The organism is Streptomyces sp. NPDC028910 (genome assembly GCF_055564955.1).
On sequence record NZ_JBVHVF010000004.1, the window covers coordinates 161,291 to 217,475 of the forward strand.

General features: G+C 72.9%; 46 protein-coding genes (2 of these 46 cut by a window edge). 29 read left to right on the forward strand and 17 right to left on the reverse strand.

Annotated features, from left to right (window positions below; translation table 11 throughout):
- A protein-coding gene (locus ACZ4TV_RS07720; RefSeq protein WP_468131790.1) for an SGNH/GDSL hydrolase family protein crosses the window boundary here: on the forward strand, positions 1-364 show its 3' end. It extends 431 nt beyond the left edge of the window; the window shows 364 of its 795 coding nt (coding positions 432-795); its start codon lies off the left edge, out of view; it ends in the stop codon at positions 362-364.
- A gap of 33 nt (positions 365-397) precedes the next feature.
- Here ACZ4TV_RS07720 and ACZ4TV_RS07725 read toward each other — a convergent pair whose 3' ends face one another.
- The 3 genes from ACZ4TV_RS07725 to serC form a co-directional block, all read right to left on the reverse strand.
- On the reverse strand, positions 398-3,535 hold the full coding sequence (locus tag ACZ4TV_RS07725) for a sacsin N-terminal ATP-binding-like domain-containing protein (protein ID WP_468131792.1): 3,138 nt from the start codon (positions 3,533-3,535) through the stop codon (positions 398-400).
- Positions 3,536-3,840: 305 nt separating this feature from the next.
- A complete protein-coding gene (locus ACZ4TV_RS07730) occupies positions 3,841-4,377 on the reverse strand; it encodes a hypothetical protein (RefSeq protein WP_468131794.1) in 537 nt (178 codons plus the stop codon).
- A gap of 354 nt (positions 4,378-4,731) precedes the next feature.
- Entirely contained in the window at positions 4,732-5,853 is a 1,122-nt protein-coding gene (gene serC, locus ACZ4TV_RS07735) for a phosphoserine transaminase (protein WP_468131796.1), read from the reverse strand.
- A gap of 79 nt (positions 5,854-5,932) precedes the next feature.
- Between serC and ACZ4TV_RS07740 the strand changes: the two genes are divergently transcribed.
- Together ACZ4TV_RS07740 and ACZ4TV_RS07745 are read left to right on the forward strand one after the other, a co-directional pair.
- Positions 5,933-8,764, forward strand: coding sequence for an FAD-binding and (Fe-S)-binding domain-containing protein (locus ACZ4TV_RS07740; RefSeq protein WP_468131798.1), 2,832 nt, complete (start codon positions 5,933-5,935; stop codon positions 8,762-8,764).
- 47 nt (positions 8,765-8,811) lie between these two features.
- Positions 8,812-9,813: an EamA family transporter gene (locus ACZ4TV_RS07745; RefSeq protein ID WP_468131800.1), complete on the forward strand. Its 1,002-nt coding sequence runs from the start codon at positions 8,812-8,814 to the stop codon at positions 9,811-9,813.
- Between the two features lie 29 nt (positions 9,814-9,842).
- On the opposite strand, the gene ACZ4TV_RS07750 is transcribed toward ACZ4TV_RS07745, so the two are convergent.
- Complete coding sequence (locus tag ACZ4TV_RS07750) at positions 9,843-10,868, reverse strand: helix-turn-helix transcriptional regulator (protein WP_468131802.1); 1,026 nt, start codon at positions 10,866-10,868, stop codon at positions 9,843-9,845.
- A 51-nt stretch (positions 10,869-10,919) separates the two neighbouring features.
- Between ACZ4TV_RS07750 and ACZ4TV_RS07755 the strand changes: the two genes are divergently transcribed.
- Positions 10,920-11,372, forward strand: a complete 453-nt coding sequence (locus ACZ4TV_RS07755) for a hypothetical protein (RefSeq protein ID WP_468131804.1) — start codon at positions 10,920-10,922, stop codon at positions 11,370-11,372.
- Between the two features lie 102 nt (positions 11,373-11,474).
- Here the strand turns inward: ACZ4TV_RS07755 and ACZ4TV_RS07760 are convergent, their stop codons facing one another.
- Together ACZ4TV_RS07760 and ACZ4TV_RS07765 are read right to left on the reverse strand one after the other, a co-directional pair.
- Positions 11,475-13,040, reverse strand: coding sequence for an alpha/beta fold hydrolase (locus ACZ4TV_RS07760; RefSeq protein WP_468131806.1), 1,566 nt, complete (start codon positions 13,038-13,040; stop codon positions 11,475-11,477).
- Between the two features lie 141 nt (positions 13,041-13,181).
- Complete coding sequence (locus ACZ4TV_RS07765) at positions 13,182-14,804, reverse strand: CocE/NonD family hydrolase (protein ID WP_468131808.1); 1,623 nt, start codon at positions 14,802-14,804, stop codon at positions 13,182-13,184.
- Positions 14,805-15,131: 327 nt separating this feature from the next.
- On the opposite strand from ACZ4TV_RS07765, the gene ACZ4TV_RS07770 reads away from it, so the two are divergent.
- From ACZ4TV_RS07770 to ACZ4TV_RS07800, 7 genes are all read left to right on the forward strand, one after another.
- On the forward strand, positions 15,132-15,956 hold the full coding sequence (locus ACZ4TV_RS07770) for a TIGR03084 family metal-binding protein (RefSeq protein ID WP_468131810.1): 825 nt from the start codon (positions 15,132-15,134) through the stop codon (positions 15,954-15,956).
- Positions 15,957-16,039: 83 nt separating this feature from the next.
- Positions 16,040-17,776 (forward strand): acyclic terpene utilization AtuA family protein, encoded by a 1,737-nt coding sequence (locus ACZ4TV_RS07775; RefSeq protein WP_468132254.1) that lies wholly within the window; start codon positions 16,040-16,042, stop codon positions 17,774-17,776.
- Complete coding sequence (locus ACZ4TV_RS07780) at positions 17,773-19,380, forward strand: acyl-CoA carboxylase subunit beta (protein WP_468131812.1); 1,608 nt, start codon at positions 17,773-17,775, stop codon at positions 19,378-19,380. Before ACZ4TV_RS07775 ends, ACZ4TV_RS07780 begins: the two co-directional genes overlap by 4 nt.
- 8 nt (positions 19,381-19,388) lie before the next feature.
- A complete protein-coding gene (locus ACZ4TV_RS07785) occupies positions 19,389-21,302 on the forward strand; it encodes an acetyl/propionyl/methylcrotonyl-CoA carboxylase subunit alpha (RefSeq protein WP_468131814.1) in 1,914 nt (637 codons plus the stop codon).
- Positions 21,299-22,486: an acyl-CoA dehydrogenase family protein gene (locus ACZ4TV_RS07790; protein ID WP_468131816.1), complete on the forward strand. Its 1,188-nt coding sequence runs from the start codon at positions 21,299-21,301 to the stop codon at positions 22,484-22,486. The genes ACZ4TV_RS07785 and ACZ4TV_RS07790 overlap by 4 nt, the downstream gene beginning before the upstream one ends.
- Before the next feature lie 749 nt (positions 22,487-23,235).
- Positions 23,236-23,973: an enoyl-CoA hydratase family protein gene (locus ACZ4TV_RS07795; RefSeq protein ID WP_468131818.1), complete on the forward strand. Its 738-nt coding sequence runs from the start codon at positions 23,236-23,238 to the stop codon at positions 23,971-23,973.
- Complete coding sequence (locus ACZ4TV_RS07800) at positions 23,961-24,605, forward strand: TetR/AcrR family transcriptional regulator (protein ID WP_468131820.1); 645 nt, start codon at positions 23,961-23,963, stop codon at positions 24,603-24,605. The genes ACZ4TV_RS07795 and ACZ4TV_RS07800 overlap by 13 nt, the downstream gene beginning before the upstream one ends.
- Positions 24,606-24,687: 82 nt before the next feature.
- Here the strand turns inward: ACZ4TV_RS07800 and ACZ4TV_RS07805 are convergent, their stop codons facing one another.
- The gene (locus ACZ4TV_RS07805) at positions 24,688-25,794 is read right to left on the reverse strand and encodes a citrate synthase 2 (RefSeq protein WP_468131822.1); all 1,107 of its coding nucleotides are present in this window, start codon (positions 25,792-25,794) and stop codon (positions 24,688-24,690) included.
- A gap of 200 nt (positions 25,795-25,994) precedes the next feature.
- Between ACZ4TV_RS07805 and pdxH the strand changes: the two genes are divergently transcribed.
- The gene (gene pdxH, locus ACZ4TV_RS07810; RefSeq protein WP_468131824.1) at positions 25,995-26,657 is read left to right on the forward strand and encodes a pyridoxamine 5'-phosphate oxidase; all 663 of its coding nucleotides are present in this window, start codon (positions 25,995-25,997) and stop codon (positions 26,655-26,657) included.
- Between the two features lie 378 nt (positions 26,658-27,035).
- Positions 27,036-28,340 (forward strand): PAS domain-containing protein, encoded by a 1,305-nt coding sequence (locus tag ACZ4TV_RS07815; protein WP_468131826.1) that lies wholly within the window; start codon positions 27,036-27,038, stop codon positions 28,338-28,340.
- Between the two features lie 63 nt (positions 28,341-28,403).
- Here ACZ4TV_RS07815 and ACZ4TV_RS07820 read toward each other — a convergent pair whose 3' ends face one another.
- Complete coding sequence (locus ACZ4TV_RS07820; protein ID WP_468131828.1) at positions 28,404-29,159, reverse strand: SIS domain-containing protein; 756 nt, start codon at positions 29,157-29,159, stop codon at positions 28,404-28,406.
- Positions 29,160-29,406: 247 nt separating this feature from the next.
- Between ACZ4TV_RS07820 and ACZ4TV_RS07825 the strand changes: the two genes are divergently transcribed.
- The 4 genes from ACZ4TV_RS07825 to ACZ4TV_RS07840 all read left to right on the forward strand — a co-directional run bounded on the left by ACZ4TV_RS07825 (position 29,407) and on the right by ACZ4TV_RS07840 (position 33,016).
- Positions 29,407-30,099, forward strand: coding sequence for a metal-dependent transcriptional regulator (locus tag ACZ4TV_RS07825; protein ID WP_468131830.1), 693 nt, complete (start codon positions 29,407-29,409; stop codon positions 30,097-30,099).
- Positions 30,100-30,408: 309 nt separating this feature from the next.
- Complete coding sequence (locus ACZ4TV_RS07830; RefSeq protein ID WP_468131832.1) at positions 30,409-31,272, forward strand: alpha/beta fold hydrolase; 864 nt, start codon at positions 30,409-30,411, stop codon at positions 31,270-31,272.
- A 143-nt stretch (positions 31,273-31,415) separates the two neighbouring features.
- Positions 31,416-31,823 (forward strand): YciI family protein, encoded by a 408-nt coding sequence (locus tag ACZ4TV_RS07835; RefSeq protein ID WP_468131834.1) that lies wholly within the window; start codon positions 31,416-31,418, stop codon positions 31,821-31,823.
- Positions 31,824-31,831: 8 nt separating this feature from the next.
- A complete protein-coding gene (locus ACZ4TV_RS07840) occupies positions 31,832-33,016 on the forward strand; it encodes an RNA polymerase sigma factor (RefSeq protein WP_468132256.1) in 1,185 nt (394 codons plus the stop codon).
- 40 nt (positions 33,017-33,056) lie between these two features.
- Here ACZ4TV_RS07840 and ACZ4TV_RS07845 read toward each other — a convergent pair whose 3' ends face one another.
- From ACZ4TV_RS07845 to ACZ4TV_RS07855, 3 genes are all read right to left on the reverse strand, one after another.
- On the reverse strand, positions 33,057-34,745 hold the full coding sequence (locus ACZ4TV_RS07845; protein ID WP_468131836.1) for a transporter: 1,689 nt from the start codon (positions 34,743-34,745) through the stop codon (positions 33,057-33,059).
- Complete coding sequence (locus ACZ4TV_RS07850; protein ID WP_468131838.1) at positions 34,742-35,587, reverse strand: ABC transporter ATP-binding protein; 846 nt, start codon at positions 35,585-35,587, stop codon at positions 34,742-34,744. Before ACZ4TV_RS07850 ends, ACZ4TV_RS07845 begins: the two co-directional genes overlap by 4 nt.
- Before the next feature lie 128 nt (positions 35,588-35,715).
- Positions 35,716-36,402, reverse strand: coding sequence for a bifunctional DNA primase/polymerase (locus ACZ4TV_RS07855; RefSeq protein ID WP_468131840.1), 687 nt, complete (start codon positions 36,400-36,402; stop codon positions 35,716-35,718).
- Between the two features lie 214 nt (positions 36,403-36,616).
- Between ACZ4TV_RS07855 and ACZ4TV_RS07860 the strand changes: the two genes are divergently transcribed.
- Positions 36,617-37,999 carry a transcriptional regulator gene (locus tag ACZ4TV_RS07860; RefSeq protein ID WP_468131842.1) on the forward strand — a complete coding sequence of 461 codons (1,383 nt, stop codon included), beginning with the start codon at positions 36,617-36,619 and terminating at the stop codon, positions 37,997-37,999.
- A gap of 251 nt (positions 38,000-38,250) precedes the next feature.
- Positions 38,251-39,459 (forward strand): hypothetical protein, encoded by a 1,209-nt coding sequence (locus ACZ4TV_RS07865; RefSeq protein ID WP_468131844.1) that lies wholly within the window; start codon positions 38,251-38,253, stop codon positions 39,457-39,459.
- Between the two features lie 28 nt (positions 39,460-39,487).
- Here ACZ4TV_RS07865 and ACZ4TV_RS07870 read toward each other — a convergent pair whose 3' ends face one another.
- Entirely contained in the window at positions 39,488-40,777 is a 1,290-nt protein-coding gene (locus tag ACZ4TV_RS07870) for an ABC transporter substrate-binding protein (RefSeq protein WP_468131846.1), read from the reverse strand.
- Positions 40,778-41,042: 265 nt separating this feature from the next.
- On the opposite strand from ACZ4TV_RS07870, the gene ACZ4TV_RS07875 reads away from it, so the two are divergent.
- The 3 genes from ACZ4TV_RS07875 to ACZ4TV_RS07885 all read left to right on the forward strand — a co-directional run bounded on the left by ACZ4TV_RS07875 (position 41,043) and on the right by ACZ4TV_RS07885 (position 43,495).
- Entirely contained in the window at positions 41,043-41,489 is a 447-nt protein-coding gene (locus tag ACZ4TV_RS07875; protein WP_468132258.1) for an SCO4402 family protein, read from the forward strand.
- 14 nt (positions 41,490-41,503) lie between these two features.
- The gene (gene purU / locus ACZ4TV_RS07880; protein ID WP_468131848.1) at positions 41,504-42,382 is read left to right on the forward strand and encodes a formyltetrahydrofolate deformylase; all 879 of its coding nucleotides are present in this window, start codon (positions 41,504-41,506) and stop codon (positions 42,380-42,382) included.
- Positions 42,383-42,586: 204 nt separating this feature from the next.
- A complete protein-coding gene (locus ACZ4TV_RS07885) occupies positions 42,587-43,495 on the forward strand; it encodes an alpha/beta fold hydrolase (protein ID WP_468131850.1) in 909 nt (302 codons plus the stop codon).
- A 232-nt stretch (positions 43,496-43,727) separates the two neighbouring features.
- Here ACZ4TV_RS07885 and ACZ4TV_RS07890 read toward each other — a convergent pair whose 3' ends face one another.
- Positions 43,728-44,246, reverse strand: a complete 519-nt coding sequence (locus ACZ4TV_RS07890; RefSeq protein WP_468131852.1) for an EF-hand domain-containing protein — start codon at positions 44,244-44,246, stop codon at positions 43,728-43,730.
- A gap of 302 nt (positions 44,247-44,548) precedes the next feature.
- Here ACZ4TV_RS07890 and ACZ4TV_RS07895 point away from each other — a divergent pair, with 302 nt between their 5' ends.
- Complete coding sequence (locus ACZ4TV_RS07895; protein WP_468131854.1) at positions 44,549-45,127, forward strand: sigma-70 family RNA polymerase sigma factor; 579 nt, start codon at positions 44,549-44,551, stop codon at positions 45,125-45,127.
- On the forward strand, positions 45,124-46,455 hold the full coding sequence (locus ACZ4TV_RS07900) for a maleylpyruvate isomerase N-terminal domain-containing protein (protein WP_468131856.1): 1,332 nt from the start codon (positions 45,124-45,126) through the stop codon (positions 46,453-46,455). The genes ACZ4TV_RS07895 and ACZ4TV_RS07900 overlap by 4 nt, the downstream gene beginning before the upstream one ends.
- Positions 46,456-46,512: 57 nt before the next feature.
- Here the strand turns inward: ACZ4TV_RS07900 and ACZ4TV_RS07905 are convergent, their stop codons facing one another.
- Together ACZ4TV_RS07905 and ACZ4TV_RS07910 are read right to left on the reverse strand one after the other, a co-directional pair.
- Positions 46,513-47,487 (reverse strand): hypothetical protein, encoded by a 975-nt coding sequence (locus ACZ4TV_RS07905; RefSeq protein ID WP_468131858.1) that lies wholly within the window; start codon positions 47,485-47,487, stop codon positions 46,513-46,515.
- Positions 47,488-47,617: 130 nt separating this feature from the next.
- Complete coding sequence (locus ACZ4TV_RS07910; protein ID WP_468131860.1) at positions 47,618-49,213, reverse strand: AMP-binding protein; 1,596 nt, start codon at positions 49,211-49,213, stop codon at positions 47,618-47,620.
- Positions 49,214-49,342: 129 nt separating this feature from the next.
- Here ACZ4TV_RS07910 and ACZ4TV_RS07915 point away from each other — a divergent pair, with 129 nt between their 5' ends.
- The 5 genes from ACZ4TV_RS07915 (at position 49,343) to ACZ4TV_RS07935 (ending at position 54,332) form a co-directional block, all read left to right on the forward strand.
- Positions 49,343-50,548, forward strand: coding sequence for an amidohydrolase family protein (locus ACZ4TV_RS07915; protein WP_468131862.1), 1,206 nt, complete (start codon positions 49,343-49,345; stop codon positions 50,546-50,548).
- Positions 50,548-51,750, forward strand: a complete 1,203-nt coding sequence (locus ACZ4TV_RS07920) for an acyl-CoA dehydrogenase (RefSeq protein ID WP_468131864.1) — start codon at positions 50,548-50,550, stop codon at positions 51,748-51,750. The genes ACZ4TV_RS07915 and ACZ4TV_RS07920 overlap by 1 nt, the downstream gene beginning before the upstream one ends.
- A gap of 5 nt (positions 51,751-51,755) precedes the next feature.
- Positions 51,756-52,682, forward strand: a complete 927-nt coding sequence (locus ACZ4TV_RS07925; RefSeq protein ID WP_468131866.1) for an acyl-CoA dehydrogenase family protein — start codon at positions 51,756-51,758, stop codon at positions 52,680-52,682.
- A 344-nt stretch (positions 52,683-53,026) separates the two neighbouring features.
- Positions 53,027-53,491: an ATP-binding protein gene (locus ACZ4TV_RS07930; RefSeq protein ID WP_468131868.1), complete on the forward strand. Its 465-nt coding sequence runs from the start codon at positions 53,027-53,029 to the stop codon at positions 53,489-53,491.
- Positions 53,492-53,747: 256 nt separating this feature from the next.
- A complete protein-coding gene (locus tag ACZ4TV_RS07935) occupies positions 53,748-54,332 on the forward strand; it encodes a DinB family protein (RefSeq protein WP_468131870.1) in 585 nt (194 codons plus the stop codon).
- A gap of 144 nt (positions 54,333-54,476) precedes the next feature.
- Here the strand turns inward: ACZ4TV_RS07935 and ACZ4TV_RS07940 are convergent, their stop codons facing one another.
- Positions 54,477-55,169 (reverse strand): hypothetical protein, encoded by a 693-nt coding sequence (locus ACZ4TV_RS07940; RefSeq protein WP_468131872.1) that lies wholly within the window; start codon positions 55,167-55,169, stop codon positions 54,477-54,479.
- A 150-nt stretch (positions 55,170-55,319) separates the two neighbouring features.
- Positions 55,320-56,185 carry the 3' portion of a cyclase family protein gene (locus tag ACZ4TV_RS07945; protein WP_468131874.1) on the reverse strand. Its footprint extends 61 nt past the window's final position, so 866 of the gene's 927 nt are visible here — the last part of the coding sequence; its start codon lies off the right edge, out of view; it ends in the stop codon at positions 55,320-55,322.

Genomic DNA, 56,185 nt, shown 5'->3' on the forward strand with positions numbered 1-56,185 from the left:
CATCCGCGCCGCGGCCGCCCGTCACGGGGTCTCGGTCGCCGAGACCGCCCGGCCGGCCGCCGTGACCGACCCGCGGATGTGGACCGAGGACCGGCTGCACGCCAGCCCCCTCGGCCACGCCCGGATCGCTGCGGCCCTCGCCCACGCCCTGGACCTCCCCGGCAGCGACGACACCTGGACGCTCCCGCTGCCCCCGCAGGAGGCCGCCGCGGCCCGTTCGGCCGTGGCGGCCGAACTGCGCTGGGCGGCCGCGTTCCTCGGCCCATGGCTGGGCCGCCGGCTGCGCGGCCGCTCCTCCGGCGACGGCCGCACCGCCAAACGCCCCCACCTGCTCCCGCTGGAAGCGATCTCTGACCCGGCCTGATCGACGGGATCGACAGGATCGACAGGACAGGGCCTAGTCGAACCAGCGGTCCCGCGCCAGTTCCGCCGTACGGGACGGGTCCTCCAGCAGGGCCGCCACCTCGAAGCGGCGCGGCCACTGGCCCGCCGACCAGGCGAGACCCGCGGCCACGCCCTCCAGCGTGGCCGCGTGGAGGGTGCCGTCGGGCGTGCGGCGCCAGTCGAGTTCCGTGCCGCCGGCGACCAGCTCCTCGTGCTCGACGTACGTCGCCGGGGTGGCCGGGCCCAGCAGGACGCGCACCGACTCCGGGACCTCGTGCTCCTCGCCCGGCGTCGTCACCTCCGCCGGGACCGTCTCCGAGAGCCGGCGGACCTGGAGCAGGTCCGCGAGGTCCGCCGCACGGGACGGGGTCACCGGAAGCAGCGGGAGGCCCTCCGTGAGCGGGAGGAGGTCCGGGGCGTCCGCGATCACGGCGTCGGCCGCGTCCACCACGCGGACCTCGCCGTCCACCACCGCGCGCAGCTCGTCCGGGAGGGTGACCTGCTCGGGGTCCAGATCGGCCAGCGCGCCGTACAGGCCGCGCAGCTGCCGGTCAGTCACCTGCCGCTCCGGGTCGGCGAGACGGGCCAGGAGCTCGGCCGCGCCGCCCGGTTCGTCCAGGAGGGCCGGCACGGTGGTCCGTACGCCCAGGGCCCGCAGGACCTGCTCGTCCTCAAAGCCCGTGGCGTCCGCCGAGGTGTAGAGGCCCTCCAGCAGCGGATCGCCGCCCGCCGCCCGCAGGCCCGCCGGGCGGCGGCCGTCGAGCACCGGGTGGTCGCGCAGCCACCAGGCGGTGTACGGGCGCACCGACTGCGTCGTGCCGTCCGGCAGCAGCACCCGCACCGGCTGGGTCAGCGCGTCGCGCAGCGGCGGCTGCGCGAGCATCGCCAGGGCCTGCGGCCAGCAGTCGTCGTCGACCAGGTCGAGGTCCCGTACGGCGACCAGCTCGGTCGCCACCGGCGGGACGGGGGTGTCCGGCAGCTGGTCCAGCAGGTCCTCGCACCACACGTCCACGGCGTCCAGCAGCCCCGCGTCGTCGGGCTCGGCGAAGTCACCCTCCCGCGGTTCCAGTTCGTCGGGGTCCAGGACCACGTCGGTGGCGCGCACCAGCTGGAAGGTCGCCAGCACCCCGCAGGCGGTGAGCGGGCCCTCGCCCCACCGCTGCGCCAGGTCGGCGTCCACGTACGGGACCTCGTCCTCGCGGATGACAGCGGCGAGCGGCGAGCCGGGCAGCAGCAGTTCGCCCGCCGGGGTCAGTTCCCCGTCCTCGTCGGGCAGGGCCAGCGCACCCAGCCAGGGCTCGTCGCCCGGCGCCAGATCGGCGTCCCGGACGAGCCCCAGGACCACCTCGGCCAGCTCCTCGGCGTCCAGGGTGTCCGCGTCCTCGTCCCAGATCTCCCCGGCGTCCAGGGAGGCGGCGACGGCGGCCCGCACCTGCGGGGTCGTCAGGACGGCCCGAGCCGTGGCCGGGAGGGCTCCGAGCTTCTCCAGCAGCGGGTGCGCCGCGTCCGGGTGGGCCACCTTCAGCCCCAGCCGGGCCAGGTCCGCCGGGGTGTCCGCGTACGGGAGCAGGACGTGGCGCGGCCCGATCGTCGTACGGCCGTCGGCGAGCGGCACGGGCAGTCCGGACAGCCGGTCGGGGTCCACCCCGGCGAGGCTGTCGTAGAGCCGGTGCCACCAGTCGGGGGTCCGCTCGATGCCCGCGATCCGCTCGATGGCATCGCCCAGCGGGAGCCGGCCCACGCCCAGCGTGCGCAGTTCGGCGCGGCGCTCCAGGCCCGCCGGGAGGAGGGTCGGCAGGACCTCGGCGAGGACGCGTACGGTATCGGCGCCCGCGCCCTCCACCACCTCGGCCTCGAAGGGGCGCAGGGCATTGCGCTCCTCGGCGTGCTCGGGCGGAGCGGCCGGTGCGAGGAAGGCCGTACGGGGCAGCCGCCGCAGGATGGCCGCGCGCAGGGCCCCGTCCAGCTCGCCCTTGCCGAGCGGGCCGGGGACCAGGTCCACGAGGGCGGTGCTCACCGGGTCCCAGGCGCCGAGGAGTTCGGCGTACGCGTCGGCCGCGCGCTCCACGAGGAAGTCGGTCAGCGGCCCCGGCGCGGGGTGCCGGCGGCTGGTGTCCAGCGGCAGGGTCGCGATGAGCAGCGCGGGGATGCCCAGCGGCTCGTCGGTGGGGGTCGGCGCGTGCACCACGGGCGCGGTGGCCGGGCGTACCGGGGCGCCCTCGGAGTCGACCGGCACGGCCCAGGACACCGCCCAGGCGGGCCGCAGCCGCTCCTCCACGGGCCGGTCGGCGAGCAGCGCCCGCTCGATGGAGCCGCCGTGGCGGACGGCGCGCCAGCGGTTGGTGCCCGTGCCGGACGCCGTGGTGTCCTCGATGACGGTGTACGGGCCCTCGTCGCGGCGGATCAGCGTGCGGGTGCCGCCGGCCGGGGTCTCCACGACGACCTCGTGCAGCCCGGGCAGGGTGAGCAGCAGGGCGTCGTCGATGCCGGCGAGCAGCCGCTCCGCCAGGTCCTCGGCGGGGGCGTCGCGCAGCGGGAGGACGACGACGGTGTCGTAGCCCTCGGGGGCGGTGCCCTCGGCGGGCAACGGGAGCCGTAGCAGCGGGACGTGCCCGTCGCGGCGGCGCAGTTCGTCGCCGAGGCCGGGGCTGCCGACGGCGGCCTCCCGGGCCAGCTCGCGGGCCTCGGCCAGGGACCAGCGGACCCCGCCGTGGCGGCCGAGGACCGCGGGCTCGTCGGTGACGGCCAGGACGGCCGCGAAGCCGACGCCGAAGCGGCCGACGCTGTCGCCGGCGGATTCGCGTTTGGCGGAGGCGCGCAGGGTGCTCAGCGACTCCACGCCCGTCGCGTCCAGTGGGGCGCCGGTGTTGGCGACGGCCAGGACCGCGTGCACGTGCCCGCCGTCGCCCGGGTGCAGGGTGAGCCGCAGCCGGCCGGGTACGCCGGCCCGGGCCGCGGCGTCGGCGGCGTTCTGCGCCAGCTCGACGACGAGCCGGTCCCGGTAGCCGCCGAGTGCCAGGTCCTCCTCGGCGTTGGCGTCCTCGCGGAAACGGGCCGGGCCCGCACCCCAGGCGTCGAGCACCCCGCGCCGCAGCCGGGCCGTGCCGAAGGGGTCCACGCCGCTCTGGGCCGCCGTCACTCGCACGCTCACGCCGCTGCCTCCAAGAATTGCCGAGCCCTGAACGTCCTGAAGGTATCGCGTACGGGCCCGCGCCCTCCCCGTGAGGTGGGCGAACACGACCGACGGCCACCGCGCCGGATGCCGGGCCACGGGAGGGGGTGGTCCGGCACCGCGGGAGCGGCGGCCGTCGGTCATGGGGAGGATGAGCCGTCAGTCATGAGGGGCATGTGGGGCATGGGGGGCATGAGGGGTGTGATGGGCATATGGCGTGAGACCGGTTCATCGGGTCAATCGATGAGGCGGTTCATGAGGGACCGGCTGATGTTCCCGAGGGCTCAGCTGACGAGCGGCGAACCGGTGAGCTGCCAGGTGATCGGGCCCTTGCCGTCGCCCTCGATGTCGTAGACGGCGGTGGCGTCGCCCGACCACTGCTTGTTGGGGTTCAGGGTGGCGGACGGGGTCAGGCAGAGGAGGTCCTGGGTGGGATCGTTCGACGCGGTCGCGTTGACCTGGGCGGTGAAGTCACACGTCTTGGTGGTGACGACGGCGTCCGTGCCGCCCGGTTCGCGGCTCTCCAGGCGGGTCGTGATCTTGAACGACGTGAAGCGCTTGCTCTTGATGTCGGCCTGGTCGACCATCATCTGCCAGCGGAGGACCGCCTTGCCGCGGACCTTGTTGTCCGGGAGCACCTCGACGCAGGTGGGGATGGTCACCATGGTCTCCGGCCGCCCGTTCGGCAGGACCAGGTCCACGCTGTTGCCCGTGCTCGTGCACGTCGTTGCCGCGCTGGCGGTCTGCGACATCGTCATCACACCCGTGAACGCGGCTGCGGTTGCGGCGAGGGTGGCGGCTCGCTTGATGGCTCGATTCATGGCTCTCCATCCGTCGGCGCATGGCGCTGTACTGGCTGATAGGGGCTGTGACCAGGGGCGACAGTAGGCGGCCACCCCTCGGTCGGATCAACTTGAGGGGATCGCTCCCAATCTTGGAATGGCCGGATCCCATCGGTCCGTTGAATGGTTCGCCGCCTTCGCGGGCTCCTCTGTGCCATGCCTCGGACGGTCCTGTGCGGATCCAACCGGAATGCGGATTTTCTGTGTACTTGAGCTTGGACGCTGACTGAAATCACTCGCTACACGTGCACGCGCACGCGCACGCGGGAACGCCGAAGCCCCCGGCGACGTCAGGTCACCGGGGGCTTCTGGTCGTCACGGGCAGAGCTGTGGTTACAGCTTCTCGATCACGTGGTCGATGCAGGCCGTCAGCGCCTGCACGTCCGCCGGGTCGATGGCCGGGAACATCGCGATGCGGAGCTGGTTGCGGCCCAGCTTGCGGTACGGCTCGGTGTCCACGATCCCGTTGGCGCGCAGCACCTTGGCGACGGCCGCCGCGTCGATGTCGTCCGAGAAGTCGATCGTGCCGATGACGGCGGAGCGCTTGTCGGCGTCCACGACGAAGGGGGTCGCGTACTTGGACGCCTCCGCCCAGCCGTAGAGGTTGCGCGCGCTGGCCGCCGTACGGCCCGTGGTGAACTCCAGGCCGCCCTGGCTGTTCATCCACTCCAGCTGCTGGTTCAGCAGGAAGAGGGTGGCCAGCGCCGGGGTGTTGTACGTCTGGTTCTTCAGCGAGTTGTCGATCGCCGTCGGCAGCGAGAAGAACTCCGGGATGTGCCGGCTGCCGGAGGCGTGCACGCGGGCGGCGCGTTCCAGCGCGGCCGGGGAGAACGCGGCCAGCCACAGACCGCCGTCCGAGGCGAAGGACTTCTGCGGGGCGAAGTAGTAGACGTCCGTCTCGGTGATGTCCACCGGCAGACCGCCGGCGCCCGAGGTCGCGTCCACCAGGACGAGTGACCCGGCGTCGGCGCCCGCGACCCGCTTGAGCGGCGCCGCGACACCCGTCGAGGTCTCGTTGTGGGTGTACGCGTACACGTCCACGCCCGCCTCGGCCACCGGCTCGGGGTGCGTGCCCGGCTCGGAGGAGATCACGGACGGCGCGTCCAGCCACGGCGCGAGCCTCGCGGCCGTGGCGAACTTGGAGGAGAACTCGCCGAAGGTGAGGTGCTGGGACTTCCGCTCGATCAGGCCGGCGGTCGCGATGTCCCAGAAGGCGGTGGAGCCGCCGTTGCCCAGGATCACCTCGTAGCCCTCGGGGAGGGAGAAGAGGTCCCGGATGCCCTGGCGTACCGAGCCGACCAGGTTCTTGACCGGGGCCTGGCGGTGCGAGGTTCCGAGCAGGGAGGTACCGGTGGCGGCGAGGGCGTCCAGCGCCTCGGTCCGCACCTTGGAGGGGCCCGCGCCGAAGCGTCCGTCGGCGGGCTTGATGTCAGCGGGAATCTGGATCTCAGCCACGAGCGGAGCGTATCCGGTCCCGGTCGGCGCTTCGGACGCGCGTCCACCCGATGAGACGAGCCGAGACGGGGCAAGGGGGATGGGACGCGGCGATACGTGCCGGGACGGTGGCAGGCTGGGCACCGTGACGTCACCCGGGGAACTCGAACGGACCTTGCGGGCGGAGCTGCGCGGGGAAGTGGACTTCGGCGCCGCGGCGCGTGCCCTCGTGACCATGGACGCCTCGAACTACCGCCGCGTCCCCGTCGGGGTGGTCGCACCGCGCGACGCCGAGGACGTGGCGGCCGCGCTGCGGGTGTGCGCCGAGGCCGGGGTCCCCGTCGTCCCGCGCGGCGGCGGTACCTCCATCGCCGGGCAGGCCACCGGGACCGGGGTCGTCCTCGACCTCACCCGGCACATGAACGCCCTCGTGGCGGTGGACCCGCAGGCCATGACGGCCGTGGTCCAGCCGGGGCTGGTGCTCGACCGGCTGCGGGACGCGGTGCGCCCGTACGGGCTGACCTTCGGCCCGGACCCCTCCACGCACTCCCGCTGCACCCTCGGCGGCATGATCGGCAACAACGCGTGCGGGGCACACTCGGTGGCCTGGGGGACCACCGCGGACAACGTGACCGAGCTGGCGGTGACGGCGTACGGGGGCTCCTCCCACCGGATCGGCAGCGGCTGGGCGGGCGCCCCCGAGGGCCTGCGCGACCTGGTCACCGGGCACCTGGGCCTGCTGCGGACCGGGATGCCGGCGGACTTCTCGCGCAGGATCTCGGGCTACGCCATGGAGGCCCTCCTCCCGGAGCGCGGGGTGCGGCTCGCACGGGCGTTCTGCGGGAGCGAGGGCACGCTCGGGGTGGTGACCGAGGCTGTCGTGCGCCTGGTGCGCGCGCCGCGCGCGCCGGTCCTGGCCGTCCTGGGGTACGCCGACGAGAGCGCGGCGGCGGACGCGGCGGCGGGCCTGCTGGTACACGGCCCGCTGACGATGGAGGGGATGGCGGAGGACCTGGTCAGGGGCGTGACCGGGCTGCCGCGGGGCCGGGCCTGGCTGTTCGTGGAGATGCCGGACGAGGCCGGGGCCCGCTCGCTCGTACGGGCCGCCGACGCCCTGGACGCGGTGGTGGTCACGGACCCGGCGGGGCAGCGGGCGCTGTGGCGGATCCGCGAGGACGCGGCGGGCACGGCGACGCGGATGCCGGACGGGGGGATGGCCTGGCCCGGCTGGGAGGACTGCGCGGTACCGCCGGCCCGGCTGGGGGCGTACCTGCGGGACTTCCGCGCGCTGCTGGCGGCGCACGGGCTGCACGGATCCCCGTACGGGCACTTCGGCGAGGGATGCGTGCACGTACGGATCGACTTCGACCTGGTGTCGGCGGGTGGCGTGGCCCGCTTCCGGGCCTTCTCGTCCGAGCTGGCGGATCTGGTCGTCGCGCACGGGGGATCGCTGTCGGGGGAGCACGGGGACGGGCAGGCGCGGGCCGAACTGCTGCCGCGGATGTACGGGGCGGAGGTGGTCCGGCTCTTCGGTGCGTACAAGGACGTGTGGGACCCGGCGGGCGGGATGAACCCGGGGATGCTGGTCCGGCCGGGCCGCCTCGACGAGAACCTCCGCTTCGCGGTGCTGCCGGCCACCTCGTTCGCGGGTGAGGTCGCGCGGTGCGTCGGGGTAGCGAAGTGCCGTTCCGTATCCGTATCCGTATCCGCATCCGTGGATGGCGGTGGCGGCCCGGGGGTGATGTGCCCGTCGTACCGGGCCACGGGGGAGGAGCAGCACTCCACGCGCGGCCGGGCGCGGCTGCTGCACGAGATGCTGGCGGGGGAGATCGTGCGGGACGGCTGGCGCTCGGCGGAGGTCGCCGAGGCGCTGGACCTGTGCCTGGGCTGCAAGGGGTGCCGCAGCGACTGCCCGGTGGGCGTGGACATGGCCGCGTACAAGTCCGAGTTCCTGCACCACCACTGGTCGGGCCGGGTCCGCCCGCTCGCCCACTACACGATGGGCGGCCTGCCGGGCTGGCTCCGCCTGATCGCCGCGCTGCGGCTGGCGGGAGCGGCGAACGCGGCGGGCCGACTCCTCCCGGTGCCGGGCCTGACCCGCCAGCGGCCCGTGCCGCCCCTGGCCCGGCAACCATTCACCCGCTGGCATCTTTCAGCCTCGCCGGCGTTTGAGGCGCGGGGTCTGGGGCGGAGCCCCAGTTTCGGGAAGGGGCGGGGCGGGGAAGGCCGCCCGCAGGGCCCCACCGTCACCCTCTGGCCCGACACCTTCACGGAGTACCTCACCCCCGAGACAGGCCGCGCAGCGGTACGCGTCCTGGAGGCCGCCGGCCTGCCCGTGACCATCCCCCGCGGCGGGGTCTGCTGCGGCCTGACCTACGTCTCCACCGGCCGCCTCGACCGCGCCCGCACAGTCCTGCGCCGCACGCTGGCCGCCGTAGGCGACGTCCGCACGCCCGTGCTCGTCCTGGAACCCAGCTGCGCCGCGGCCCTCCGCACGGACCTGCCCGCCCTCCTCCCCGACGACCCCCGCGCGGCCCGCCTGGCGGCGGCCGTCCGTACCCTCGCCGAGACCCTGGAGGAGTACGCCCCCGCCTGGCAGCCGCCCCGCCTCGACCGGGCGGTGGCCGGCCAGACCCACTGTCACCAGCACGCGGTGCTCGGCGACGCGGCGGACCGGCGGCTGCGCGGGCGCGCGGGTCTCGTGGGCGAGCTCAGCGGCGGCTGCTGCGGTCTGGCCGGGAACTTCGGCTTCGAGCCGGGCCACCACGAGGTGTCGGTGGCCTGCGCCGAGGAGCAGCTGCTCCCGTCCCTGCGCGCGGCTCCGCGGGACGCCCTGATCCAGGCGGACGGATTCTCGTGCCGGACGCAGATCGCCCAGCTGGGCGGAGTCCGGGCCCGCCACCTGGCGGAGCTCCTGGCAGAGGGGCTGTAAGGCAAGACACGGAGCCGCACTCCTTACGAAGCCCTTAATCTGAATAAATGCCCGCACCGTCGTCCCCGCCCCAGCCCCCGGCTCCGTCCCCGGCCGCCCCCACCACCACCGCGCCGGCCCCCCTGCCCGCCAAGGCCAAGGCCAAGGCCACGGGCACCGGCACCGGCACCGGCACCGGCACCAGCACGGGCACCCGCCTCGGCCCGGTCGCGCTGGTGATCTCGGCGGGGATCTCGGTGCAGTTCGGCGCCGCCCTCGCGGTCATGATCATGCCGAGGGCCGGTGCGGCGGGCGTGGTCACCCTGCGCCTCGCGGCCGCCGCGCTCGTGCTGCTGCTCCTGTGCCGCCCCAAGGTCCGCGGCTACTCCCGCTCCGACTGGGGCACGGTGCTCGCCTTCGGCGTCGCCCTGGCGGGGATGAACGGGCTCTTCTACCAGGCCATCGACCGGATCCCGCTCGGCCCGGCCGTCACCCTGGAGGTCCTCGGGCCGCTCGCGCTCTCCGTCATCGTCTCCCGGCGCCTGGTGAACGTCCTGTGGGCCGGCCTCGCCCTCGGCGGCGTGGTCCTGCTGTCCGGGCACGGCGGGGGCGGGCTCGGCTTCGGCTCCCTCGACCCGCTGGGCGCGGCCTACGCGCTCGGGGCGGGCGCGATGTGGGCGGCGTACATCGTGTTCAGCGCGCGGACGGGCCGCCGCTTCCCGCAGGCGGACGGCCTGGCCCTGGCGATGGCGGTGGCCGCGGTCCTCTCCCTGCCGCTGGGCGTCGTCGAGGCGGGCGCGGCCCTGCTGGTCCCGAGCACCCTGGCCCTGGGCCTCGGGGTCGCCCTCCTTTCCTCGGTCCTGCCCTACACCCTGGAGCTGCTCGCCCTGCGGCGGATGCCGGCCCCGACCTTCGCGATCCTGATGAGCCTGGAGCCGGCCATCGCCGCCAGCGCGGGCTTCCTCGTCCTGAACCAGGCCATGTCCGCACTGGACGCCCTGGCCATCGCCCTCGTGATCGCGGCCAGCATGGGCGCGGTCCGCTCCCAGATCCGCAAGCAGCCCGCCTGATGGACGCCGTCCCCCACCTGTGGGCGGGCTCAAGGGATGAGATCAAGGGGTGACGTCGATGCGGAGCCTCGGTCACAGGTTGGCTGGGCGTAGCGGGCCGTCAGTGTCGTCAGGGTGGCCCGGATGAGGGTGCGCAGGGCAGGTGGGGCGAGGACCTCGGCGTCCGCCGCCAGGGAGAGGAACTGCGACTGCGCCTGGGACTGCGACTCGATCGGGAGCACCGCCCGGGTCCAGCCCGGCAGTTCGGGGTCCGGTTCGCCCGTGGTCGCCAGGGCCCGGGCCTGGGCGCCCGTCAGTTGGGCCGCGCCGTGCGCGGAGAGCCGTACGAGGGCCTCCTCCGGGTGGAGCCGCGCGTGGAAGTCCGCCTGGGTCCGCCGCCAGTGCGCCGCCAGGTCGAAGCCCTCGGGGAGCTCCGCGGACTGCGCCGTCTCCGTGACCGACAGGATCTGGTCCACCCGGTAGGTGCGCGGCTCCGGCTGCCCGTCGCACGTGCCCGCCACCAGGTACCAGCGGCCCGCCTTCAGGACCAGCCCGTACGGGGCCAGGCGCCGGTCCACATCCCGGGGCTCCTTCCACCGCCGGTAGCGCACCTCGATCACCCGGCCCCGCCACACCGCGTCGGCGACCTGCGCGAGGTACGGGGTCTCCTCGTGCTCCGCGTACCACCCCGGCGCGTCCAGGTGGAACCGCAGCCGCATCCGGTCCGCCTGCGCCCGCAGCTCCGCCGGCAGCGCCGCGCGCAGCTTCAGCTGGGCCGCCGACAGGGCCTGGCCGAGGCCCAGTTCCGCCGCCGGACCCGGCATTCCGGTCAGGAACAGCGCCTCGGCCTCGCCCGAGCTGAGCCCGGTCAGGCGGGTGCGGTAGCCGGCGAGCAGCTGGTAGCCGCCGCTGTGGCCGGCGTCCCCGTACAGCGGTACGCCCGCCGCGGCCAGCGCCTCCGCATCGCGGTAGACCGTACGTACGGACACCTCCAGCTCCTGCGCGAGCTCGGCGGCGGTCATCCGCCCCCGGGTCTGGAGCAGCAGCAGGATCGACAGCAGGCGGCTGGACTTCATCGGGACTTCACTGACACAGGATGTCAGTGGAGTGCTCCTACGGTTCGGCGCATGAATGATTTCGACTTCCTCGTGGGCAGCTGGGACGTTTCCAACCGCTGGCGCACCGACTTCCTCGACGCCGACAGCACGTGGGAGGAGTTCCCGGCCGTGTCCCACGCCTCGCGGCACTTCGACGGCGGCGCCAGTTTCGACGAGATCGACTTCCCGACGAAGGGCTTCGGAGGTCTCACGCTGCGGCTGTTCGACCGGGAGCGCGAGGAGTGGTCGCTGTACTGGTCGAGCCGCCGGACCGGGACGCTCTTCCCACCCGTCGTCGGGCGGTTCACGGACGGCACCGGGGTCTTCGAGGGCGAGGACACGCACGACGGGAAGGCGGTCCGGGTGCGGTTCGTGTGGAGCGGCGTCCGGACCGGATCCCCGTGCTGGGAGCAGTTCTTCTCGCTCGACGGGGGCGCCACCTGGGTGCACAACTGGACGATGAACTTCCGCCGTCGTCCCTGAAGCCGTACCCTGCCCGGCCGGCCGCGGGGGGACCGGCCGGGCAGGCGTACACCCCTCAATTCATCGGGAGGTTGCCGGCCGCCCCAGTGCGACGCCGGCGCCTCAGCGCCCGAGGCCGCTCATCGTCACGGCTGCCGGACTCGCCACCCCGCTCTCATCCACCACGAACCGTCCGTTCGGAGCACCGTCGAAGGTCCCGTTCTTGATCCACTCGATCAGCGCCGCCTGGTACGTGTCATGCGGGCCGCGCCAGGGCCGGCCCGGGCGGCCACCGTACGGCGTCCCCGATTCCGGCGTGCAGCGCTCGCCGGAGCAGCCGGCGAGATGGAGCAGGTGGCTGCCGCACTGGACCTGCACCAGCAACTTCTGGGACGAGCCGAGGCTGTTGTAGATGGCGGGCGCGTTGCCGGGTGGGGCGACGACGTCGTCGAGGCCGTGGATGACCAGCGCGGGCGTGGTCAGCTGCTGCGCGACGGTGGCGTTCCAGCCGTAGCTGGAGAAGGTCGGCGCGCGGCTGACGCCGGTCGGGTCGGCCGGGTCGTCGCCTCCCCAGGTGCTGCCCAGCCGGTCCTCCTCCAGCATCTGCTCCCACAACTGCTCCTGCGTCCCAGGGATTCGGTGGCCGGTGCAGACCTCGGCACGCCCGGGCGGCATGTTCGGGCCGGAGAGGATGTTCTCCTCCGTCGTGAGTCTCGTCGGGAAGGTCTGGAAGGACGCGGGCGAGGTCGGCTCCTCGGTCGGTGTGCCGAAGTTCGATGAGTGGAACACGACCCGGTTGACCTTCGGGGCGACGTCGGCGGCCTTGTGCAGCGTCCGGGCGACATGCTGGGCGCCGAGCGACCAGCCGATCAGGGTGACCTTGCCGTCCGACGGGTTGGCGCGCGCGATGGCGTCGTCGATGACCTGGCGGATGTCGCGTACGAACACGTCGCTGCGGGCGAAGCGGTGGTTGCTGGAGTGCGCGCGGCGCTGCCCGTCGAGCGGGTTGTTGAGGAGCAGTGTCCCCTGCTGGTCGAGCGGTGCGGGCGGGATGCCGGGGCGGTCACAGCCCTCGGGGTGGGAGCAGCTGCCGTCCGCGTTGTAAGGACGGAGGCTGGCGTTGCCGGGGTCGTCGAGACCGTTCTCGAAACGGGTCGAGCGGCCGTAGCCGAGAAGGCTGGGCGCGAAGGTGTCGATCCCGGCCCGGGCGAGCGCCCGCTGGGTGCTGAGCGTCCCGCCGCCGGGGGCCCGGTGGCGCAGGTCGAACGACGGCGTGCCGGAGACCCCGCTGCCGTGGATCAGCACCGCGGCCCTGTTGGGTACGCCGGGGCATCTGCCGCGGGCGTACGCGGGCCGGACGCGGTGGACCTGGATCCTCGCCGGGAGCCCGTCGAACTGCGGGTCCGGCATGAGCCCCGCCGGCACCGTGAAGTCCAGCCAGTAGTCCTGGACCCGCACGCCGGTCGGCGCGTTGTCGCAGTGCGCGGCCGAGGGCCGGGTGCTGTCGGCTGCCGTCGCGGGGCCAGAGCCGAAGGCGCCGGTGATCAGACCAAGCGAGAGGAGGAGCAGCCAGGGCTTCCGGACCCGAGACCTGGGCCGCAGCCCAGATCTCTCGCGGCGGGGCCGCTCCGGTCTCTGGTCCGCAATCCCGCCTGGGGCGCGCTCGTGTCGCTCTGGGCTGGTGTGCATCGCATCTCCTGACAGGGTCGGCGTTCTGGGGTGTCAGGAACATCCTTCGATCTGTTCGGCGCCCGGCCCGGCAGGCTCGGCCACACGACGGCGACAAGCGCACCACCGCCCCCGAAACGGGTGAACCGCCCCGCTCACCCCTCAGCCGAGCGGCAGGTCCACGTACGAAGGGGTCGCCTCCGGTGAGGTGAAGGCCAGCGTCGCGCGCGGCAGGTTGGCGTCGCCGTAGAACGGGTCGCGGGCGTCGATCACCAGCATCAGCCGGTGGCCGCGCGGTACGTCGTACGCCGTCGCCTGCAGGTCGATGTCCGCGCTGATCAGGCTGTCGGGCGGCGAGCCGAGGTCGGTGTACGGGGCGTGCGTGACGATGTGGCCCGTGCCGTCGGGCGCCACGTCAAGGAGGTACGCGACGAAGGTGGACCCCGGGTTCGCCGCCCGGTACGTCACGCGCAGCCGCGGTATGCCGCGCAGCCGGGTGGTCTCCGCGGCCGGGTCCGCGGTCCACACCGCGGCGACGGTGCGGTCAATGTCGCCCGTCGGGTAGACCTTCTGGCGGCCGGCGATCTCCGCGTACCCGGATTCGACGACCTTGTCGGCGACGGTCGCCGGGGTGTCCACCCCGCAGAGCACGGTGGCGGACCAGCCGGCCTGCGGCTCCTCGCCGAGTTCCCCGTCGTCCGCCAGGTACAGCCGCTGGACCTGTTCGGTGAGGGAGGGCCAGGTAGGGCGGGGTTCGAGGGTCTTGCTCCACATGACCTCGCCGAGGACCTGGCCCTCGGCGCCGATGCCGTTGTCGATCTCCTTGAGGTGGTGGTCGAACCAGCGGTGGGCGTCCGTCCAGATCCGGTTCGGCAGGCCGAGCATGCCGGTCATCTCGGGGCCCGAGTGGTCGCCGATGGAGACGGCGAGGCGTTTGGGGCCGGTCAGCTCGTTGAACATCTTCAGGGTCTGGTTGGCCGGGAAGAGCGTCTCGTGCCAGGCGTGCGAGAAGAAGACCGGCACCTGGCGGCGGTTGAGCTCCTTGACGTGGGCGAAGGGCGAACGCGCCTCCGCCCAGCGCAGGGTGCCCTGGATGTCCCGGCCGGCGAGGACGTTGTCGAAGACGCTCTGCGTCTGCGGGCTGAGCCGCGCCTTGGCGGCCGCGTCGAGCAGGGCCCGTACGGCCGCGATGTGGCGGGTGGAGTTCTCGTAGAACGCCTCCCCGAGATCGCCCCAGGTGCTGAGCGCGACCACGGCGTCGATGCGGGTGTCGTGCGCGGCGACCAGCTGGCTGATGCCGGAGCCGTACGAGTCCCCGAGGAAGCCGATCTTCGTGAGGGGGCCGTTGCTGCGCTCGATGAGGTGGTCCAGAGCCCGGCTGCCGTCGGCGACGTCGAGCGGGCCGGCCACCTCGACCTGGCCCTCGGAGCCGGCGAAGCCGCGGGTGGAGTAGGCGAGGACGTTGTAGCCGCGGGCCGCGAAGAGGGAGGCCTGGACGGCGTACGGGAGCCAGCCGAGGCTGGTCCAGGGCGAGGGCATGACGATCGCCGGGCGCGGCCGGGCCCCGGTGTGCCGCCAGAGCGCGGCGTCGAGCAGGTCCCCGTCGGCGCCGGTCACCTTGCCGCGGGTGAAGACGGCGAGGGAGCGGACCTCGGCGACCTCGGCGGCGCGGGCGGGGGCGAGGCCGGTGACGTCGCCGCTCTCCAGGGCGGTGACGAAGGCGGTGAGGGCGGTCGCGTCGAGTTCGGGATAGAGGGAGAAGGGGGTTCGGGCGGCTGGAGTCACGTCAGTCCATCCTCTTCGTCGGCTTCGGCTTCGGCTTCGGCGTCGGCTTCGCTCGACTGGGGCCGGAGCGGAGCGTTCAGTATCGACGGGACATCCGGTGACGTATCGCGAGTTTCCGGCTTACGGCCTGAATCGCCCCTCCGTTCCCGGGGGACGCCGCGCCGCGGGACCTGCGGCCGACGCGTCGCGCGGCAACTCCCCTTTCGGCTGCGGTGGTTCGGCGCGGGTGGCGGGAAGGTGCCGCGTCCCGAGAAAATCATGCAAGCGTGCTTGATTGTTTTCTCGGGGGCTGTCAGTCTTCCCCTCACGCCGAGAGGGGAGCGCACCGTGCCCGATCCGTCCGCCGTTAACGCAGCCGTCGACGCAGCCGTCGCCGTCTTCGCCGATCTGCGCGAGGAGGGCCGTGAAGTGGACGCTCTGGTCGCCGAGTTGCCCGACTCCGACTGGGCCCGGCCCACTCCCGCGCCCGGCTGGACCGTCGCCCACCAGATCGCCCACCTCCACTGGACCGACCGGGCCTCGCTGCTCTCCCTCACCGACGCCACCGGCTTCGGCCGCCTCGTCGAAGAGGCCTTGAAGGCCCCCGATTCCTTCGTCGACGAGGGCGCGGAGGAGGGCGCGGCGCTGGCGCCCGCCGAGCTGCTCGCCCGCTGGCGGGCCGCGCGCGCCGCCCTCGACGAGGCGCTCGCCGCGGCCTCGCCCGACACCCGCTTCCCCTGGTACGGGCCGCCCATGAAGGCCGCCTCGATGGCGAGCGCCCGGCTCATGGAGACCTGGGCGCACGGCCAGGACGTCGCCGACGCGCTCGGCGTGCGCCGCACCCCGACCGCGCGGCTTTGGCACGTGGCACGGATCGGCGTACGGGCCCGCGACTACGCCCATGCCGTACGCGGACTGCCCGCGCCGGCGGGGGAGTTCCGGGTGGAGCTGACGGCTCCGGACGGCCGGGGGGTATGGACGTACGGCCCGCCGGACGCCCCGCAGCGGATCACCGGCCCGGCGCTCGACTTCTGCCTCCTGGTGACCCAGCGGGCGCACCGCGCCGACCTGGCCCTCACCGCGACCGGCCCCGACGCGGACCGCTGGCTGGACATCGCCCAGGCCTTCGCGGGCCCGGCGGGACCTGGCCGCGCGCCGGCGGGATCGCGGTGACGCCGGGGCCGGCGACCCGCCGCCCGCTCCTGATCGGCAATGCCTCGGGTTTCTACGGGGACCGCTTCAGCGCGCTGCGCGAGATGCTGACCGGCGGCCCGCTGGACGTGGTGACCGGGGACTACCTGGCCGAGCTGACCATGCTGATCCTGGGCCGCGACCGCCTGAAGAACCCGGACCTCGGCTACGCCAAGACCTTCCTGCGCCAGCTGGAAGACGGGCTCGGGCTCGCGCACGAGCGGGGCGTACGGATCGTCGCGAACGCGGGCGGTCTGCACCCGGCCGCACTCGCCGACGCCGTACGGGCCTTGGCGGCCAAGGTGGGCGTTCCCGTCTCGGTGGCCCACGTCGAGGGCGACGACCTGACCCCGCGCGAGGACGGGGCGCTGACGGCCAACGCGTACCTCGGGGGCGCCGGGATCACGGCCTGCCTGCGGGCCGGCGCGGACGTGGTGGTGACCGGCCGGGTCACGGACGCGGCGCTGGTCAGCGGCCCGGCGGCCTGGTGGTTCGACTGGGCCGCGGACGACTACGACCGGCTGGCGGGGGCGGTGGTCGCGGGCCACGTCCTGGAGTGCGGCACCCAGGCGACCGGCGGCAACTACGCCTTCTTCACCGCGCACGACGTCCGCCGCCCCGGCTTCCCCCTCGCGGAGATCTCGGCGGACGGCTCCTCGGTGATCACCAAGCACCCGGGCACGGGTGGGGCCGTCACCACCGGCACCGTCACGGCCCAGCTCCTCTACGAGACCCAGGGCGTCCGCTACCTGGGCCCGGACGTGACCGCCCGGCTGGACACGGTCCGGCTGACCGAGGAGGGCCCCGACCGCGTACGGATCACGGGGGTGGAGGGGGAACCCCCGCCGGCCACGCTGAAGGTCGGCGTCACCCGCGTCGGCGGCTGGCGCAACGAGGTGATCTTCGTCCTGACCGGTCTGGACATCGAGGCGAAGGCGGAGCTGGTCCGGTCCCAGCTGTCCGAGGCCCTGGAGGGCGTCGCCACCGCCGACTGGACCCTGGCCCGCACGGACCACGAGGACGCCCCGACGGAGGAAACGGCCAGCGCGCTCCTGCGCCTGGTGGTCCGCGACCCCTCCCCGGACCGGATCGGCCGCGCCCTGACCTCGACGGCGATCGAACTGGCCCTGGGCAGCTACCCGGGCTTCCACGTCACCGCCCCGCCCGGCCCGGCCCAGCCCTACGGGGTCTTCACCTCGACCCTGGTGCCGGCGGATTCGGTCCCGCACACCGCTGTCCTCCCGGACGGCACCCGTCTGTCGATGAACGCTGCGGATCTTTCAGCCCCTCCGGCGTTTGAGGAGCGGGGGTTCGGGGGCGGAGCCCCCGAAGGGTCCGGGGCGGAGCCCCGGGACGGGGGTCCGGGGGCGGAGCCCCCGGTTTCGGGAAGGGGCGGGGTGGGGGAGAGCGGCCCCGCAGGGCCCACCACCCGCGCGCCCCTCGGCGCCGTGGCCGGGGCCCGCAGCGGCGACAAGGGCGGCGACGCCAACGTCGGTGTCTGGGTCGAGTCGGCCCCCGCCTGGGACTGGCTGCACGACACCCTCACCGTCGAGCTGGTGCGGGAGCTGCTCCCCGAAGCCCGGGACCTGCCCGTCACCCGCCACGCGCTGCCGCGACTGAAGGCCCTGAACTTCACCATCACCGGCATCCTCGGCGACGGCGTCGCCTCCGGCCACCGCTTCGACCCCCAGGCCAAGGCCCTCGGCGAATGGCTCCGCGCCCGCCACCTCGACATCCCGACCCACCTGCTGCGGCGGCCCGCCCAGGGCTCCGCACCCGCCCCGGAGGGGACCGGCCCATGACCCGCCTCGGCACCACCCTCGACCCCCGTGCCCCCGAGCACGCGCAGGCCCGTACCGCCGCCCTCGAACGCCTCGCCGCCCTCGACGCCGAGCACGCCAAGGCCCTGCAGGGCGGCGGCGAGAAGTACACCGCCCGCCACCGGGCCCGCGGCAAGCTCCTGGCCCGTGAGCGCGTCGAGCTGCTGCTCGACCAGGACACCCCGTTCCTGGAGCTGTCCCCGCTCGCCGCCTGGGGCAGCGACTACCCCGTCGGCGCCTCCATGGTCACCGGCATCGGCACGGTCGAGGGCGTCGAATGCCTGGTCACCGCCAACGACCCCACCGTCCGCGGTGGAGCCAGCAATCCCTGGACCCTGAAGAAGGCGCTGCGGGCCAACGAGATCGCCCGGCAGAACCGCATCCCCTGCATCAGTCTCGTGGAGTCCGGCGGCGCCGATCTGCCCTCCCAGAAGGAGATCTTCATCCCGGGCGGCGCGATCTTCCGCGACATCACCCGGCTTTCGGCCGACGGCATCCCGACCGTCGCCGTCGTCTTCGGCAACTCCACCGCCGGAGGCGCGTACATCCCCGGCATGTCCGACCACACCATCATGATCAAGGACCGTTCCAAGGTGTTCCTCGGCGGCCCGCCCCTGGTCAAGATGGCCACCGGTGAGGAGAGCGACGACGAGTCCCTCGGCGGGGCGGACATGCACGCCCGCACCTCCGGTCTCGCCGACTACTACGCCGTCGACGAGTACGACGCGATCCGCCAGGCCCGCCGCGTCATCGCGCGCCTGAACCACCGCAAGCCGCACGCGGACCCGCCGAAGGCCGACGAGCCCCTCTACGACCCCGAAGAACTCCTCGGCATCGTCCCGCCCGACCTCAAGACGCCCTTCGACCCGCGCGAGGTCATCGCCCGTATCGTCGACGCCTCCGACTTCGACGAGTTCAAGCCCCTCTACGGCACCAGCCTCGTCACCGGCTGGGCCACCCTGCACGGCTACCCGGTCGGCATCCTCGCCAATGCGCAGGGGGTGCTGTTCAGCGCCGAGTCCCAGAAGGCCGCCCAGTTCATCCAGCTCGCCAACCAGCGCGACATCCCCCTCCTCTTCCTCCACAACACCACCGGCTACATGGTCGGCAAGGAGTACGAGCAGGGCGGCATCATCAAACACGGCTCGATGATGATCAACGCGGTCTCCAACTCGAAGGTCCCGCACCTGTCCGTGCTCATCGGCGCGAGCTACGGCGCCGGCCACTACGGCATGTGCGGCCGCGCCTACGAGCCCCGCTTCCTCTTCGCCTGGCCCAGCGCCAAGTCCGCCGTCATGGGACCCCAGCAGCTCGCGGGCGTGCTGTCCATCGTGGCCCGGCAGTCCGCCGCCGCGAAGGGTCAGCCATACGACAACGATGCGGCCGACGCTGATGCCAGAATGCGCGCGTTCGTGGAGGCGCAGATCGAGTCCGAGTCGCTGCCGATGTTCCTGTCCGGGCGGCTGTACGACGACGGGGTCATCGACCCGCGCGATACCCGCACCGTCCTCGGCCTGTGCCTGTCGGCCGTCCACAACGCCCCCGTCGAGGGCGCCCGTGGCGGCTTCGGCGTCTTCCGGATGTGAGCCCGCACATGACCATCGACTCCCTCCTCGTGGCCAACCGCGGCGAGATCGCCGTCCGGATCTTCCGCACCGCCCGCGCCCTGGGCCTGGCCACGGTCGCCGTCCACTCCGACCCGGACGCCGACGCCCTGCACGTCCGCGACGCCGACGCGGCCGTACGCCTGCCCGGCGCGGCCCCCGCCGAGACCTACCTGCGCGGCGATCTGATCATCAAGGCCGCCCTCGCCGCCGGCGCCGACGCCGTCCACCCCGGCTACGGCTTCCTCTCCGAGAACGCCGACTTCGCCCGCGAGGTCCAGGCCTCCGGCCTGACATGGATCGGCCCGCCCCCCGAGGCCATCGAAGCCATGGCCTCCAAGACCCGGGCCAAGGAACTGATGCGCGCGGCCGGAGTGCCGCTCCTCGATCCCGTCGACCCGGCCGCCGCCACCCCCGCCGACCTGCCCCTCCTCCTCAAGGCCGCGGCCGGGGGCGGCGGCCGCGGGATGCGCGTGGTCCGCGACCTCGACCACCTCGAGGAGGCCCTCGACGCGGCCGCCGCCGAGGCCCGCTCGGCCTTCGGCGACGGCGAGGTCTTCGCCGAGCCCTACGTCGAGCGCGGCCGCCACGTCGAGGTGCAGATCCTCGCCGACGCCCACGGCACCGTCTGGGCACTCGGCACCCGCGACTGCTCCCTCCAGCGCCGCCACCAGAAGGTCATCGAGGAGGCCCCGGCACCCGGTCTGACCGAGGCCCTGCGCAACACCCTGCACGCCTCCGCCGTCGCCGCCGCCCGCGCCGTCTCCTACCAGGGCGCGGGTACCGTCGAGTTCCTCGTCACCGCCGACGGGTGCCCGTACTTCCTGGAGATGAACACCCGCCTCCAGGTCGAGCACCCCGTCACCGAAGCCGTCTTCGGGCTCGACCTCGTCGCCCTCCAACTGCGCATCGCCGAGGGCGCGGCCCTGCCCCCGGCGCCCCCGGAGCCCACCGGGCACGCCGTCGAGGCCCGCCTCTACGCCGAGGATCCCGCCCAGGACTGGCGCCCGCAGACCGGACTCCTGCACACCCTCGCCGTCCCCGGCCAGGTCCGCGTGGACACGGGCTTCACCGACGGGGACACCGTCGGCATCCACTACGACCCCATGCTCGCCAAGGTCGTCGCCCACGCCCCCACCCGCGCCGAGGCCGTCCGCGCCCTCGCGCACGCCCTCGCCGGAGCCCGCATCCACGGGCTCACCACCAACCGCGAGCTCCTCGTACGGTCCCTGCGGCACCCGGAGTTCACCGCCGGGCGGCTCGACACCGGCTTCTACGAGCGCCACCTCGCCACCCTCACCGAGGGCGTCCCGGACGCCACCCTCTCGGCCCTGGCCGCGGCCCTCGCCGAGGCCGCACCGGCCGCTGACGCCCCGCTCGCCCGTCGCCTCGGCGGCTGGCGCAACGTCCGCTCCCAGCCGCAGAGCCGCCGCTACACGGCAGCAGGCACCCAGTACGAGGTGCGCTATCACCCGGTGGACCACCCCGGCGTGCGGGTCCTGGCCGCCGAACCCACCCTCGTCACGCTCGAAGTCGAGGGAATCCGACGGCTGTTCCACGTGAAACGAAATTCGAACACGGCGGAGTCGGAGATCTACGTCGACTCGGCGCTCGGCGCACACACCCTTACCCCCGTTCCCCGCTTCCCCGACCCCCAGGACCGCACCGAACCGGGCTCCCTGCTCGCTCCCATGCCCGGCACCGTGGTCCGCGTCGCCGAGGGCCTCGCCCCCGGCAGCCCCGTCACCGCCGGGCAGCCGCTGCTCTGGCTGGAGGCCATGAAGATGGAGCACCGCATCCTCGCTCCCGCCTCCGGCACGCTCACCGCGCTCCACGCCGTCACCGGCCAACAGGTCGAGTTCGGCGCCCTGCTCGCCGTAGTCCAGGAGGAACCACCAGCATGAGCTCCTTCATCGGCCCCACCCTTCTCGAAACCGACGAACACAAGGCCCTGCGCACCGCCGTGGCCGCCCTCGGGCAGCGCTACGGCCGCGCGTACCTCGCCCGCGTAACCCGTGAGGGAGGCCACCCCGACGAGCTGTGGGCCGACGCCGCGAAGCTCGGCTACCTCGGGGTCAGCCTCCCCGAGGAGTACGGCGGCGGAGGCGGCGGCATCGCCGAACTGTCCATCGTCCTCGAAGAGCTCGGCGCCGCGGGCTGCCCCCTCCTGATGATGGTCGTCTCACCCGCCATCTGCGGCACGGTCATCTCCCGCTTCGGCACCGAGGCCCAGAAGCAGGCCTGGCTCCCCGGCCTCGCCGACGGCAGCCGCACCATGGCCTTCGGCATCACCGAACCCGACGCCGGCTCCAACTCCCACCGGATCACCACCACGGCCCGCCGCGACGGCGACGACTGGATCCTCACCGGCCGCAAGGTCTTCATCTCCGGCGTGGACATCGCCGACGCCACCCTCATCGTCGGCCGCACCGAAACCGTGTCATCCAGCGGGGGCGCACCGGCCCTCAAGCCGTGCCTGTTCATCGTCCCCAGGGACGCTCCCGGATTCTCCCGCACGGTCATCGACATGGAACTCCAGGCGGCGGAGAAGCAGTTCGAGCTCGTCCTGGACGACGTACGCCTGCCGGGGGACGCGCTGGTCGGGGACGAGGACGCGGGCCTGCTCCAGCTGTTCGCCGGCTTGAACCCCGAGCGCATCATGACCGCCGCCTTCGCCATCGGGATGGGCCGCTACGCCCTGGCCAGGGCCGTCGACTACGCGAGGACCCGCCAGGTGTGGAACGAACCCATCGGAGCACACCAGGCCGTGGCCCATCCGCTGGCCCAGGCCCACATCGAGCTGGAACTGGCCGGCCTGATGATGCGGAAGGCTGCGCTGCTGTACGACGCGGGGGACGACATGGGGGCGGGCGAGGCGGCGAACATGGCGAAGTACGCGGCGGGCGAGGCGTGCGTCCGGGCGGTGGACCAGTCCGTGCACACCCTGGGCGGCAACGGCCTCACCCGCGAGTACGGCCTGGCGTCCCTGATCACCGCCGCCCGCGTGGCCCGCATCGCCCCCGTGAGCCGCGAGATGATCCTCAACTTCATCTCCCACCAGACCCTGGGCCTCCCCAAGTCCTACTGACCCCGTCGCCCCGGCGGGTTGCCCTGCGGGCGGCTCGAGCCTGGTCGGTGGGGTCGGTCCGTGGGGCCGCGCCGGGGTATCTCCTCGGCTCGCGCGGTGTCCCTGCGGGGGGCTCGGCGGTAGCGGCTTGTTCCGATCCGGCCTGGTCGGTGGGGTCGGTCCGTGGGGCCGCGCCGGGGTGTCTCCTCGGCTCGCGCCTGCGGGCATGTCCCGGCTGTGCGGCCCGGGTTGCGCGCTCGTCCTGCGGGGACACCCCGCCACGTCCCCACTCCCCTCCGCCCGGGACACGCCCGCACGGTCGAAGCCGGCCGTGGGGCGGGGACACGCAGGAGGGTCCCCGCAGGACGAGCGCGCAACCCAGGCCGCACGGCTGGACCACGGCCGCAGGCGCGAGCCGAGGAGATCCTCGTGCGGGGCCCCGCCCCACACCTGCGCACCGCCAAGTCCCGCGCGGGTTCGGCCCGAGCCGTGTACCGCCGGGCAGCCCGCAGGGACACCGCGCGAGCCGAGGAGATCCTCGTGCGGGGCCCCGCCCCACCCCCGCACACCGCCAAGCCGCCCGCAGGGGTCCGGCCCGAGCCGCACACCGCCGAGCAGCCCGCAGGGACACCGCGCGAGCCGAGGAGATCCTCGTGCGGGGCCCCGCCCCACCCCCGCACACCGCCAAGCCGCCCGCAGGGCGATCGACCCGTCGACGTACCCTCCCGGAGGGACGACACACCGCACCCGCACACCCCTCCGGAGGAGACATGGCCCCACCCGTCCACGCCACAACGGCGGCAGGAGTCACCACCCTCACCCTCGACTCACCGGCCAACCGCAACGCGCTCTCCGCCGAACTCGTCGGCGCCCTGCGCGCCGCCCTCGCCGCAGCCGGGGCGGACCCCGCGGTCCGGGCCGTCGTCCTCACCCACACCGGCACCACCTTCTGCTCCGGTGCCGACCTCAAGTCCCCCTGCGATCCGGCCGACCTCCTCGCCCTGTTCCGCGAGATCGCCGAGCTGCCCAAGCCCGTCCTCGCCCGCGTCACCGGCCACGTTCGCGCCGGCGGCCTCGGCCTGCTCGGCGTCTGCGACATCGCCGCCGCCGGGCCGCAGTCCTCGTACGCCTTCACCGAGACCCATCTGGGCCTCGCCCCGGCGGTGATCTCCATGCCGCTGCTCCCGCGCCTCGACCCGCGCGCCGCCGCCCGCTACTTCCTCACCGCCGAGGCCTTCGACGCCGCCGAAGCCGCCCGGATCGGTCTGCTCACCCTGCACGCCGAGGACGTCGACGAGGCCCTGGAACCCGTACTCGCCGGGCTGCGCAAGGCCTCCCCGCAGGGCCTGGCCGCGACCAAGGCGCTGACGGCCGCCGCCGTGCGCGAGGCCCTGGAACGCGACGGCGCCCGCCTGACGCAGCTGTCCGCAGACCTCTTCGCCTCCGCCGAGGCCCGCGAAGGCCTCACCGCCCGCTTCGAGCGCAGGGAACCGTCATGGTCGCTGTGACCGGCCCCAACGGCTCCACCACCGGCTCCACCACCGGCCCCACCACCGGCCCCAAGCAGGCGCGCAGCCGCGTCACGCGCCGCCACCTCCTGGAGGCGGCCGTGTCCTGCCTGGCGGAGCACGGCTGGGCCGGTTCCACCGTCGCCGTCGTCGCCGAACGCGCCGGCGTCTCGCGCGGCGCCGCCCAGCACCACTTCCCGACCCGCGAGGACCTGTTCACCGCGGCCGTCGAGTACGTCGCCGAGGAGCGGTCCACGGCCCTGCGCGAGCTCTTCCACGCCGGCCCGGCCGCCCGCCCGACGGTGGTCGAGGCGCTCGTGGACCTCTACACGGGCACCCTCTTCCGGGCCGCGCTGCACCTGTGGGTCGCGGCCGCCGACGAGGAGCAGTTGCGCCCCCGGGTGACCGAGCTGGAGGCCCGGGTCGGCCGCGAGACCCACCGCATCGCCGTCGAGCTGCTCGGTGCGGACGAGTCCGTGCCGGGCGTACGGGAGAGCGTGCAGGGCCTCCTCGACCTGGCCCGGGGCCTGGGCCTGGCCAACGTCCTGACCGACGACACGGCCCGCCGGGCCCGAGTGGTGGGCCAGTGGTCCCGCATCCTCGACGCGGCCCTGGGTCCACCGGTGACCTGATCCCGGGCGACAGAACGCGAGGGGCGCCGCACCCCGGTGAGGGGGTACGGCGCCCGGGCGTGCCGGCGTGCCCGCTACGGGATCACGCGGTCGCGGCGATGTCCGCGTAGCCCTCGATCTCCTGCGGGTTGCGCCGGCCGGGCCCCGTGTAGCGGGCCGACGGCCGCACCAGGCGGCCCGTGCGCTTCTGCTCCAGGATGTGCGCCGACCAGCCCGCGGTACGGGCGCAGCTGAACATCGAGGTGAACATGTGCGCCGGGACCTCGGCGAAGTCCAGCATGATCGCGGCCCAGAACTCCACGTTGGTGGCCAGCACCCGGTCGGGGCGGCGCGCGTGCAGCTCCTCCAGCGCGGCCTTCTCCAGCGCGGCGGCCACCTCGTAGCGCGGCGCGTCCAGCTCCTTGGCGGTGCGCCGCAGCACGCGGGCGCGCGGGTCCTCGGCGCGGTAGACGCGGTGCCCGAAGCCCATCAGCCGCTCACCCTTGTCCAGGGCCTTCTTCACGTACGCCACGGCGTCGCCGGTGCGCTCGATCTCCTCGATCATGCCGAGCACGCGGGACGGAGCCCCACCGTGCAGCGGCCCCGACATGGCGCCCACGGCGCCGGACAGCGCGGCGGCGACGTCCGCGCCGGTCGACGCGATCACCCGCGCCGTGAAGGTGGAGGCGTTCATGCCGTGCTCGGCGGCGGAGGTCCAGTACGCGTCGACGGCCTTGACGTGCTTCGGGTCCGGCTCGCCCCGCCAGCGGATCATGAACCGCTCGACGACGGACTCGGCCTTGTCGATCTCCCGCTGCGGCACCATCGGCAGGCCCTGGCCGCGGGCGGACTGGGCGACGTACGAGAGCGCCATGACGGCCGCGCGCGCGAGATCGTCGCGGGCGGTCTGCTCGTCGATGTCCAGCAGCGGTTTCAGACCCCACACGGGGGCGAGCATGGCGAGCGCGGACTGCACGTCCACGCGGATGTCTCCGGAGTGGACCGGGATGGGGAACGGTTCGGCGGCCGGCAGGCCGGGGTTGAAAGCACCGTCGACCAGCAGGCCCCAGACGTTCCCGAAGGAGACGTGGCCGACGAGGTCTTCGATGTCGACGCCCCGGTAGCGGAGCGATCCGCCCTCCTTGTCGGGCTCGGCGATCTCCGTCTCGAACGCGACGACCCCTTCGAGCCCGGGTACGAAGTCGGACATCAGGCGGCTCCTCAGATAGTGCGAACACGCGCGGCTCCCGGCGTGACTCGCGGTCCGGCGCGGTCATCCCCGTTGATGCCCGGCACGGCCGATGGTCACCCGCGTGGGAACCTTCGGACCGGCCCCAAGATTTTGGCCGTTCCGTCCCGGCTGCGGAAGCGTGACATACGGCACACCTTCGCCGGTCCGCCTGCGGCAGGATGGCCCGCGTGACCCATCAGGACCTTGACCCCGCCATCATGCGCAAGCAGTACCGCTCGGAGATCGTGGAGGAGGAGAGCCTCGCCGAGGACCCGATGCGGCAGTTCGACCGGTGGTTCCAGCAGGCCGCCGCCTCGCACCTCTTCGAACCGAACGCCATGGTCGTCTCGACGGCCACCGCCCACGGGCGGCCCAGCTCGCGCACGGTGCTGCTGAAGCAGTTCGACGAGCGCGGCTTCGTCTTCTACACGAACTACGCCTCCCGCAAGGCCCGCGAGCTCGCCGAGAACCCGTACGCCGCCCTGCTCTTCCCCTGGCATCCCATCGCCCGCCAGGTCATCGTCACCGGCACGGCGGTCCGGATCGGCCGCGACGAGACGGCGGCGTACTTCCGCTCCCGTCCGCACGGCTCCCAGCTGGGCGCCTGGGCGAGCGACCAGTCCAGCGTGATCGCCTCCCGCGCGGAACTGGACCGCCGCTACGCCGAGCTCGCCGCCCGCTACCCGGAGGGCGAGCAGGTCCCGGTCCCGCCGGAATGGGGCGGCCTGCGGGTGGTCCCGGACTCGGTGGAGTTCTGGCAGGGCCACGAGAACCGCCTGCACGACCGCCTGCGCTACGTCCTGGAGGCCGGCAAGTGGCGCATCGAAAGGCTGTGCCCGTAGCAACGCAGGCGACCCGCGGGCTCTGGTTCCTCTCCTGCAGTGAGAGAAGCCGGCCGGACGTACCGGCGAGCCCGCGGGTCGGGTGACTGCTGTGGATTGGCGCCTGGCGTTCCCGCCGGGCACCGCACTGGGTGCGTGCGACGACGGGCGCTTAGCCCGCAGCCACCTCACGCGTCCGGTTTCCGTACATTTCGGGAACCACCTCCCTTCTCGTGTACGTCAGAGCCTAGGCAGACGCCCCTGCCGCCACAACCGTTTATTTCCCGACGGTCGTGCGGATTTCCCGCCCCCAATCCGCGGAAAGCGGTGTGTGCTGCGTCACGTTCCAGTTGAATGATCCGACGTGCCGCATACGCGAACACCTGCAAGGGGTGCCAGGTGAGTGCTTCCGGACGTAACGAGACCACCGACGATCTGCTCGCAGCGCTGCTGGACGGGATGGACGCCGCCCTGTGCGCCTTCGACGCCGACGGAGTGATCACCCACTGGAACCGTGAGGCCGAGCGGATCCTGGGCTGGTCCGCCGCCGAGGCCGTGGGGCGCAAGGGGTTCGAGGGATGGGCGGTGCGCGCCGCCGACGCCCACGATGTGCAGGACAGGCTGATGGCCGCCCAGCACCTGCCAGGGCGGCAGGTGCACGAGTTCGCGCTGCTGACCAAGGACGGCGGGCGCGTTCTCGTACGGACCCAGTCCGCCGGGGTGCCGGGCGCGGACGGGAAACCCGCCGGGGTGTACTGCGCCTTCAGCGAGGTGCACGCGCAGATCGACCTGGAGCGGTCCATCGCACTGAGCGAGGCCCTGATGGAGGACGCCTCCTGGGGCGTCGTCCTCGTCGACGTCGACCTGCGGCCCGCCGTGGTCAACGCGCACGCCGCGCGCGCCTTCGGCGCCGGTCGCACCGGGCTGCTCGGGCGCCCGCTCGGGGAGCTGCTGGCCCAGGGCGTGGAGGAGCTGGAGGGCGCACTCCAGCACGTGCTCGCCGAGGGCGCGCCGCCCGCGCCGGTGGAACTGTGGGTGTCGGTGCGCACGGCGGAGGGGGTGCGCCGCAGGTGCTGGCGCTGCGGGTTCCTGCGGCTGGCCTCGCCGCTCGCGGAGGAGCCGGTGCCACTGGGCGTCGGCTGGCTCTTCCAGGACGTCACCGAGGCCCGCCAGGAGCAACTGGACACCGCGCAGCTGCGGTTCCGGGCCCACCAGCTCCACCGCGCGGGGCGGGCCGCCGCCGAGTGCGAGGACCCGGCCGAGGCGGCCGCCGTACGCCTGGACTTCGCCCTCGCCGGTTTCGCCGAGCACGCGCTGCTGGACGTACTGGATCCCGCGGCCGACCCCGAGCGGCGAAGGCTCGTACGGTCCGCCGCGTCGCCGCCGGCGCTGCCGGGTCCCTGGTCGATCCCCGTCCGGTACGCGGCCGGGCATCCGGCGCTGCAGGCGCTGGACCGGATCGGCTCGGTGCGGACCAGCGCCCCGCGCGGGGAGGCGGACCCAGAGTGGGCGCGGGCCCGCCAGTGGCCCGAGGGCGCGGCGCACGTGCTGTGCACGGTGCTGCGCAGCCGGGGGCGGACCCTGGGGGCGCTGACGTTCCTGCGCGGGCCCTCGCGGGTCGCCTTCGAGCGCGCGGACGCGGCGTACGCGGAGGAGGTCGCGGCCCGGGTCGCGGCCGATCTGGACCTGGCGGCCGGAGGGTAGATGGACCGGAAGGTAGACGGAGAGGGGAGTGCGGCGGCCGAGGACGCCGCCGCACGCTGCGGGTCAGTGCCGGAAGAAGATCCGGTCGCCGTACTCCTGCATCACGCGGCCGTTCCACTCGTGGCCGCCGTCGACGTTGCCCGAGCGCAGCAGCGGCGGCTGCACCCCGCGGGCGGCGAGCTCGCCGGCCGCCGCCGCCATGACCGCCTGCATGATCGCGCAGGTCACCACGGTGGAGGCGGGGGCGAAGGGCGCGTCGATGCCGTCGGCGCTCAGCTCGGCGTCGCCGACCGCGATCTTGCTGTCGAGGACGACGTCGCAGTGGTCCTTGAGGAAGGTGCCGGAGACGTGCCGCGACGTGGTCTCGGTCGCGTAGGCCACGGAGGTCACGCCGATGACCTTGAGGCCGATGGCGCGGGCGTTCATGGCCATCTCGACCGGCAGGGCGTTGCGCCCGGAGAGGGAGATGATCACGAGGACGTCGCCGTCGGAGGCGGGGCTGCTGTCCAGGACGGCGCCGGCGAGGCCGTCGACCCTCTCCAGGGCGCTGCCCAGCGTCGCGGGCATGACGTCGATGCCGACCGTGCCGGGGACGGCGAGGAAGTTCATCAGCGCCATGCCGCCGGCCCGGTAGACCACGTCCTGGGCGGGCAGCGAGGAATGCCCGGCGCCGCAGGCGAAGAGCCGGTTGCCGGCGGCGACGGCGTCGGCGATGAGGGAGCCGGCCGCCGCGATGCGCGGGGCCTCCTCGTCCCGCACCCGCTCCAGCAGGCGGATGGCGGCGTCGAAGAACTGACCGGCCAGCTTGCTCTCGCTCATACGCCGATGGCCCTTCCAGGGGTGGGGGGTGCGTCCGTGTCCGCCGCTCACCGTGCGGTCTGGACCAAGGACGTGTCAATACGAACGTCAATCCCGCGTCGAACGGCCCGGGCGGGCGTCCCGGGCGGCGTCCCGGGCACTGTCCGGCACTGTCCGGCACTGGTCTTGACCCCGGGCACGGGACGGTTGTGCGCCCGATGCGTCAGAATTGGGGGCAGGGCCAGCGCACGCAATCCGAGGGGCACGAATGTCCGGACTGATCGATACCACGGAGATGTATCTCCGCACCATCCTTGAGCTGGAAGAGGAAGGTGTGGTCCCCATGCGCGCCCGTATCGCCGAGCGGCTCGACCAGAGCGGCCCCACGGTGAGCCAGACGGTGGCGCGGATGGAGCGGGACGGCCTGGTGGCCGTCGCCAGTGACCGCCATCTGGAACTGACGGAGGAGGGGCGGCGGCTGGCGACGCGCGTGATGCGCAAGCACCGGCTCGCGGAGTGCCTGCTCGTCGACGTCATCGGCCTGGAGTGGGAGCAGGTGCACGCCGAGGCCTGCCGCTGGGAGCACGTGATGAGCGAGGCGGTGGAGCGGCGGGTGCTGGAGCTGCTGCGTCACCCGACCGAGTCGCCGTACGGGAACCCGATCCCGGGGCTGGAGGAGCTCGGCGAGAAGGCCGAGGCGGACCCGTTCCTGGACGCCGGCATGGTGAGCCTGGCGGAGCTGGACCCGGGTGCCGAGGGCAAGACCGTGGTCGTGCGCCGGATCGGTGAGCCGATCCAGACGGACGCACAGCTGATGTACACGCTCCGGCGGGCGGGCGTGCAGCCCGGCTCGGTGGTGAGCGTGACCGAATCCCCGGGGGGTGTGCTGGTCGGCAGCGGTGGCGAGGCCGCCGAGCTGGCCGCGGAGGTCGCCTCGCACGTGTTCGTGGCGAAGCGCTGACCTCGGCGCCGGCCTTCGCGCCGGCGTCGTTCCTTTCCTGTCTTTCCTGTCTTCCTGGTGTGGGCGGTCCCGGCGCCTTGCGGCGCCGGGACCGGTCCTCCCCTTGGTGACCTGGAGCCCCGAGCTCTCAAGGTCGTCCCCTCGGACCGTCTTCCCCGAGCGGCCCGCCTCCCTGTTGAAAGGATCTCCATCGGCAGCGGCGGCCAATCCTTGAGCAAGGTCACTCGAAAGAGCGGTGTTGTCGGCGAGAACCCCGTTTTCGAATACGGGTTCGATAGTCTGGCGGGGAGCGAAGGGGGTGCATCTGCGGTGGTACAGCGCGTCGATGTGACAGGAGCCGAAGGCATCCGCCTGGCCGCCTGGGAGTTCCACCACGAACCGGCCGCGGCGGCCGATCCCCGCCCCGGGGTGCTGTTACTGCACGGCCTGATGGGCCGCGCCTCCCACTGGACCGCCGCCGCCCGCTGGCTCAGCGAGCGCCGCCGCGTCGTGGCCCTGGACCAGCGCGGACACGGCCAGAGCGAGCGCCCACCCGCCGGCCCTTACACGCGCGAGGCGTTCGTGGCCGACGCCGAGGCCGCCGTCGAGCAGCTCGGCCTCGCCCCCGTGACACTGATCGGCCACTCCATGGGCGCCCTCACCGCCTGGCAGCTCGCGGCCCGCCGCCCGGACCTGGTCGACGCCCTCGTCATCTGCGACATGCGCGCCTCGGCCCTCGGCGCGGCCTCCCAGCGGGAGTGGGAGGACTGGTTCCACCGCTGGCCCCTGCCCTTCCCCACCCAGGACGCGGCCCGCCGCTGGTTCGGCGAGGACGACCCCCGGGTGGAGCGCCCCGATCCCGGCCGCGGCGCCTTCTTCGCCGAGGTCATGCACGAGGCCCCCGACGGCTGGCGCCCGCTCTTCTCCCGCCGCCAGATGCTGACGGCCCGCGAGACCTGGGTCCACGACGCCCACTGGGAGGAGTTGGCCCAGGTCCGCTGCCCGAGCCTGGTGGTCCGCGGCCTGGACGGCGAGCTGGGCCGGGCCGAGGCCCAGGAGATGGTCCGCGTCCTCCCGGCCGGCCAGTACGCGGAGATCCCCGACGCGGGCCACTACCTCCACTACGACCAGCCGACGGCCTGGCGCGCCGCGGTGGAACCTTTCCTCGACGCCATCAAGGCACCCCAGCCCTGAGGCGGCCGGCCTCCGTCACCGCCGCCGCTTGATTCATCCACGAGAGCCCAAAAAAATCGGACGGCGATGTCGAGAACCTCTGACCGGCTCCGTCCCCGCTATGAAGGCGACCACAATGGGTCGCACCAGCGAGGAGAAACACGATGGCCAAGTACCTGCTGCTCAAGCACTACCGCGGCGCCCCGACTCCGGTCAACGACGTGCCGATGGCCCAGTGGACGCCGGAGGAGATCTCGGCCCACGTGCAGTACATGAACGACTTCGCGGCCCGGCTGGAGAAGACCGGCGAGTTCGTCGACGGTCAGGCGCTCGCCCCCGAGGGGGCGTGGGTCCGCTACGACGGCGAGGGCCGCCCGCCCGTCACCGACGGACCGTTCGCCGAGACCAAGGACCTCATCGCCGGCTGGATGGTGATCGACGTCGACAGCTACGAGCGGGCCGTCGAGCTGGCCGGGGAGCTGTCGGCCGCGCCGGGGGCCGGCGGCAAGCCGATCCACGAGTGGCTGGAGGTGCGCCCGTTCCTGGCCGCGCCGCCCACCATCACGGAGTGACGTCACCGATGGACGAGGTCCTGCTCAGGAGCCTCACGCCGAGCGTGCTCACCGTCCTCGTCCGCCGCGGAGCCGACTTCGCGGCGGCCGAGGACGCCGTGCAGGACGCGCTGGTCGAGGCCCTCCGGGCCGGGGCGGCCGACCCTTCACCGAGCTCTCGGCTCCACTCGAGCGGGGGAGACCCCGTTCGGGATGCCAAGGGCTGGCTGGTCACCGTCGCCTGGCGCAAGTTCCTCGACGCGACCCGCGCCGACGCCGCCCGCCGCCGGCGCGAGGACCGCGCCGAGAAGGAGCCGGCGCCCGGGCCGGCGCCCGCGGTGGACGACACGCTCCAGCTCTACTTCCTGTGCGCGCACCCGTCGCTGACACCGGCGTCCGCGGTCGCGCTCACCCTGCGCGCCGTCGGCGGGCTGACCACCCGCCAGATCGCCCAGGCCTACCTGGTGCCCGAGGCGACGATGGCGCAGCGGATCAGCCGGGCCAAGCGCACCGTCTCCGGCGTGCGCTTGGACCGGCCCGGCGATGTCGCCACCGTGCTGCGCGTCCTCTACCTCGTCTTCAACGAGGGCTACTCCGGCGATGTCGACCTCGCCGCCGAGTCCATCCGGCTCACCCGGCAGCTCGCGGCCGCCGTCGACCACCCCGAGGCGGCGGGGCTGCTCGCCCTCATGCTGCTCCACCACGCCAGGCGTGCCGCCCGGACCGCGCCCGACGGCAGCCTGGTGCCGCTCGCCGAGCAGGACCGCGGCCGGTGGGACACCGCGTTGATCGCCGAGGGCGTCGGGATCCTCCAGGCGGCCCTCGCCCGCGACCGGCTGGGCGAGTTCCAGGCCCAGGCCGCCATCGCGGCACTCCACGCCGACGCGCCCACGGCCGAGGAGACCGACTGGGTGCAGATCGTCGAGTGGTACGACGAGCTCGCGCGCCTGACCGACAGCCCGGTCGTGCGGCTCAACCGGGCGGTCGCCGTCGGGCAGGCCGACGGACCGCGCGCCGGCCTGGCGGCGCTCGCCGAGCTGGACGCCTCCCTGCCCCGCCACACCGCGGTGGCGGCGTACCTCCACGAGCGCGACGGCGACCTGGCGACGGCGGCCCGGCTGTACGCCGAGGCGGCCCACAAGGCACCCGACCTCGCCGAGCGCGACCACCTGACCCGCCAGGCCGCCCGGCTCAACGCCCGCCGAGGTCGCTGACGGGCCGCGCCCAGCCCCAGCCCCAGACCCAGCCTCAGCCCTAGCCCTTGCTCACCGCCCACAGGATCTCCGGCAGCTTCCGCGCCACCGCCGGGGCCGCCAGCCGTACGCCCGCCCACGTGGCCAGTGCGCCCCAGGCCATGCCCAGGGGGAGCAGGAGCCAGGAGACGCTCTGGTGGTCGCCCACGGTGACCCAGATCGTCAAGGCGATCACCGGGGCGCAGATCGCCGCCGACAGCAGCAGTCCGCCGAAGATGCCCATCCAGGCGAGCCCGCCCTGGCCCGGGGCGACGTTCTTGAAGGCGCCGTCCGTCGGGATGGAGTACGCGAAGTGCGCCGAGGCCAGCGCCCCCGTGCAGAGCATCGCGCCCAGCAGGGCCAGGGCCAGGCCCAGCGCCGCGGGGAAGGCGGACCAATTGCCGATCAGGGCGGCCGTGACCACCGTGACGAGGACCGTGTACGGGACCGTGACCAGGCCCAGCGCGGCGGCGCGGGCGCGCAGTTCCACGTACGCGTCACGCCGGGTCGAGATGGTCTGCGCGACCATCCAGAACGCCGAGGTGTCCTGCCCGAACTGGTTGTACATCTGGACGCCGAGCATGCCCGCGCCGAAGCAGGCCAGGTAGACGGAGCCGGTGCCCTGGAGGGCGTTGAAGACCGGGATGATCAGGCCGATCGCCAGCGCGGTCACCCAGGAGGCCTTGGTCTTCGGGTCGCGGACGATGTAGCGCAGGGTGCGCTGCACGGCCGCGCCCGTCCGGCCGGCGGGCAGCAGGGACCAGAAGCCGCCCGCGCCACGGTCCTTCGCGGGCTGGGCGGCCGCGATCGTCGAGCCGTCCGGCGTGACCATCAGCTTGGTCAGGCTCCGCTCCCAGAACCACAGGAGGCCGGCCAGGGCGCCCAGGCTCAGGGCCAGTTGGGCGGCCGCCTCGCCGTACGCGCCCTCGCTCGCCGAGTCCACCATGCCGACGGCGGTCGCCGGAGGCAGCCACCGCAGCACCGCCTCGACGGGTTCGAGCGTCGACATGCCGCCCGCCTCGAAGAGGCGCTGACTGGCGAAGTTGGCCAGCTGGGCGCCCACCGCGATCAGCAGGCCGCTGAGCAGCGCCAGGTCACGCCCCTTGCGGCTGGTCAGCAGCCGCACATTGGCCGTGGCCACCGCCCGCGCGAGGGCCACGCAGCCGAGCACGAGGAGGGGCGCCGCCACCACCGCGGCCACCGCGCCGGCGGCGCCGCGCGCGACGGCTATCACCGAGCCGACGGCCAGGCACAGCGTGAACAGCGGCCCGATGCCGACCAGTGAGGAGGCCAGGAGGGCCCGTACGAGCGGACGCGGGCGCAGCGGCAGCATGACCAGCCGGCTCGGGTCGAGCGTCTCGTCCCCGGCGGGGAAGAACAGCGGCATGAAGGCCCAGCCGAGCGCCAGGATCACGGCCAGCAGGACGACGACCGTGCCCGCGTGGGCGTTCCCGTGCAGCAGTGACAGGCCGAACGTGACGAAGAAGCCGACCAGCAGGGCGAAGGCCAGCGTCGTGAAGTAGGCGGCCTTGCGCTTCGAGGAGCCCTTCAGCCCGTTGCGCAGCAACGACAGCTTGAGGCGGACGAGGATCGGGGTCAGCGGGATCGTCGCGACGGAAGTGACCGAGGTGACCGAAGCAACGGAAGTGACCGAAGCGACCGAAGCGACGGGAGCGACGGGAGCGGATGGCGTGGACGGCGTCGCGTTCATCGCGAGACCGCCCCGGAGCCGCCGCCGAGCCACTCCAGCGAATCCCCGGCCGCGTCGCGCCCGTGCGCGCCGACCAGTTCGAGGAAGGCGGCCTGCAGGGAGGGCGCGGAGCCCCGTACGTCGGCCAGCGGGCCCGCGGCGCGGATCCGGCCGGCGGCCATCACGGCCACCCAGTCGCACACCGACTCGACGAGCTCCATCACGTGGGAGGAGAAGACGACCGTGGCACCGGACGAGGTGTAACGTTCCAGCACCCCGCGGATGGTCTGCGCCGACACCGGGTCCACGCCCTCGAACGGCTCGTCCAGGAACAGCACTTCGGGGTTGTGCAGAAGCGCGGCCGCCAGACCGATCTTCTTCCGCATGCCGGTCGAGTAGTCCACGACCAGCTTGTGCTGCGAGCCCGCGAGGTCGAGGACCTCCAGCAGCTGCGTCGCCCGCTTGTCGGTCTCCTCGCCCGGCAGCCCGCGCAAACGGCCCATGTAGCCGAGCAGTTCGCGCCCGGACAGCCGCTCGAAGAGCCGCAGCCCCTCGGGCAGCACTCCGATCCGCGCCTTCACCTCGGTCGGGTCCGCCCACACGTCGTGCCCCGCGACGAAGACCCGCCCCATGTCCGGCCGCAGCAGCCCGGTCACCATCGACAGCGTCGTCGTCTTGCCCGCGCCGTTAGGGCCCACCAGACCGATGAACTGGCCCGCGGGCAGCTCCACATCGATCCCGGCGACGGCCACTTGCTCGCCGAAGCGCTTCCACAGACCTTCCACCCGCACGGCGGCGGGCGGCGCGGATCGCGCGCCACCCGTTCCGTACGTTCCACCCGTCGCATCGCCCTGGTCCGGCATGCGCCCGCCTCCCGTTACGTCCCCGTTGGTCGTTCCTTCCTCACGATAGGAGGAGGGGGAGAGGCCGAGTAGTTACTTATGTCATGGGTTTCCGCCCGTCCGGTCGGCCCGACGGTCAGGCCCGCGCGTCAGACCTGACGCCGCTTCCGTTCCGCCGACGCCTCGCTGCCGCACGCGTACGCCAGCGCGTCGATCAGCTCCTCCGTGTCCGGCAGCCACCGGTTCGCCGGCGTGGGCCGCCGCGCCCACTGGACCGAGCCCCGGCCGCCGAAGCGGGTCGGCGGGGCGGCCACGTACTCGCCCTCGCCGCGCGCCACCAGGTCGAGCCCGGTCGGTGACCAGCCCAGCTTGCGCACCAGGTCCGCCACCTTCACGCCGGCGCCCGGCAGGACGAAGAACAGCATCCGGTGGTCGGGTGTGCGGGTGACCGGCCCGAGGGTGCGCTGCATGCGCTCCAGCCGAGCCAGCGCCAGGAATCCGGCCGAGTCCGGCACGTCCAGCGCGTCGAACGTCCGGCCCGTCGGCAGCAGGATCGAGGCCTCCGGGTGCTTCCCCCAGATCCGCCGGACCTGCACCGCGCTGCCGGTCGCCTGCGCCGCCCAGTCCTTCACCGCCGGGTGCGCCCCGGGCGCCGGGCAGTCCGCGGCTCCGCAGGAGCACAGCTCCCGGCCGTCCGCGGGCTCCAACCAGGTGCCGGCGAAGACATCCCAGTGCCGTTCTTCCGCGTACCGCACGGCATGGTCCAGCAGCTGCTCGCCGCGCTGCTTGGGGATGGGTGCGGTCTCCGTGACTCCGATGGTCTCTTCCACGCCCATCACAACTCCCCGGGTCACCCGGGGTTACGGGCGTAAACCAGCCGGTGGGCGGAGCATCGATCCTGCATACGGGGCGCACTGATGCACGCGTGGGGGCGCGTGGGAGGCCGGGGCGCGGGAGTTGGGTAGCGACACGACGCAGAGCGGAAGATTCTCCGCACATCAGGCGGGAAGTGATCATTCCAACGATCACCCGCGGCCTCAGGGGGTTTTCATGGCAGCCAGGCCTCTCGTTGCCCGCCAGCCGAACGAACGGCTGCAGGCGTTCATCCAGGAAGCCGGGTGCTCCAACGCCGGGCTCGCCCGGCGCGTCAACATGTGCGGGGCCGAACACGGCCTCGATCTCCGCTACGACAAGACCTCCGTGGCCCGCTGGCTGCGCGGCCAGCAGCCACGCGGCCGGGCCCCCGGAATCATCGCCGAGGCGCTCGGGCGCAAACTCGGCCGGACCGTCACCATCGACGAGATCGGCATGGCCAACGGCAAGAACCTCGCTTCCGGCGTCGGCCTGCAGTTCTCCCCGACCGTCATCGGCGCGATCGAGCAGGTCTGCGAGCTGTGGCGCAGCGACGTCGGCCGCCGCGACTTCCTGGCGGGCTCCAGCGTGGCCGCCTCCGCGCTCGTCGAGCCGAGCCGCGACTGGCTGATCACCGGGGCCGACACGCAGGTGGCGCGCAGCGGGGGATCGCGCGTCGGGATGTCCGACGTGGAGGCGGTCCGGGCGACCACCGAGGCGCTCAAGGACCTCGACCACCGCTTCGGCAGCGGGCACGTGCGGCCGGTGGTCGTGCACTACCTCAACTCGGTGGTGTCCGGGCTGATCGGCGGCTCCTACCGGGAGCCGGTGGGGCGCGCGCTGTTCGCGGCGGTGGCCCGGCTGACCGAGCTCGCCGGCTACATGGCGGTGGACACGGGCCAGCCGGGCCTGGCGCAGCGCTACTACATCCAGGCGCTACGCCTGGCGCAGGCGGCCGGAGACCGCGCGTACGGGGGCTACGTACTGGCGGCGTCCATGAGCCACCTCGCTGCCGAGCTGGGCAACCCGCGGGAGATCGCGCAGCTGGCGCGGGCCGCCCAGGAGGGGACGCGGGGGCAGGTCACTCCGCGGGTCGAGGCCATGTTCTACGCCGCCGAGGCGCGCGGGCACGCGCTGCAGGGGGACAGCCGGGCGACGGCGGTGCTGTCCGCGCGGGCGGTGAGCGCGCTGGAGCGGGCGGAACCGGAGTCGGGCGACGACCCGGTGTGGATCCGCCACTTCGACGGGGCGTACCTCGCGGACGAGCTGGCCCACTGCCACCGGGACCTGGGCCAGGCGGACGCGGCGGGCAAGCGGGCGGAGGAGGCGCTACGGGGTCTGCCGGCGGGCAAGGCGCGCCGCCGGGCCATCGGGCTGCTGCTGCTGGCGGCGGCGCAGGTGCAACAGCGGGAGGTGGAACAGGCCTGCCAGACGGCCACGAGGGCGGCGGAACTGCTGGAGGGGCTGCGCTCGAACCGGGGCGCGGAGTACCTGGACGACTTCCGAGCGCGGCTGGAGCCGTACCGGGAAGAGGCGGCGGTACGCGAGTTCGGCGCCCGGCTGGAGGCCCGGGTCGCGTAGTGCGGTGATGGGCGAACGCACTCCCTGGCGCCCGGGGCGGCGCCGCGCGATCCAGTGCCGCCGGGCAAGGTCGGCACGATCCAGCCCCGCCGGGGTTTGAGGCGCGGGGATACGGGGGCAGCGCCCCCGCGGCGGCGCCGCACCCGAGACGCCGGGGAGGCCGAAAATCGGGTGGTCTGACGGTGTCTCGCGGGACCGGGTAGCGTGACCGACGGTTTCGTAGGGTCGGGCGAGTCGGAGAAGGAGTCCCGGTGACGCAGAGCGGACAAGGGGGTGCACCCCAGCCGGGTGCGCCGTGGGGTCCGGACCCGGCGTCCGGACATCCGGCTTACCCGGAGCAGCCGCAGGCGCAGGCGCAGTCCGGGCCCGCTTACGGGTATCCGCAGGCCTATCCCGCGTCCGAGGCGTCGCCCGGGCATGTGGTGGGTCCCGGGTACGAGGGGCCCGGGGAGCCGCACGGCTACGGTTACCCGCCGCTGCCCGAGGCCGTCACCCAGTACATTCCGCCCGTCCCGGCCGCCCCCGGCCACGACGAGGCCGCGACGCAGTACATCGCGCCCGTGCCGGCGGCGCCCGTGCACGACGAGGCCGCGACGCAGTACATACCGCCCGTGGCCGCCGACCGCGCCGTAGACGGGTTTGACGGGCTGTTCCGCGGCGGCGACTCCGCCGGGCAGACCCAGCACCTGCCGCCCGTCCAGGAGCCGGTGCTGCGCCAGCAGCCGCCGCGCCCGTACCCGCCGCGCGCGCAGGGCCCCGTACCGCCTCACCCGCAGCCTCATCCGCAGGCGCAGTACGCCCCGCCCCCGCCCCCGCCGCCGGAGGCCGCCCGCAGGGTTTCGCCCGGGATCATCGCCGCCGTGGTCATCGGCCTGGCCGTCGTCGGGCTCGGCGTCGGCTCGCTGCTCGCCGACGGCAAGCCGCAGAACAACGACCCGGGCGCGGTGCCCGTCGCACCGACCGCGAGCGGCGCCACCGCGGCGCCCGGCGGCGAGGCTCCGGTCGACCCGGCCCGCCCGCAGGCCGTCCAGCTGGACAAGCTCCTCGCGGACAGCAACGACAGCCGGGCCGCGGTGATCAAGGCCGTGGAGGACATCAAGAGCTGCAAGAACCTCGACCAGGCGGCCGCCGACCTGCGCGGCGCGGCCCGCCAGCGCGAGGAACTCGTCACCCGTCTCCAGGAGTTGAAGCTCGACAAGCTCCCGGACCACGCGAAGCTGTCCGCGGCCCTCACCAAGGCGTGGAAGTCCTCCGCGGAGGCCGACAACAGCTACGCCGCCTGGGCCGACGACGTGGACGACGACAAGTGCAAGGACGGCAAGGCCAAGGCCACCAAGAACGCGGCGGAGGGCAACAAGGCGAGCGGGGAGGCGACGAAGGCCAAGGAGTCGGCCGCGGTCATGTGGAACACGATCGCGGCCAAGTACGGGCTCACCAAGCGGGACAAGTCCCAGCTCTGAGCAGCCCGTGGCGCGGCGGCCCGGTGGATCAGGCCGTGCGGGGGGCCTGTTCCAGGGTCGGGGTCATGTCCAGGGACTGCTCGCCGGGCTGCGCCACGAGCCGGCCGGACTGCACGATCTGGAAGGTGACCCGGCCGTTGACGATGCGGGGGAAGCCGGCGACGGCGCGCATGTCCTGGTAACGCCAGCTCAGGTCCGGGGTGAGGCCGCCGGTCCTGACGGGCTGCGCCTCGTTCAACGAGCGCTTGACGTGGCGGGCGGTGACGTCCTCGTCCTCCTTGAAGCGCTTCACGATCTCGCTCAGCACGGTGTACGCGATCCAGGTGGTCTGCGTCCCGCTGTCGTCGGGATCGACGTTGTCGTCGCCGAAGGCGTGCTCGGAGATCACCTTCCGCATCGGCTCCCAGAGCGGATCGGCGGCCACCGGGTACCAGCTGGTGAGGTACGCGCCCTCGAAGGGGCTCTCCTTGCCGCCCGTGCGGTCGACGAGGGACTGGCTGACACTCCCCAGCACGGAGGAGATCTGCGGCTTCTTGCGCTGGACCTCGGTGCGGCGGAAGGCGTCGAAGAAGGTCTCGGTGCGCTCGCCGAGGACCGCGGTCACGCAGCCCTTCTCCTTTTCCTTCTCCTTGCCGGTGCCGGTGGTGTGCGCGAGGGCCTCGCGGGCCTGCGGCACGAAGTCCGCGGAGTCCTCGGCGGCCCGGATGTCGGAGGCGTCGGCCATCTTGTTGGCCCGCAGCCCGGCGTTGAGCAGGACCGGCAGCGTGTCTCCCGCGAGGGTGTCGGGGCGGACCAGGGCCACCTGGTCGCAGGCGCGGCCCAGCTGGTGGCCGGCGCCGGCGATGAGGACGGGCTGGCCACCGTTGACCGGGTAGGAGAGGGGGGACTGGAACTCCTCGGCAGAGACTCCGTAGCCGCCGATGAAGGGGATGCCCTCCGCCTCCAGCGGGGCCATGAAGGCGCGTCCGTGCTGGCTGTAGGAGCCGACGACGGCGACGGCCTTCTCGGCGACGGCCTTGCGGGCGCAGTCGGCGGCGCCGGAGGGCGTGTTCTTCTCGTTGCAGGTCAGTACGCGCAGCTTGTGGCCGTTGATCCCGCCCTTGGCGTTGACCCAGCGCTCGTACGCCTTGGCCATGCCGGTCATCCCGGGCATGTTGGTCGCTTTGGTGCCTTCAGGGGCGAAGGTCATGACGGTGAGGGTCTCCCCGGAGCCCCCCGAGCCACCGGGGAGAGCCCCGCACCCGGTGACGAGACAGGCACCCATCGCCGTGGCCACGAAGGTGCGGGAGAGGGATGCTGCGCGTCGCGAGTTGGTCATGTCCATGCACCATTCCGCTCCACAGGTAACTGTCGAGTGAGATGGACACAACATCGGGTGACGTCGAGGTGAATTACGGGGGTGTGATCCGCCGGCCGGGCGGGCGGTGGCCGGGGTGGTGGCCGGGCAGTGGCCGGGCGGCGGCCGGGCGGCGGTTCACCCGTGGGCGCCTCAAGATCGCGCTCGACGGGAACGTACGATCGAAAGCGTGACATTCGCCCAAGGTTCGAAGAACTCTTCCCGACGCGGCGGCCGCTCCTCCACCATGGGCGGCATGCCCCTCAATGACATGCCGTGGTGGCGCTGGCGCAGCAACGTGCGCTCGGCGCTGCACATGCTTTCCGATCCGGCCTTCCACGAGGACACCTGGCTGGCCGGCGACGAAGGGTACGGCGACGTCACCGACGCCGTGTACCGGCTCGTCGAGGACACCTGGCTCGACAGCTGGTCGGCCGAGAAGTACGTCGGCACGATCTTCCGCGACTCGCAGGAGGCCACCCTCGTCGACCTCGCCGTGCTGCGGGTGCTCCGGATCATGCACCAGGTCGGCCCCGACGCCCCCGTCTCCGCCTACTTGGAGCACCACGCGTGGCCCGAGGCGGTACGTGCCGCGCGCGAGGCGCACGTACGACTGGCCACGGCGGACGGGGACGACCCGGACGTCCGGCCGGCGTCGCTGGAAGTGTTGAGGATCCTCACCCGCGCGGTGTGAAAGGCTGTGCGGTCATGAGCGACCCGCACTCCGAGGCCCAGGCCCAGCCCCAGTACGTCCTGACCATGTCCTGCCCCGACAAGCAGGGCATCGTGCACGCCGTGTCGAGCTACCTCTTCATGACCGGCTGCAACATCGTGGACAGCCAGCAGTTCGGTGACCGGGAGACCGGGCTCTTCTTCATGCGGGTGCACTTCGAGGCCGAGCCCGCGGTGACGGTGGAGAAGCTGCGCGCCAGCTTCGCCGCGATCGGCACCTCTTTCAAGATGGACTGGCAGATCCACCGCTCCGACGAGCGCATGCGGATCATCCTGATGGTGTCCAAGTTCGGGCACTGCCTGAACGACCTGCTGTTCCGTACGCGGATCGGGGCCCTGCCGGTCGAGATCGCGGCCGTGGTCTCCAACCACACCGACTTCGCCGAACTGGTCGGCTCGTACGACATCCCGTTCGTGCACATCCCGGTGACGAAGGACACGAAGGCGGAGGCGGAGGCGCAGCTGCTGGAGCTCGTGCGTTCCGAGAACGTCGAGCTGGTGGTGCTGGCGCGGTACATGCAGGTGCTGTCGGACAACCTGTGCAAGGAGCTGAGCGGGCGGATCATCAACATCCACCACTCCTTCCTGCCGAGCTTCAAGGGCGCGAAGCCGTACCACCAGGCGCATGCGCGGGGTGTGAAGCTGATCGGCGCGACCGCCCACTACGTGACGGCGGACCTCGACGAGGGGCCGATCATCGAGCAGGAGGTCGAGCGGGTGGGTCACGAGGTGACGCCGGACCAGCTGGTGGCGATCGGGCGGGACGTGGAGTGCCAGGCGCTCGCGCGGGCGGTGAAGTGGCACAGCGAGCACCGCGTGCTGCTGAACGGCTCGCGCACGGTGGTCTTCGGCTAGCGGCTGCGCCGCCGCCGCTTGGGCTGCCGGTGGGGCTGGTTGTGCCCGGGTGAGGCGCGGTGGGCCTGTGCGGCGCCGCTGCTGGGGCTCCGCCCCAGACCCCGCGCCTCAAACGCCGGCGGGGCTGGATGGGCCCGGTGTCTCGCGGCTTGCGATGATCGGTTCGGTCGCGGTCGGAGGGGCCGCTGTTGCACGGGAGACAGCATGGGCGCAAAGGGGCGTGTCGGTTCTTTCGCGAGCGACGAGGCACAAAGGCGCTACCTCGCCGCGTACGAACAGGCGATGAACCTGTGGCCGACTCCGCGCGAGGAGCGGGACGTTGAAACCCGTTTCGGCACCACCCGGATCTACGGTCACGGGACGGGTGAGGGGCCGCCGATCGTGTTGCTGCACGGGCAGAACGCGACGCCGGCCGTGTGGGCGTCGAACGTCACCGCGCTCGCCGCCGGCCGTTCCGTGCTAGCGGTGGACCGGGTGGGCGAGCCCGGTCGCAGCACGCAGACCGCCCCGATCCGCACGGCTGAGGACACTGCGGGATGGCTGGACGAGGTGCTGAGCGGACTTGGTGTGGAGCAAGCCCACCTGGTCGGCTTCTCGTACGGCGGGTGGGTGGCGCTCAACCACGCCGTGCACGCCCCCGGGCAGGTCGCATCCGTAACCCTGGTGGAACCCGCCGGGGCCCTGGCCCGCTTCCGGCCGACCTTCCTGTTGGGGGCGATCGCCGCGGTGGTCAGCGGTTCGCAGCGCTATCAGCGTCGCTGGTTCGGCAAGCTCGTCGGGGACACGGGCGAGGGGCCCGAGGCGGCCGAGGTGATGACGCGAATGTTGTTGGAGGCTCTGCGCTCGTTCCGCGGGCGACTGCCCGCCCCCCGGTTGCTCACCGACGAAGAGTTGCGCTCGGTGAAGGTACCGGTCATGGTGCTGCTCGGCGGAGCCAGCCGGGCCACGGACTCCAGCCGCGCGCAGGCACGGGCTCAGGAACTCCTCGCGGACGTGCGGACGGAGATCGTCCCCGGGGTGGGTCATGCGATGCCGGCGAAGGTACTCAACGACCGGGTGCCCGCGTTCCTGTGTGACGTGGAGGCACGCGCCTCCGGCGGCGCTTCGCGGTGACCTCCGCATACGCCGAGCCGTACGAGGAGGCGCGGCGACCGCATACGCAAAGACGCTCGGCGGGGAAGTCCCGCCGAGCGTTTTCGTTCGTCGGGTGAGGCGCGGTGGGCCCGTGCGGCGCCGCTGCTGGGGCTCCGCCCCAGACCCCGCGCCTCAAACGCCGCCGGGGCTGAAGTGGCCCGGCGGGGCTGGAGTGGGCCCCGGGTGGGTTTGGTCGAGCGCGCCGCAGGCGTTACGCGTCCGGGGGTTCCACGCCGCAGTAGCCCGCGAAGGCTGCCAGGATCTCCTCCTCCGAGATGCGGCCGTCGCCGTCGCGGTCCAGGGACGCCGCGACCCGGGTGGCCAGTTCGGGCGCGGTGCCCAGGACGCGCAGGACGCGGGCCGTGGCGGGGGGCGTCGCGCCGACGCCGTCCTCGTCCGCCACCGCGATCACCGCCCGCAGGAACGGCCGCGCGATCTCCGCGAACCGCTCCGGGTTGTCGCGCAGCCGCTTCGCCGCCCCGGTGATGAACTCCTCGCGGGACACCCGCTGGTCCCCGTCGACGTCCGCGATGCCGGCCATCCCCTGCCAGAACGCCTCGGCGCCCGCGAAGACGGCCTGGCCCTTGTCCGAGCGGGCGGCCGTACCGAATTCGGCCAGGACGGCCTTCGCGGCCGCGCTGAAGTCCTCCCGGTCGATATAGCCGGACCCGTCCTGGTCGAAGGTGGCGAATCGGGCGGCGATCTTGCGCTCGTATTCTGCGCTGTCCATGTTCGGCGTTCCGCCTTCACGTGTGCGGTGGGGTTCAGATCAAGACAAGGCAGGAGCGTAAGGCCTATGTGGCCTGCGCGTTAAGCGAAGTGGTCAAGGAGGTGGCCGCATCGAACCCGCGCACGGGGAGCGCGGTGGGGCGCGTACCCCTGTCCCCATGTGCCGTCAGCCGCACCACCGTTCACACCCTGCCACGCCCCTATCACGGAGGGCGCACTTCCAGGGCGAGGTTCTCCCAAAACGGGCGCGATCCGCCATGTGCCCACTACATTCGATGCGTCGACACACGGCTGGGGGCACTTATGCCGAAGGACGTACCACCGCGCTGGGACCGCCGCATGCAGCAGCGCCTCGCCCGTGGCGAGGCCGCCGCGCTCGGGGAGCTGTACGACCGCTTCGCCTCGCTCGTGCACAGCCTGGCGCACCGGGTGCTGGGCGACGAGAAGGCGGCGGACCGGATCACCCGAGAGGTCTTCGGCTACATCTGGGAGAACCCGGACGCCTACGACCCCAAGCAGGGCTCCATGCGGTCCTGGGTCGCCCGGATCACCCAGGGCCAGGCGGTGGCCCGGCTGCGCCAGGCCGAACTGGGCCGTGGCTCCCGTGAGGAACTGGAGCAGAAGGTGCGCAGCGCCAACGCGGCCGCCCGCGCCGACTACATCGTCACCTCCATGCCCGCGCCGCTGCGTGCCGCGCTGGAACTCGCGTACTTCAAGCGGCGCGACTACCGGCAGGCCGCCGCCGACCTCCAGATCAGCGAGGACGAGGCGCGGCGCCGGCTGCGGCTCGGGCTGCAGTTGCTGTCGACCGCCAACGCCCTCCCGCAGGAGGACACCGCCCAGTCCGGATACGGCCCGCGCGAATGTGGAACGCCCCGATGAACGGCCCTGCCGAGTCGCCCGACGACGGATACGAGCGTCCCGGCGGCCGGGCGTCGATACCGGGTCCGCGCGGAGCCGCCGACGACCTGGAACCTCGGTACGCGCCGCCGCCACCGGTCCTGGGGCCGCTGCCCGAGTCGCCTGCGTACGAGTCGCCCCCGTACGAGTCGCCTCCGTACGAGCCGCCTGCGTACGAGCCGCCCTCGTACGAGCCGTCCTCGCACGAGCTGCCCTCGCACGCCGTACTGAAGTCCCTGCTCGGCGCGTGGGCGCTGGCCGCCTGCTCGACCGAGGAGACCCGGGCGGTGGAGGACCACCTCACCGAGTGTGCGCCCTGCGCCGAGGAGGCGTTGCGGCTGCGCGACGCGGTGGGACTGCTGCACCCGGAGGAGAACCTCGACCTCAAACCGCTGTTGCGCTCGCGGGTGCTGGAGGACTGCCTGGGCAAGCGGCCGGCCCGCATCCCGGTGCCGGCGTGGGCGAGCCCGTACGACACCGAGACCGCGCGGCTGGACGCGCTGCTCCAGGACTTCGGGGACTCGGAATGGCACACCCCGGTGCGGCTGAAGTGGTTCGAGGACGAACGGCGCCGGCATCAACGGACCACGGTGGCGGGGGTGATCGGCCATCTGCTGACGGTGGACGGGCTGATCGCCACCGCGTTGGGGCTGGACGACCCGCTGGGGCCGGATGCGCCGAAGGGCGGTCCGACCGTACGGACGGAGCACTTCTGGAACGCGTCGGCGTATCCGGCCACGCGGCAGGTCCGCGAGCCGTGGCGGGAACAGGGCCACACCCTGGTGCGTACGGTGTCCTTCGCGGGCCGCGGCGTCGCTGAGCTGGCGGTGGACTACGGGAACTTCGCGCTGCCGTTGGGTGACGCGTTCCTGGAGCGGGCCTTCGAGTGCTGGGTGCACGCGTGGGACATCGCGGAGGCGGTGGACTACCCGTACGAGCCGCCGTCAGGGCCGCACCTGCACCGGATGATCGACCTGGCGGCGCGGCTCCTGCCGGAGGCGCTGGCGCAGCGGCGGCGGGACGGCCTGGCGGCGCCGGCGCGGGGCCTGGTCGCGGCGGGTTCGCCCGGGCGGACCCTGCACCTGGAGATCGAGGGCGCGGGTGGTGGCGGCTGGGACATCGCGCTGGACTCGCCGGGGGCGAAGCCGTCGCCGGAGCGGACGGTGGCGGAGATCGCGCTGGACGGCATCGAGTTCTGCCAGCTGGCGGCCGGGCACATCTCCCCGGAGGAGGCGGCGGTGGGCCAGCACGGCGACCGCGAGGCGATCCGGGACGTGCTGTTCGCTGCGGCGTCGCTGAGCCGGATGTAGGGGGCGACCGCGAGTCCCGCCCCGGACATACGAGGACAGCCGGGGCGGGGAGCGGTGTCAGACGAGGCTCGCGGCGAGCGCGAGCCGCGCCGCACGCTGTGTGCTGTAGAGCGCGGCCTGTTCGGAGACCTCGGTGAGAACCTGGTTCTGATGGGCCGTCTCGACGGCGGCTCCGATGCCCACGAGGTTCACCTCCTGCTTGCAGGAGACGTCCTGCACGGCCGCGGCGATCGCCTCGGCCCCGCCCGGTTCGGCCCTCAGCCCGAGCTTGTCCAGTACCAGGTAGGGATTCGCGATGCCCGGGTAGCCGGACCGTGCCATGCACTGCGACCACTCGCGGAACACCCGGATCATGCGAGAGTCCTCCTTGGTGCGGACGTGCGCCTCGTAGGCGAGCTCGAACGAGAACATGTAGTCGATGCTGGCCCGCGTCGGGGCGTAGAGCTTGCGGTACCCCTCTGCGGCACAACCGCCGACCGGGACCGTCTGGCCGTTGACCGTGATCCCGCTGTCCCTCTCCTGGGCCTCCTCCTCGGTACGTGGAGGAAGGCCCGTCGGTGCGTCACCGGGCCGCTCGCCGTACAGGGCGGTGAACCCGTCCTCGGTCAGCTCCGGCTGAGCCGGCCGTGGCGGAAGCGGTGCCCCTGCGGTCTGGTCGTAGCCGTGCGCGGCCGCGAACGCGGGATCGGCCACGCCGAAGAGGAACTGGTGCCGGTCCTCGGTGCCTGTCACCGGATCCGGGTCCTGCCCTGCGTACGTCACGCCGTACCGGGCCATGCACTGCGTCACCAGCCGGTTCTGGGCGACCGCCGACAGGCGCCGCTCCTCCGCCGAGTCCGTCATCCTGTCGAGCGGGAGCGTCAGAGAGGCGGTAGCCGGATTGACGGCAACGGGGCCGAGCGCCGGCTCGTCACGATGGCCGTGACCCACGCTTTCCTGCGCTCCTACGAGGCCGCCTGACTGCAAGGCGAGGACCGCGGCCGTCAGTACACCGGTCACAGCCGCCGCGCGGCGGCGTCGGGTGGAATACATCGAATGCTCCTTGTCGTCACATCGTGTCTCTCACCCCTGTCCTGAGTGCGGCCGCACGGAAAAGGTTGAACACGCATTCTGATCTCAGCGCAGGCCAGGCCGGTGACCGGTGACCGGTGACACACCGGCCTCAGGAGTAGCGTTCGCGGAGTTTGTACTTCAGGACCTTGCGCAGGGCTTCGTTGCGCGGGAGGGACTCCAGGAGTTCCAGCTGCTCCGGGAGCTTGTGCGTCGACAGGCCCTCCGCGCGGAGGTACGCCGTCAGCTGGGGCAGGGTCAGGGGCGCGGCGCCCGCGGGCTGCTCGATCACCGCGCAGACGCGTTCGCCGCGGGCCGGGTCCGGCAGGCCGATGACCGCGACGTCCGCGACGCCCGGGAGCCGGTGGAGGAGGTCCTCGATCTCCTTCGCCGAGATGTTCTCGCCCTTGCGGATGATGACGTCCTTGCTGCGGCCGGTGAGGACCAGGTAGCCGTCCTGCGTGAGGTGCCCGAGGTCGCCGGTGATCAGGTAGCCGTCGGGGTCGAAGACTTCGGATGACTGGTCGCGGTTCAGGTAGCCCTGGCACACCGCCTCGCCCCGGAGCCGGACCTCCCCGTCCGTGTGCGGGGGGAGGGGGGTGCCGTCCGGGGTGGTGATCCGGATGGACATGCCCGCCGGGGGGCGGCCTTCGGTGGTGGCGAGGTGGTCCGCCGTGTCGTCCGGGGCGCCCATGGTGATCATCGGGACCTCGGTCATGCCGTAGCCGTGGGTCAGCTGGCAGCCCAGCTCCCGTACGACCGCGTGGTAGATCTCCGGCGGTTTCGGGGCGCCTCCGCCCGCGAGGAGGCGGAGGGTGGGGATGAGGGGGGTGGCCGGGTTCTTGCGCTGCTCCGCCAGGAACATGGAGTAGAAGGCCGTGGAGCCGCCGGCCACCGTCACCCCGTGGCGGCGGTAGCCGTCCAGCGCGTCCGGCATCGCGAACTTCTCGAAGAGGACCGCGGGGAAGCCGTAGAGCAGCAGCATCACGGTGTAGTCGGGCCCGGCTATGTGCGCGAAGGGGAAGGCCATCGAGCCGACGTCGGACGGGGTCAGGTGCAGGGCGTGCGCGAGGCAGGAGCCGCCCGCGATCAGGGAGCGGTCGGTGTGCAGGACGCCCTTGGGGTCGGAGGTGGTGCCCGAGGTCCAGTAGATCCACCGGACGTCCGTGCCGGAGGCGGGCGGTGGGGGGAGTACGGAGGGGTCGCCGTCCGGGAGGGAGGCGTAGGCCTCGAAGACGCCGCGCGCGCCGAGCCGCCGGGCCATCGCCGCATGGTCGAAGCCGCGCCAGATCCCGGGGACGGCGAAGAATTCCGCCCGGGACTCGCGGAGCGCGAAGCCGACCTCACGGTCCCGGTAGAAGGGGATGACGGGGGTCTGGACGGCGCCGATCCGGGCGAGGGCGACGGAGAGCAGTACGGTCTCGATGCGGGTGGGGAGCTGCCAGGCGACGACCGTGCCGGGGCGGACGCCCATGTCGTGGAGGCCCGCGGCGACGCGCTCGGAGCGGTCCTGGAGCTCGCCGAAGGTCAGCCGGCGGTCCGCCGCGGGGTCATCGGCCGCCTCGATCAGGACGGTGGTGTCAGGGGTCAGTGCGGCGCGGCGGGCGATCAGTTCCCACAGGGTGCGGGAACGGCCCAGTTCGGTGGCGGTCGCGGTCCCCGTCCCCGTCGCGGTCCCCGTCCCCGTCGCGTTCGTGGTGTCCGTCATGCCAGACCTCCCATAGCTGACGGTTAGTCAGATCAAGCGCAGAGCGTAGAGCGCTGACGCTTGTCGGTCCAGGGGTGGCGGAGCTAGCTTGTTTCTGACGATCCATCAGATCGGGGAATTGGGGAGACCATGGAACTGCCTCGGATCATCAGCGTCGACGACCACGTGATCGAACCCGCGCACCTCTTCGACGTCTGGTTGCCGGCCAAGTACCGCGACCGCGGGCCCAAGGCGCTCACCGCCGGCATCGGCGCGCTCGCGTACACGGGCGGCAAGTACGTGATCTCCATGGACCCCGACGGCCCGCCCACCGACTGGTGGATCTACGAGGACCTGAAGTTCCCGTACAAGCGCAACATCGCCGCCGTCGGATTCGACCGCGACGACATGACGCTGGAGGGGATCACCCGAGAGGAGATGCGCCGGGGCTGCTGGGATCCCCAGGCGAGGCTGCTGGACATGGACCTCAACCACGTCGAGGCCTCCCTCTGCTTCCCGACCTTTCCGCGCTTCTGCGGCCAGACCTTCGCCGAGGCGCACGACAAGGAGGTGGCCCTCGCCTGCGTGCGCGCCTACAACGACTGGATGGTGCAGGAGTGGTGCGGCGACAGCGGCGGCCGGCTGATCCCGCTGTGCATCATCCCGCTGTGGGACATCGACCTGGCCGTGGCGGAGATCCGGCGCAACGCCGCCCGCGGGGTGCGGGCCGTCACCTTCTCCGAGATCCCCACCTACCTGGGACTGCCGTCGATCCACTCCGGCTACTGGGACCCCTTCTTCGCCGTCTGCCAGGAGACCGGCACGGTGGTCAACATGCACATCGGGTCCAGCTCCCAGATGCCCGCCGCCTCCCCCGACGCGCCACCCGCCGTGCAGGCCTCGCTCAGCTTCAACAACGCGATGGCCTCTATGATGGACTTCCTCTTCAGCGGGGTGCTCGTCAAGTTCCCGACGCTGAAACTGGCCTACAGCGAGGGTCAGATGGGCTGGATCCCGTACGCCCTGGAGCGCGCCGACGACGTCTGGGAGGAGCACCGGGCCTGGGGCGGGGTGCGCGACCTGATCCCCGAGCCGCCGTCCACGTACTACTACCGGCAGATGTTCTGCTGCTTCTTCCGCGACAAGCACGGCATCGCCTCGCTGGACGTCGTCGGGCGCGACAACGCCACCTTCGAGACCGACTACCCGCACGTGGACTCGACCTTCCCGCACACCAAGGAGGTCGCCCTCGACCACGTGAAGGGGCTGGACGACGAGACGGTCTACAAGCTGATGCGCGGCAACGCCATCCGCATGCTCGGCCTGTCCCTCGACCAGGACCGTCAAGGCCGCTGATGGACCTGACCTACACGCAGGAGGAGCAGGACTTCCGGGCGCGGCTGCGCGCATGGCTCGCCAAGGTCCTGCCCGAGCTGCCCGCCAGGCCGTCGCCCGACGACTGGCCCGGCCGGCGCGCGTACGACCTCGGCTGGCAGCGCAGGCTGTACGACGCCGGGTACGCGGGCCTGCACTGGCCGGTGGACGCCGGCGGGCGCGGGGCCGGCCCGACCCGGCACCTGATCTTCCTGGAGGAGACGGAGCGCGCCGGGGCCCCGTACGTGGGCGCGAACTTCGTCGGGCTGCTGCACGCCGGGCCGACCATCGCCGCCGAGGGCAGCGCCGAGCAGCGGGCGCGCTGGCTGCCGCCCGTGCTGCGCGGCGACGAGGTGTGGTGCCAGGGCTTCAGCGAGCCGGACGCCGGCTCCGACCTGGCCTCCCTGCGTACGCGGGCGGTCCGCGACGGCGACGAGTACGTGATCACCGGGTCGAAGATCTGGACCTCGCACGCGGAGGTCGCCGACTGGTGCGAGCTGCTGGTGCGGACGAGCCCCGTCGACGCGCAGACCCCCAAGCACCGCGGGATCTCCTGGCTGGCGATGCCGATGGACGCGCCGGGGGTCACCGTCCGGCCGCTGCGCACGCTCGCCGGGTCCACCGAGTTCGCGGAGGTGTTCCTCGACGAGGTACGGGTCCCGGTCGCCAACCGGGTCGGCGCGGAGAACGACGGCTGGCGGGTCACCATGGTCACGCTGTCCTTCGAGCGGGGCACCGCCTTCGTCGGGGAGGTCGTCGCCTGCCGCCGCACCCTGGGCGAACTGGCCCGTACGGCGAAGGCGAACGGCCGCTGGGACGACCCGGTGCTGCGGCGCAGGCTCGGGCGGCTGTACGGGGAGTTCGGCGCGCTGTGGCGGCTCACCCAGTGGAACGTCAGCGAGTCGATGGGGGTCCCCCCTGTTCGAGCGGAGTCGAGAACTCGGGGGAGCTCCGGCGGGGTCCCCGGCATCGGCGGCTCCGTCTTCAAGCTCGCCTACTCGCACGCGCGCCAGGAGCTGTACGACACGGCGGCGGAGGTCCTGGGGGCCTCGGCCCTGTCGCTGGACGAGGAGTGGGTGCTGGACCGCCTGTCGACCCTCTCCTACACGATCGCGGCCGGCACCTCGCAGATCCAGCGGAACATCGTCGCCGAGCGGATCCTCGGCCTGCCGAAGGGCCGGTGAGGGGCATGGACTTCCAGCCGACCGAGGACCAGCGGGACCTGCGGGCGGGCGTACGGGACCTCCTGGCGGGCCGGTACGGGCGCGAGGCGCTGCGGGCGTCGGTGGACTCGGGTGTCGCCGTGGACCGGGCGCTGTGGCGGGAGCTGGGCGAGGCGGGCTTCTTCGCGCTGCGGCTCCCGCAGTCCGCGGGCGGAGTGGGCCTGGGGCTCCCGGAGGCGGTGCTCGTGTTCGAGGAGGCGGGGCGGGCCCTGCTGCCCGGGCCGCTGGTGGCCACGCACCTGGCCGCCGGGGTGGTCCCCGGGGCGGCGGACGGGACGGCGGTGGTGACCGCCTTCGACCTGGGCGGGGGCCTCGTGACGTACCTGCGGGAGGCGGACGCGGTGCTGGGGGCGGACGCGGTGCCTTCCGGTGAGCCGGTGCGCTCGGTGGACCCGTTGACGCCGCTGCACCGGGCGGACGGGCCGGAGTCGGAGGCGTACCGCTCCACGGAGGCGTACCGCTCCACGGGCGCGCTGCTCACGGCGGCGCTCCAGCTCGGGAGCGCGCTGCGGACGGTGGAGCTGGCGGTGCGGTACGCGGGTGAGCGCGAGCAGTTCGGGCAGCCGATCGGCGCCTTCCAGGCGGTCAAGCACCTGTGCGCGCGGATGCTGGTGCGGGCGGAGGTGGCCCGTACGGCGGTCTACGCGGCGGCGGTGACGGGGGAGGCGGGCGAGGCGGCCGGGGCCAAGCTCCTCGCGGACGAGGCGGCCGTGCGCAACGCCCGGGACTGTCTGCAGGTGCACGGCGGGATGGGCTTCACGTGGGAGGCGGACGTGCACCTGCACCTGAAGCGGGCCTGGGTGCGGGCCGAGCAGTGGCGGACGGCGGCGGAGGCGGAGGAGCTGCTGGCCGCGGAGCTGCTGGAGTCGGCGGTGTCCGAGCCGGCGCCGTAGCTGGTTGTCACGGGAGGGCGCGGGAGCGGGGCGTGGGAGGGCACGGGAGGGACGGTGAGGGACGCATGTCCGATTACAGAGAGTTGATATCGGTTTGTGTCCTTCGCTCGCCCCTTTGCGACCCGGAGACGGGGGCCTGCTCCGGTACGCTCCCACGAATGCGAGCGGTTGAGCGGCGCGAGCGTCGCACAGTATGCACCACGCCCACTCCTTCGCGCGGGAATATGCCCGAAGCGCTTGTTGTGGTGACTGTATGTCAACCATGCTGCTCCGCAAGGGGGTCACACTGGGTGACCCCGTCCTGTCGCGAGGCGAAGTGTCCGCCGGTTCGGATGGTGTGAGCGGTGCAGGTGCTTCAGGTTCAGCTGGAGGTAGGAGCGGATCCCGCCGAGGTCGGCCGGGCCCGCCGGTGGGCCCGGTCCCGGTTGGCGGGGTCGGGCATAGGGGATGACGAGCCGCTCGCCGAGACGCTGATCCTGCTGATCTCCGAGCTGGTCACGAACGCGGTCGTGCACACGGGCTGTCCGGCCGTGCTGCGGATGCTGTTCGGCGGACCGGGGGTGCGGGTCGAGGTGGCCGACGCGAGCGACCGGGCGCCGGCCCGCCGGCAGGCGGCCGGGGACGACACCGGCGGGCGCGGCCTGGAGCTGGTCGACGGCCTGGCGGACCGCTGGGGCTGGCAGCGCGAGGGCGGGGGCAAGCGGATCTGGTGCGAGATCGACCGCGCGGAGAAGTCGGCATCGGACGGGGCCTGCGACGGCCCGTCGGAAATTCACCCTCCGGTGCGGGAACCGCGCGTGTACCTCTAACGAGGTGTTGACGTTCCGTCACATCTTGATCACCCTGGTGTGGAGCGATTCGACGCGAGGGGACGCCAAGGGCAAGCCTTGACGAGTGCGGGTCGCGGGGTGGCGGCTGCCGTGCCGCGCTCGGGGCGTGCACGCGCGCCGCCGCCACCCGCAGTACCTCTCCTGAGGTTGACGTGTGAGTGGCCTACCAAGCCTGCGGGTAGGACCACGTACGGGATCTTGAGACCACGAGCAGCCCATGGCAGGCTCATGCCGCGTGATCGATGAATTCGCGAAAGACAACCTGCACGGGAGACTGCGGCGGGACCGCAAGGCGCTGCTCTGGAAACTCGACGGCTTGTCCGAATACGACGCCCGCCGGCCTTTGACGGCGACCGGGACCAACCTCCTCGGCCTGGTCAAACACGTGGCCACCGTCGAGGCCAGGTACTTCGGCGAGGTCTTCGACCGCCCTTCCCCGGAACCGCTGCCCCGGTGGCAGGACTACAACGGCAGCGATCTGTGGGCGACCGAGGACGAGACCCGCGATCAGATCATCGGGTTCTACCGGCGCACGTGGGAACACTCGGACGCGACGATCAACGAGCTTCCCCTCGACGCCCCCGGCCACGTGCCGTGGTGGCCGGAGCCTTATCCGAACACGAACCTGTTCGCCATCATGGTCCATGTCCTCGGCGAGTCCATCCGGCATGCCGGGCACGCCGATATCCTGCGCGAGGGCCTCGACGGCCGGACCGGGTTGCGCGCCGAACACGAGAAGCAGATCGACGAGGAAGCCCGTGCGGCCTACTGCGCGAAGATCGAGCAGGCCGCCAGGTCGGCCGCACCCATCAAGGCTTAGGCCGCGCTGCCGCCGCATCCAGGGCCGCCGTCACCGGATCGACCTCGATGGCCGTGACAACAGCCGGAGCCGTGGCCGCGCGACCAACCGCACCCGCCCACAGCCGAACCCATACGGGGGCCGTGGGCTGGCGCCTGAAGGGCTCTAGCCGTCGGTGCAGATCACGTCGTACGGGCGGCCGATCGAGATGGTCAGCTCGATGGGGTCCGTGGTGCCGGAGGGGCACTCGGACTTCGTCTTGACGAGGCCGAGGACCTTCAGCGCGCCCGAGCCGCCGCAGGCGACCTCCTTGGCCTGGGAGGTCACGCAGTCGCCCTTGACCAGCTGGCCGCCGCCGGCGCCCGCGTCGCCCGGGTGGTCGTTCGACAGGTTGCGGCCGCAGACGGTGTTGGTGGGGATGCCGCTCGACTTGCCGCCGTTGTAGGAGATGCTCACCTCGATCATCAGGTCGGTGCCCGCCGGGCACTGGATCGAGCCCGGGAGGATGCTGGCCTCCTTGATGTCGATGGCCTTGAAGGTGGCCCCGGAGTCGGAGCAGCCCGTCCGCTTGAACCCGTCGGGGGCCTTGGCCGGGTCGGGGCCGCCGCAGTCGCCGACCTTCCACGCGCTGGAGGTGTCCGAGGAGGACTCCGGGGATCCGGGGTCCTTGGCCGTGGGCTTGGCGGAAGGGGACGCCGTGGAGGTGGCCGCCGACGGCTTGCCGTCGTCCTTCCCGACCCACTGCAAGGCGCCGTAGCCGCCGATGATGATCACGGCGAGGACGATGACGGCGACGATGTTGCCGCCCGAGCGGCGCCTGGGAGCCGGTGGCGGGGATACCTGATAGGGGTTGGCCATGCGCTCCTCCTGTGGTGAGGGTGGTGACGGTGGTGGGGACCGGGGGTGGGACGCGCGAACGGTGACGCGTCATGGACACCTCATGGTTCCACTGCGCACGGCACTCGAACGGCCGGGGTCACCCCGTCCGTGTCAACCGCCCCGCCGGCCTCAGAGGACGGCCACCGGTGCCACGGGGGTGCCGGTGCCGCCGACGAAGGGCTCCGGCATCGCGGAGAGGAGGAACGTGTAGCGGTTCTCTTCTGCACAGGCTGTGGACAACTTTTCGAGATTCCAGTTCTGGCCCTGGTGCATGCCCATCTCGACCAGGTCGAGGGCGTGGACCGGGAGCCACAGGTTCTCTATCTCCGGCGGGAAGATCTCGAAGGTCAGGGTGTCATTGGCGACGGCCGCCACGTCCCGCGCGTGGAACCACTCCGGGGTCCGGACGGACAGCCCGGGGGACGGGAAGCCGTAGCCGTGCTTGTCGCCCGCCAGGTAGACCTGGATCTGGCCGGTGCGGACCAGGACGATGTCGCCGGGACGCACGGTCAGTCCGCCGAACTCCTCCGCCTCCGCCAGGTCTTCCGGGGTCACCGCGTGGTCCCCCGGCAGCCGGTCCACGCCCTTCGCGCGGGCGACGTCGAGGAGCACCCCGCGCGAGACGATGGGGCCGGTCTTGTCGATGCCGCTGAACTCGGCCCGGCCGTGCGCCGTGATGGTGCCCGCCGGGCGGCCGTTGTAGATCTTTCCCGAGTGGGAGACGTGGGTGAGGGCGTCCCAGTGGGTGCCCGCCTGGAGGCCCATGCTCACGGCGTCGTCGCTGCACGCCACCGTGCCCGGCCCGAAGATCTCCTGGTTGATCTGCACCATCGTGTGCAGCGGGTTGATCCGGCCGGGGATCATGCCGACCTGGACCCCGTCCTCCTTGAGGGGCAGGGCCAGGGGGACGCGGCGGCCGCTGCGGATCTGCGCCGCGGCGCCCCGTACGACCTCGTCGGTGATCAGGTTCAGGGTGCCGATCTCGTCGTCGGCGC

What these genes read in the sequence shown, in the direction of transcription:
- ACZ4TV_RS07730 (WP_468131794.1), bottom strand. Translation starts at nt 4,377, where the DNA reads ATGAATCGAGCCATCAAGCGAGCCGCCACCCTCGCCGCAACCGCAGCC.
- ACZ4TV_RS07740 (WP_468131798.1), top strand. Translation starts at nt 5,933, where the DNA reads ATGGGACGCGGCGATACGTGCCGGGACGGTGGCAGGCTGGGCACCGTG.
- ACZ4TV_RS07745 (WP_468131800.1), top strand. Translation starts at nt 8,812, where the DNA reads ATGCCCGCACCGTCGTCCCCGCCCCAGCCCCCGGCTCCGTCCCCGGCC.
- ACZ4TV_RS07750 (WP_468131802.1), bottom strand. Translation starts at nt 10,868, where the DNA reads ATGAAGTCCAGCCGCCTGCTGTCGATCCTGCTGCTGCTCCAGACCCGG.
- ACZ4TV_RS07755 (WP_468131804.1), top strand. Translation starts at nt 10,920, where the DNA reads ATGAATGATTTCGACTTCCTCGTGGGCAGCTGGGACGTTTCCAACCGC.
- ACZ4TV_RS07760 (WP_468131806.1), bottom strand. Translation starts at nt 13,040, where the DNA reads ATGCACACCAGCCCAGAGCGACACGAGCGCGCCCCAGGCGGGATTGCG.
- ACZ4TV_RS07775 (WP_468132254.1), top strand. Translation starts at nt 16,040, where the DNA reads ATGCTGACCGGCGGCCCGCTGGACGTGGTGACCGGGGACTACCTGGCC.
- ACZ4TV_RS07780 (WP_468131812.1), top strand. Translation starts at nt 17,773, where the DNA reads ATGACCCGCCTCGGCACCACCCTCGACCCCCGTGCCCCCGAGCACGCG.
- ACZ4TV_RS07785 (WP_468131814.1), top strand. Translation starts at nt 19,389, where the DNA reads ATGACCATCGACTCCCTCCTCGTGGCCAACCGCGGCGAGATCGCCGTC.
- ACZ4TV_RS07790 (WP_468131816.1), top strand. Translation starts at nt 21,299, where the DNA reads ATGAGCTCCTTCATCGGCCCCACCCTTCTCGAAACCGACGAACACAAG.
- ACZ4TV_RS07795 (WP_468131818.1), top strand. Translation starts at nt 23,236, where the DNA reads ATGGCCCCACCCGTCCACGCCACAACGGCGGCAGGAGTCACCACCCTC.
- ACZ4TV_RS07800 (WP_468131820.1), top strand. Translation starts at nt 23,961, where the DNA reads ATGGTCGCTGTGACCGGCCCCAACGGCTCCACCACCGGCTCCACCACC.
- ACZ4TV_RS07805 (WP_468131822.1), bottom strand. Translation starts at nt 25,794, where the DNA reads ATGTCCGACTTCGTACCCGGGCTCGAAGGGGTCGTCGCGTTCGAGACG.
- pdxH (WP_468131824.1), top strand. Translation starts at nt 25,995, where the DNA reads ATGGCCCGCGTGACCCATCAGGACCTTGACCCCGCCATCATGCGCAAG.
- ACZ4TV_RS07820 (WP_468131828.1), bottom strand. Translation starts at nt 29,159, where the DNA reads ATGAGCGAGAGCAAGCTGGCCGGTCAGTTCTTCGACGCCGCCATCCGC.
- ACZ4TV_RS07825 (WP_468131830.1), top strand. Translation starts at nt 29,407, where the DNA reads ATGTCCGGACTGATCGATACCACGGAGATGTATCTCCGCACCATCCTT.
- ACZ4TV_RS07835 (WP_468131834.1), top strand. Translation starts at nt 31,416, where the DNA reads ATGGCCAAGTACCTGCTGCTCAAGCACTACCGCGGCGCCCCGACTCCG.
- ACZ4TV_RS07840 (WP_468132256.1), top strand. Translation starts at nt 31,832, where the DNA reads ATGGACGAGGTCCTGCTCAGGAGCCTCACGCCGAGCGTGCTCACCGTC.
- ACZ4TV_RS07845 (WP_468131836.1), bottom strand. Translation starts at nt 34,745, where the DNA reads ATGAACGCGACGCCGTCCACGCCATCCGCTCCCGTCGCTCCCGTCGCT.
- ACZ4TV_RS07850 (WP_468131838.1), bottom strand. Translation starts at nt 35,587, where the DNA reads ATGCCGGACCAGGGCGATGCGACGGGTGGAACGTACGGAACGGGTGGC.
- ACZ4TV_RS07855 (WP_468131840.1), bottom strand. Translation starts at nt 36,402, where the DNA reads ATGGGCGTGGAAGAGACCATCGGAGTCACGGAGACCGCACCCATCCCC.
- ACZ4TV_RS07860 (WP_468131842.1), top strand. Translation starts at nt 36,617, where the DNA reads ATGGCAGCCAGGCCTCTCGTTGCCCGCCAGCCGAACGAACGGCTGCAG.
- ACZ4TV_RS07870 (WP_468131846.1), bottom strand. Translation starts at nt 40,777, where the DNA reads ATGACCAACTCGCGACGCGCAGCATCCCTCTCCCGCACCTTCGTGGCC.
- ACZ4TV_RS07875 (WP_468132258.1), top strand. Translation starts at nt 41,043, where the DNA reads ATGGGCGGCATGCCCCTCAATGACATGCCGTGGTGGCGCTGGCGCAGC.
- purU (WP_468131848.1), top strand. Translation starts at nt 41,504, where the DNA reads ATGAGCGACCCGCACTCCGAGGCCCAGGCCCAGCCCCAGTACGTCCTG.
- ACZ4TV_RS07885 (WP_468131850.1), top strand. Translation starts at nt 42,587, where the DNA reads ATGGGCGCAAAGGGGCGTGTCGGTTCTTTCGCGAGCGACGAGGCACAA.
- ACZ4TV_RS07890 (WP_468131852.1), bottom strand. Translation starts at nt 44,246, where the DNA reads ATGGACAGCGCAGAATACGAGCGCAAGATCGCCGCCCGATTCGCCACC.
- ACZ4TV_RS07895 (WP_468131854.1), top strand. Translation starts at nt 44,549, where the DNA reads ATGCCGAAGGACGTACCACCGCGCTGGGACCGCCGCATGCAGCAGCGC.
- ACZ4TV_RS07900 (WP_468131856.1), top strand. Translation starts at nt 45,124, where the DNA reads ATGAACGGCCCTGCCGAGTCGCCCGACGACGGATACGAGCGTCCCGGC.
- ACZ4TV_RS07905 (WP_468131858.1), bottom strand. Translation starts at nt 47,487, where the DNA reads ATGTATTCCACCCGACGCCGCCGCGCGGCGGCTGTGACCGGTGTACTG.
- ACZ4TV_RS07910 (WP_468131860.1), bottom strand. Translation starts at nt 49,213, where the DNA reads ATGACGGACACCACGAACGCGACGGGGACGGGGACCGCGACGGGGACG.
- ACZ4TV_RS07915 (WP_468131862.1), top strand. Translation starts at nt 49,343, where the DNA reads ATGGAACTGCCTCGGATCATCAGCGTCGACGACCACGTGATCGAACCC.
- ACZ4TV_RS07920 (WP_468131864.1), top strand. Translation starts at nt 50,548, where the DNA reads ATGGACCTGACCTACACGCAGGAGGAGCAGGACTTCCGGGCGCGGCTG.
- ACZ4TV_RS07925 (WP_468131866.1), top strand. Translation starts at nt 51,756, where the DNA reads ATGGACTTCCAGCCGACCGAGGACCAGCGGGACCTGCGGGCGGGCGTA.
- ACZ4TV_RS07940 (WP_468131872.1), bottom strand. Translation starts at nt 55,169, where the DNA reads ATGGCCAACCCCTATCAGGTATCCCCGCCACCGGCTCCCAGGCGCCGC.